Genomic DNA, 57,671 nt, shown 5'->3' on the forward strand with positions numbered 1-57,671 from the left:
CAATTTTGCCCAGTGCTGCAATCCATATTACCCGGACGTAATCTGCGGCTATGTTACCCGTACAAAGGGCGTTACGATTCACCGCGCCGACTGTCTCATTTACCAGAGAATACCTGAAAAGGAAAAGAGAAGCGTTACTGTCAGTTGGGATACTGACGCAGAGAAATAAGAGGCGGAGTCACAGTTTCATCTACATCTAAAATGTACCACTTACCGAACTCTCCAAAAGACTTGAGCCCGTACTGAGTTACGTTACCAAAGCTTTCAAGTCCGCCCGGATGATAGTGGCCGCAAAAATATCCCAGAATTTTACACTTAGAAAAAAGGCTTATTAAAATGTTACGTTCCGTTGTGTCGCGAAGGCAGAAAGGCATTATTCCGTAGGCTTTACCTTCGGACGCGAAAGGGACGTGAGTAATAATCAAAGGTCTCTTTACTTCAGAAGTAAGTTCCCGCTTAAGGGAGTTGAGCTGCCTGCTTCCCAAAGTTCCCGAAGCAGTATCAAGCCCGTACCAGACTAATTTTTGAGTTTCAAATTTATAGTAAGAGCAATGAGGGTAACAGTATTTTTCATAATTTTCAAAACCGTCGTCGCGGTATAAATCGTGATTTCCAACTATATTAAAAAAAGGTACATCACAATACTCTTTGATTTTTGAAACAATTCCTGAATAGTGCTGAAATTCTTCTTCTTTTGCTCCGTCTGCAAAATCCCCCAATCCCAGAGCAAATTTTATCTGGGACTTATCATAAGACTGGAACCAGTTAAAAAATTCATCTTCTGTTTCTCTATGATAAAACTTTGCTCCGATATGAACGTCTGTCAGAATCAGCACCTGATATTTACTGCCCGTATTAATTTCACCTATATTCTTCAGCCCCGAAAATCTGTGATTAACGTTGCTGTCACCGCTCCAAAAACCATCAGAAGTTAGGTTGCAGGAAGCAAAAAAGAGAGAAATTACAAAACTGGCAAGGGCAAGTTTTTTCACTAAAAGAAAACTCCCGCATTCACGCGAATTCCAAACTGACTGAAGCTGTCCTGTGGAACAGCCCCGTCAATCCATTTGCAGTAAACTTCCGAGCCCAGCTTAAAATGCTCAAACATGCGGTAAGAAAAACCAAGATTAAGCTGAATTGCCCCGATTAAATCATCCTCAAAAAGAGAACAGTTTCCGGCATCAAAAAAGAAAAGCCAGTCCGCCGTCGGGGTAAAAATACAGCCGACATTCAAGAAGGAAGTATTGTCATCAATCCTGATATTTGAAGGATAGGCATTTATAATAGAATATTTCAGCAAAACGCCGGAATTAACGTAAATCTTCCAGATATTTTTCAGATTTAAGCTGATAAAAGCTCCGGGAAGAACGTTATGCTCACAGGAAGAACCAACATAATCATCAGTGAATTTGTAGTAGTGATACTTTGCGCTGACACCAATGCTGACCAGATCCCAGAAACAGGGAGCATAAAAAGCCTGAAAAGCTATGTCCGTTGATTTTGTATTTGCGTAAAAGCCGCCCTGTCCGAAAAGTTCATTTGCATCAACCCTGGCTACTGTCGCGTAACCCGAATTCTCATATTTTTGAGTATAAAGCAGATTGTATTCAAATCTCTGGGTCAGCGAAATCTTTGGGCGTTCCGGGGTAAAAAAAGAAACTGAAAAAGGTCTTGCAAAAGCAAGAGAAGAAAACATTGCTAAAATTGCAAGAACTTTTTTTTTCATCATTTACCGTCCTGTATCGCGGATTTTTCCTTCAACATAATCCGGGTCAAGTGTTCTAAGAAGAGTTGCGGCAGGAAGTTCATACTTTGTGTAAATTACACAGGGATGACTGTCACAAACCCAGTTTAGTTTAAGTCCTGTTTCGCTGGAAATCAATTCCCAATCCTCAGATTTTACAAGAAGATTGCAGAAAGAGGGCGAAACAAACTCAATTTCATCAGCCGCATTAATTTTATTCATAGCCGTACATTCATATAAATGCCAGCCCTCTTTCTTTTCAAAAGGAATGATGCGGCGGTCCGGGTGGATTTCATAATCCTTTAAGCGGGCCTCGCGGGCATCCGGGTGCATTCCAGCCAGAAGTTCCTCGTTTTCCTTAAAGCGTCTCTGACCTTCATTGTAGATTGCGTCAAAAGCGTCGCCTGTAAGTTCTGCCCCCATCTCCGCCGCAAGCTGATATTTACTGTCGCTGGCGCCGCTGGTAGTTTTGTCGGCATCAGCTTTATTATAGTAGAAACCTGTCGTACTTTCGCGGTGACTAACGTTCTCAAGCTCTGCGATATAAGGAGCCGCTTCTTCTGCGCTGATCTTTCCTTCAAGGGCATCCAGAGCCTTACGGTAAGCGCGGGTAACCATTGCAACGTAATAGGTACTCTTCATGCGGCCTTCAATCTTAAGGGAATCAAGACCGGCAGCCTTCATATCTGCAAGGTGATTAATCATATTAATATCTTTTGAAGAAAGAATTGCGGTAAAATCATCGCCTTCAAAAATCGGGAAGTACTCGCCCTTTCGCTGTTCTTCTTCAATTACAAGATTTCCGCTCTGAGCCAGGGCTTTTGCCTCTTCCGGCGTGATGATATGAGGCTTTCCATCACCAGCTCCGTCTGCCAGGCCCGCAAAAGCATTTTCTCCTACGCGGAAGTTCCATCGGCAGGTATGACTGCAAAAACCACTCTGGGCACTGCGTCCCGTAAGGAAAGCGCTCATAAGACAGCGGCCGGCATAAGCGATGCACATGGCGCCGTGAACAAAAGTTTCAAGTTCCATATCAGGAACGGCGTCCTTAATTCGCTTAATCTGAGCAAGGGAAATTTCGCGGCCTAAAACCACACGCTTAAAGCCGATTGACTTGTACATCTTTACAGCTTCAGAATTCACACAGGAAGCCTGAGTTGAAAGGTGCAGCTCTGCATTTGGAAATTCCTTCTGCAAAAGAGGCACAATTCCAATATCCTGAACGATAAAGGCATCAATCGGGTACTGGCGGAAATAATCGATATTTGCGCGAAGATTATCAATCTCTTCATCATGAAAAGAAATGTTGAGCGCGCAGTGAAGGCGTTTTCCAGGATAAAGTTTTTTAAGTTCAACTACCTTCTTATATTCATCTTCATAAAAGTTGTCAGCCTTAACGCGGAGTGAAAATTTCTTAAGTCCGATATAAGCAGCATCAGCTCCGTAAGCATAGGCATAGGCTAATTTTTCAACATTTCCCGCAGGAGACAATAATTCCATACTCATAAAATTCTCCTTCTAAAATCTAGGCTTCGCTGTTAAGACCACGTTCCAGTTTAGGTTTATTTTCGAACTGCTGCTTTGTTTTTCCGTCCTCACTTCCGCCCGTAACAATTTTACCGATTCTATCAAGTGCCAGATGAGATTCATACAGATATTCATCAGCCATCTGAAACATAAACATCATATCAGGCCAGACATCAAGAATACATTCGTTGCCGCAGTCTTCAAGCCTTTTTGCAAAGGCCTTTGCGTTTTCCAGAAGAGCTTCTCGCGCCCCAAGCTGAATTACAACCGGCGGAAAATTCATCAAATCACCATCAGAAGCAAAAAGCGGAGAAACATGCAGGGTTTCTGTATTTGATTCAAAAGTGTAGACAGCGGCGCTTTTTCTGAAAACGTCCGGTGTCAAAATCTCATCATTAAGCTTTTTTGAAGTCAAAAGCGGAGAATTGGAAGAAACATCAAGCCATGGTGAAAACAAAATCACATTTTTGATGTTTGCGCGATAGCGGTCACGAAGGTTAAAAATCAGAGAGCAGGCAAGACTTGCCCCGGAACCGTCGGCAGCGATTATAATTTCCGACTGGGCAGCAGCGCTTCCTTTTTCAGCATTCAAGGAACAGGCAATCTGCTCTTCTGTATAAAGGGCACGGAAAACAGTCTGAATATCTTCGTTAGCAGCAGGATATGGAGAAGCCGGTGCAAGACGGATTTCAGGAACAACTACCCGGCAAAAACACTTGGTTGCAAGGGAAGAACAGAAAGATCTGTAAGCCGCAGGACTTCCGCCCACAAAGGAACCGCCGTGAATATAAAGCATAACACGGTTGGAAGCGTAAATTTCAGGAGAAAGCACGTCACAGTCGATGTTGCCGTATTTGTGAGAAGAACATTCTACTCCGTTAGGCAGAAAAACCGTGGAAAAAGCCGCGTCGAGTTTGTGGCGGAAAGCTTCTACGTCGCCTTTTCCGTTGTAAGCCAGCAGCTTGAGTTTTTTGATGGCATTTTTTCTGTCGTTCTGATGTTCCATAAGGCATATTATAGCAAAATACGCAGATTTATGATATAAGTTTAAAAAGTACAAGAAAAAATGCTTTCGCAAGAACCGTAATTTGTTCCGCCGAGAAGGCTCGACGCTGCGCTCTGTATCTAAACACCGCGTTGTATTTTCCTTATCGCCTTCAATGCTTCACAAATCACGAACCTTGCTACGCATTTTTTTTCCTACAGTTCTAAAATATTTCCTAAATATGCAGGAGTCTATAACATGCCTATTAAAGTAAAGTCAGATTTGCCAGCAGTCCGCACCCTTGAAAAAGAAAACATCTTCGTGATGACAGAAAAGCGAGCCGCTAATCAGGATATCCGTCCGCTTAAAATTGCCATTGTAAATCTGATGCCTACTAAGGAAGTTACAGAAACTCAGCTCCTCCGCCTTTTGGGAAACTCCCCTCTTCAGGTAGAAATTTCCCTAGTCCGCATGGAAGACCACGAAAGCAAAAATACAGACACCAGCTATCTTGATAAATTCTACATTCCGTCAAGCGAACTCTTTAAGAACAAGTACGACGGCATGATTATCACAGGCGCCCCTGTCGAGCAGCTTGAATTTGAGCAGGTTGATTACTGGAATGAACTTTGCAGCATCATGGATTACGCCAAGACAAACGTTTTCTCAACTCTTTATGTCTGCTGGGGAAGCTTTGCGGGTCTTTATCATCTTTACGGCATTCAGAAACAGGGACTTGCAAAAAAATTGTCAGGTATTTTTATGAACCACCGCTGCACTGAAGCAGAACCTCTTCTCCGCGGTTTTGACGACACATTCCCAATTCCTCAATCGCGTCACACAACCCTTCGCAAGGAAGACGTCCTAAAGAACCCAAACCTTACAATTCTGGCAGAAGGCGCTGAAGCCGGCGTTTCAATCATCAAATCAAACGATAACCGCGAAATCTTTATGACCGGCCACCTGGAATACGACACTGAAACCCTGGCCTGCGAATATTTCCGCGACATTGATAAAGGCATGGACGTTCCGCTTCCAAAGAACTACTTCCCGCTCAACAACGTAGACCGCATGCCAAGCAGCTACTGGCGCAGCACCGCTCATCTCTTCTACTCCAACTGGCTGAACTACTACGTCTATCAGGCGACACCTTACAACTTTATCTAAGAGGGAGAAGCATCTCCCTCGCTTCAAAGCGTTGCTTTTCCGCTACCCTCTCTGCGGGGCACATCCCCGCAACGCCCCTGTCTTACAACTGATCCAGCATTGCCGCACAGCCGGCGTAAACGTCTGCCCAGGTGGCGTCAAAGTTGCCAGTGTACCATGGGTCTGCCACTTCATCAGTGCAGCCGCAGTATTCCAGAAGCAGGTGAACTTTACCAAGAGGGTCACCCTGCCATCTTCTATACATGTTAAAGATATTTTCTTCGTCCATGCCAATCAGGTAGTCGTATTTTTCGTAATCAGCGGCAGTAATCTGTCTTGCCCGGTGATTAGTAAAAGGCACTCCCTGTTCCCGGAGCTTTTCTACTGTGCCCCGGTGCATTCCATTCCCGATTTCTTCTGTGCTGGTTGCAGCTGAATCAATCTGAAATTCACTGTCGCGGCCAGCCTTATGAACCAAATGCTTCATCACAAATTCAGCCATAGGGCTTCTGCAAATATTTCCGTGGCAGACAAATAAAATCCTAGTCATTATAAAAATCTCCAGTTAAGCTGCATCTTCAAGCAGCATTGTAGTACGCCATTTTCCGAATTTATAGCGCCAGACACAAACAATGGCAGTAACCGTCCAGGTGAAGGAGTTTGTAAGCCATACACCCCAGTAACCGATTGGGAAAGTATGACCGAATAGCTTAATGCTTACAATACTTGCAAGGGCATGAGCAAAAACAATTCGGCAGACAACTTCTACAAGACCGTTCATCATTGCAAAGTTTGCATCGCCGCAGCCGTTTAAGCTGGCACGAGGAATATAAATCATTCCAAGAGGGAAGTAGAAGAAACATGTAAGCTTGAGGGCAACATATCCCATTTCAATTACTTCGCGGTCTTTTACGAAGAAGGCAATCATGGTTCGCCCGAAAATAAATACAACCGGAACCAGCAGAAGACTGAAGGCAGCAACAAGGAAAGTCCCCCGGTGCAGGCCTTTTCGGACACGGTCAATATTTTTTGCCCCGTAATTCTGCCCTGCGTAGGTTGTGATTGCAGCTGCCAGCGACTGATAAGGCATGTGAATCAGCTGTTCAAGGCGGCTTGCAACCGTGAAGGTCGCCATTACAATCTCGCCAAAGGAGTTTACAACGCCCTGCAGCATGATGCAGGAAATTGCAATCAGAGAACTTTGAAGGGCAACAGGAATTCCAATTCTGAAGGATTTTGCAACAATCGTAGTATCAGGTCTAAGGTCCCTCTTTGAAAAACGGAAATAAGGAACCTTTGCAAAAGCGTAGACAAGGCAGGCAAGAGCGCTGACGGCCTGAGAAATCACTGTTGCAAGGGCAACGCCCAGAACTGCCCAACCAAAATAAACTACAAAGAGCAAATCCAGAACCACATTTACCAGGCTTGCAAGAATCAAAAAGTAAAGAGGCGTTTTTGAGTCGCCGAGTGCCCTTAGTATAGAAGAAATACCGTTATAAAAGGCGATAAAGATGATTCCAAATGTTGTAAGGCGAAGATAAAGGGCTGCGTCCGGCAAAATCTGTTCCGGACAGCTGATTAAACGGAGTATGACATTACATAAAGAAACGCCAATCACCGTTACACCAAAAGAAGAGACTGTCAGAATAAAAAAGGAATTTGCAATTGTTGCTCGCAGGGCCTTCTCATTTTTTGCGCCAAAATACTGGGAAACAAGAATGCCGATACCGGTTGCGAGTCCGCCTGCCAGTGAAAAAAACAGAAATCCAAATGAACCGCAGGTTCCTACCGCCGCCAGCGCTGCCGGTCCGACAAAGTTTCCGACAATAACAGAATCCACCATGTTATAAAACTGCTGGAATACGTTTCCAATCAAAAGCGGCCAGGTAAAAGCCAGAAGATGCTTCAGGGGCGAGCCATAAGTCATATCGACTATTTTTGAACTCATAAAAACCTCGTTCAATCAAATCTAATAAGAAAGGCGGGAAAAATCAATAAAAATCCCTTCTACTACCCTAAAAGTACAAAATTTGGTAAACTCTCTTCTATGGTAATTTCTTCTATAGATTTAAAGAACGGACATGTCGTTCAGCTTAAGAACGGAAAGGAACTTGTGCTTCAGCGTGATGATGCTGATGCTTTAATTGCACAGTTCGACATGTATGGCGAAGTCGCTGTTATTGATCTGGATGCGGCTTTGGGAAACATTGACGAAAAAGGTAATACAGAAAATACCCATTTATTAAAATCTCTTCTCCATCATGGAAACGTTCGAACCGGCGGTGGAATCCGCACTGTAAAACGCGCAAAAGAACTTATCAGTCTTGGAGCAGAAAAAGTTATCATAGGCTCGGCTGCATGGAAATCAAATCCAGAGCCTGGTCAGTCTGTTTTGAACGAAGACTTTTTGAAGGAACTTGCAGACGCAATCGGTAAAGACAGAATTATCATCAGTGTTGATGCTATAAACGGAAAAATCGCTGTAAAAGGCTGGACAGAAACTGTAGATATTCCTCTTGTTGAAGGTGCAAAGCAGGCTGAAAAATTCTGTTCGGAACTTTTGTTTACCTGCGTAGAAAAAGAAGGCTGCATGCAGGGCACAAACATGGATTATGTCCGCCAGCTTAGAGAGGCAGTAAACTGCCGCGTTGTAGTTGCAGGCGGCGTTTCAAGCGTTGAAGAAATTGCAGAGCTTGAAAAGCTTCATTGTGATGTTCAGCTTGGAATGGCTTTGTACACCGGAAAGGTAAATCTTTCTGATGCCTTTATCAGCTGTCTTGATTTTGAAAAAGTAAAATTGATTCCTGTTATCGCTCAGAGCGTAAACGGCGAAGTTATGATGGAAGGTTATGCTAACGCCGAAGCTTTTGCTAAAACATTTGAAACTAAAAAGCTTACCTTCTTCAGCCGTGAACGTCAGAAGCTTTGGACAAAAGGTGAAACAAGCGGAAACTTCCTTGAAGTTGTAAAACTTCGCGCTGACTGCGACCGCGACACCGTTCTTGCAACAGTAATCCCACACGGACCTGCATGCCATACCGGAAGCTGGACCTGTTTTGGAACTGATCCGCAGGAAAAATCAAGTATGGGACGTCTTTACGACGTAATCGCAGACCGTTTTGCAAATCCACGTCCGGGTTCGTATACTGCAACCTTAAACAACGAACGTGTTCGCGAAAAGGTTATGGAAGAAGCAGAAGAGCTTTGCGAAGCAGAATCAAAAGATGACGTTATCTGGGAAGCCGCAGATTTACTCTACTTTGTAAACGTGCTGATGTACAAAGAAGGCGTAACCTGGAAAGACGTTTATGACGAATTAGATAAACGTCATAAGGCTTAAAAAAGCCTCCTGGGCAGCTATGCTGACCAGTCAATAATTTTTGGAAGGTTAGACAATTGATACAGATACTTAAATATACCGAGCTTGATGAAAATTTTTATAAAGGCCGTGATTTTGAAAACACAGCCAGCGAAACTGTAAAATCAGTTCTTGAAGAAGTAGAAAAAAAAGGCGACGCAGCCCTCCGCATCTACGGACATAAATTCGACGTATCAGTTCCTGCTCAGTTTGAAGTGCCGCAGGAAGAACTTAAGGCCGCAGCCGAAAAATTAATGATTCAGAACCGCGACCTTTACGATGCCTTAGTTTATTCTCACACACTCGCCCTTGAATTTGCAAAAAAACAGCGTGAATCCTTCACCGATTTTGAAACAGAACTTACAACCGGTCTGATTACTGGCCAGAAAACAATTCCTGTAGAACGAGCAGGCTGCTATGTTCCTGCAGGCCGCTTCCCTCTGGTTTCAAGCGTAATTATGACAGTAACTCCTGCTGTTGCAGCCGGAGTAAAAGACGTAATCTTGTGTACACCTCCTCGCGTTCACCCGGATGACAAAGATGCAGCCGGTAAAAAAGGCGAAGGCGTTCCTGGACACGCATTTGCAGGCGGAAAACCATATGCCGATGAAGGAATTATGGCAGCCGCTTATATCTGCGGAGTAAATCACCTTTACGCAGTCGGCGGTTCACAGGCAATCGGAGCAATGGCATTCGGAACAGAAAGCATTCCAAAGGTAGACGTAATAGTTGGACCAGGAAACAAGTTCGTTGCAGCTGCAAAACGCGAAGTTTATGGAACTGTCGGAATCGATATGATTGCAGGTCCTACAGAAGTTATGATTATCGCAGACAAGAGCGCAAATCCAGCATGGGTTGCAGCAGATCTTCTTGCACAGGCAGAACACGACGTTGTTGCTCAGCCGGTTCTCGTAACATGCGATGAAGGCCTTGCAAAAGCTGTATCAGACGAAATTGAGCGTCAGCTGGAAACCCTTACAACTAAGGAAATTGCACGCCAGAGCGTAGAAACATACGGAAAAATCATCATCACAGAAAGCTATGAGCAGGCTGCCGAAGTTGCAAACCGCAAAGCACCTGAGCACCTTGAACTTGCAATGGAAGAAGGCAAAGAACGTGATATGGTAGAAAGCCTTGTCCACAATTATGGCTCCCTTTTTGTTGGTCACGCATCAGCAGAAGTATTCGGAGATTACGCAGCAGGCTTGAACCACACACTCCCTACATCAGGCTCAGCACGCTTTACAGGCGGCCTCAGCGTACGCATGTTCCTTAAAACTGTAACAACTCTCCGCGTTGTAGCCGGTAGTTCTGGTTCACACAGAAGCGCAGTTGCCGCAGGATTTTTGGGCGACGCAGAAGGTCTTGCAGGACATGCCCGTGCTGCAAGAGTAAGAATTGAGAAATAGGAATTTAATATGGTTTTAGACATTGTAAAACTTGGTGAAGACATTTTAAGACAGAAGGCAGAACCGGTTGCAGAAGTAAATGACGAAATCCGCAAGCTTGCAGAAGATATGTTCGACACAATGATTGAAGCAGACGGTGTTGGACTTGCAGGCCCACAGGTTGGAAAGAACCTGCGTATGTTCGTTCTTATTGCAGACGATGATGTCCGCCGCGTTTTCATCAATCCTCAGATTATTAAAACTTCTGAAGAACTCGGTGACTACGATGAAGGCTGTCTTAGTATTCCTCAGGTTTACGAAACAATCCGCCGTCCTGTAAGAGTAACCGTTCAGGCATTGAATGAAAACGGCAAGCCTTTTACACTTGACGCTGACGGACTTCTTGCAAGAATTATCCAGCACGAATACGATCACCTGGACGGAATTGTATTTATTGACCGCGGCGATAAGGAATTTGCGGAAAAGACCACCGCTCAGTTCAAAAAACGCATGGAACGCGCAGAACAGAAACGCAAGGAAAAGGAAGCTAAGGCAAGAAAGATTGCAGCTAAAATCGCTGCAAAAGAAGCAAAAAAAAGCAAATAGGAAATAAAACATGAAAATCCTTTATGCAGGAAGCCCTGAAGCGGCTGCTGTAACATTAAAGATTCTCATTGAAAGACAAAAAGAATGCGGTTTTCAAATCGCTGGAGTTCTTTCAAATCCACCGACGGCAAAGGGAAGACACAAAACTCCAACCCCAACGCCGGTTGCCGCCCTTGCAGAAGAATATCATCTTCCGGTCTATACGCCGGAGCATTTAGACGGCGCTGCCCGCGAGCAGATTGGACCGCTGGGAGCTGATCTTCTTGTTGTTTTTGCCTATGGTCATATTTTCGGGCCAAAATTTATGGCTCTCTTTCCTATGGGTGGAATCAACCTTCACCCTTCACTTCTTCCAAAATACCGCGGCTGTACTCCGGTTCCTGCGGCTATCTTAAACCGCGATGAAAAAACTGCCGCTACAATTCAGTATGTAAGCCCGAAAATGGACGAAGGCAACATTCTTGCCCAGCAGAATATTGAACTTGACGGCTCTGAAACAGGCGAAAGCCTTCTATTAAAATCTGCAGAAATCGGCGCAGAACTTTTCTGCAATCTCTTAAGCAAAAATCACCTGCCGGAAGGAAAGCCTCAGACTGGCGAAGCAAGCTATACATCAATCATCACAAAGGAAGATGCAAAGATTAACTGGCAGGAAAGCGCCGCAACTATAGAAGCAAAAATCCGTGCTTACTATCCGGATCCTGGCTGCTGGTGCCTTGAAAAGGGAGAACCTCTCCGCCTTTTGAACGCCACCTTCATTCCACAGTCGGACGATAGGGCAAGCGGCTATGTAGTAGAACCTGCAGGTCAGGTTCTTCAGTTTGTAAAATCAGAAGGAATCTACATCAAAACCGGCGACGGTCTTTTGTGCGTTAAAGAACTTCAGCGTCAGGGCAAAAAGCCTATGGGCTATAAGGATTTTATGAACGGCGCAAGAGAATTTATCGGAACAGTACTGGAATAATATATAGAAAAAAGTCAAAATCACAGAAATCAGTGAGGTCAAAAATGGACGATACAGAAAACACTCAGACAACAGAAAAAAGCAGCAAAAGCGAAAACTTTGAAAATATCAAACAGAAAGCTAAATTATTCGGCAAGAAAGCTGCAAAAAAAATGAAGGAGGAAGTAAAAGACCTTCCAAACCGCATTAAAAATATAGACATCAAAGTTGAAGATTCTTACCAGACCGTAAAAACAAACGTGCCGGTAATGCTTTTTACCTGTTTCGTGGCGCTTGTGATTATGGCTCTTTCTGCAACAGCAATCTTCTTTACAGTTGTAAAAGGTCCTGAAAAAGTTCTTGTACCGGACGTTATCGGAAAACCTCTTGAAGACGCCCTTCTGGAACTTCAGGTAAAGGAGCTTTATCCAAAAATCAATCTGCGTTACTCAAATACTCCGGGCGATGAAGGGAAAATTCTTGACCAGTCACCTCAGGCCGGCTCAATTACAAAGGGCTACAGCCGTGTTTCACTTGTTGTAAGCCGAGGTGTCATCGTTGATAAAGTTGATGATTACATCGGTCAGAAACTTGATGAAGTTCAGCTTAATATCCAGACTCTTTTTGCAGGTCAGACAAAGCCTCTTATCATTCTTGCAAAACCGGAATTCAAGCCTGATACAAGCGACGCCGGCACAATTCTTGAACAGGATCCACCAGCAGGTACAAGCATTTCTGAACCAGTAACAGTTCATCTTGTTGTAAGCCGTGGTCCTAACTTTGAAAATACCCGCCCGCCTCGCTTAGTTGGACAGACAGTAAACGACCTTTTGCAGTCAATTACACGTCATAAAATCATTTTTGATATTTCAGGTCATAAGGCTGAAAATGAAGAAATCCCTGGAACAGTTGTAAGTCAGGAAGAATTTGATACAGAATTCATTCCAAACTACACACGAATGAAGGTTGAAATGGCCCTTCCAAAGGGAACAATCGACGATAACGTTTACGGCATTTTTGAACAGAAACTTCAGGTTTATCCATACCCTGTTCCAATGAGACTTGAAGCAACTCCTTCTGAAGGTGATTCTTATACAATCATCAACTTCAGCCATCCGGGTGGAGACCTTACAATTCCTTATGCCGTTCCAAAGGGAACAACTCTTACCCTTTATGTTGTAGATAAATCTGCAGGTAAGAAGGTGGTAAACTGATGAGCCAGCCTTTAATCTGCATGACGCTTACGGGAAAAACAATTGAAGAAGATATAAAACTTACACAGAAGTATGAAAAATACTGTGATGTAGTAGAACTTCGCGCTGATCATCTTGATGAAAATGAACAGCTTTTAATCAGAAAGTTTCCAGCTCTGGTAAAAAAGCCATGTATTCTTACAATCCGCCGCGATTCTGATGGCGGAAACTGGACTGGAAATGACTTTTCCCGCACAAATCTTTTTGGACGGGCCCTTGCCTTTGCAGACCCGGACAAAAAAAGAAACTTTGCCTATGTAGATTTTGAGGAAGACTATCATATTCCAAGCATTCAGGATGCCGCTCAGGCCTTTGGAGTTAGAATTATCCGAAGCTGTCACAATATGACAGATCCTATTTCAAACCTGAGAAAACGCTGCGATGCAATGCGAAAAACAGGTTACGAAATCCCTAAAATCGCCTTTATGCCAAAAACACTTTCGGATGTAGTAAATCTCTTCCACGAAAGTTCTTTAATGACAAATTACGACCATATTCTTGTGGCTATGGGGCCTGAAGGAATGCCTTCCCGCATACTTACAAGCATTTCAAACTCATACATGACTTATACTTCGCCACCGGAAACATCTGAAAAAACAGCAGCAATCGGACATATTGATCCGGTTACTTTGAATGACCTTTATAATTTCAAGGGAATATCAAAATCTACCCAGCTTTTTGGAATTACCGGATGGCCGCTTGTAAAAACTTCAAGCCCGGAAATCCATAATATGGGTTACCGCCATCACGATATTGATGCCGTTTACTTCCCTATCCGCTCTCAGCTGATTTCTGAATCACTGAATTTTGCCGAACAGCTGGACGTAAAGGGAATGAGCGTTACAATTCCTTTCAAGGAATCTGTACTTTACTACCTGCATGAGCTTTCTCCAGAAGTAATGCAGATTGGAGCCTGCAACACAGTAGTCCGCAAAAATTACAAATGGATTGGTTACAATACAGACTGCATTGGTTTTGAAAGGGCTTTGCTGGAATTTCTTGGAAACAACGTAAAAACAAAAAAGATGAAGGTTTCGATTATAGGTGCCGGTGGAGCCGCAAAAGCTATTGCTTACACAGTAAAAAAACTCGGCATGAAGGCCTGTGTTTTTAACAGAACACTTGAAACTGCCCAGAAACTTGCAGAAAAATATGATTTCCAGGCTGCAAAACTCGATGAAACCTCGGCCATGATTCTGGATGAATATTCTTCATTGATTATTCAGACAACTTCAGTTGGCATGAACGCTGAAGGTCCTATTTCTCCGGAAAATGACCCGATTTATTTTTACAAATTCAAGGGAACCGAAAAAATATTTGATATTGTTTATGTACCGGCTTCTACTCCGGTTATGCGTCGCGCATCTGCTGCAGGCTGCAAGGTTTGCAACGGTTACAAGATGCTGGAATATCAGGCTTATGAGCAGTTCAAATTATTCACAGGAGTTGACTACTAATGACACAGAGCGAGCAGAAAGTGATGGTTGCTAATACAGCCATTGATACACTGATTGAAAAAGGATTGATTTTCAGCGGAATGAAGATTGGTCTTGGAACTGGTTCTACCGCAATGCCGGCAATAACACGACTGGCAGAACACCTCAAAAAAGGCAGCATTAAAGACGTAAAAGCCGTTGTTACAAGTTTTCAGGCTCAGAATGCCTGCCTTGAATACGGAATCCCGGTTTATTCGATGAACCATCCTGAAATCAACGGCGAACTTGATTTGACTTTTGACGGTGCTGACGAAGTTGATCCTGACTGCAATCTGATTAAAGGCGGCGGAGCAGCTCACGTTCGCGAAAAGCTTGTAGAATATAATTCAAAAATCTTTGTTGTAGTTGCAGACTCAACAAAACGCGTAGATACAATCGGAACAAAATTCCCGGTTCCTGTAGAAGTAATTCCGGAAGCACGCGCAAGCGTTACCCGCGCCCTTGAAGCAACTGGCGCTAAGCCTGTACTCCGCGAAGGCGTTAGAAAATGCGGTCCTGTAATCACAGACAACAACAACTGGATTTTGGACTGTACCTGGGAAAAGCCGATTGACGTTCCTGCAATGGAAGACAAAATCAACTCATTTACAGGCGTTGTAGAAGTTGGTCTTTTCAGCAAGAAAAAGCCTATTGTTTTCCTTGGAACTGACGACGGAAAAGTCGAAATCAGAAATCTGGACTAAATAATGTTTCCTCCCCTTCCCTGCGAGCAGGCTCATGAAAAAAATCTTGAATTGATTTCGCTACTGCAAAAGGGAGAGGCAAAACTTCTTCAACTTACAAAGGAAAGCGAAGAACGTAAGGGGCACGGCGTCATGCTGGGCACCTTAGTTTGTAAGAAAGCTGAAAGCAAGGAAGAAGTTATTCTGCATGCGGTCTCGGGAATTAGTATGCAGCTGGAAATGGCAGAAATGCCGCCTGCCAGCGTAATTGTGCCGCCTCTAGTCCCGGATTCCCAAATCGAAGATGCCCTTTCTGCCAACGACCGCGAAATCCACGAACTTACAGACAAAATTAACAGCGGAGAAAGGTTCCTTATCCCGCAGCGTACCGCCCTCACCACCCAGTCCCTGCAGAAAGTTTTTGACCTCTATACCTTTACCCGCTTTGACGGCAAAAAAATCACCTTAAACGAAATTATCGCCCAGCATGGCGGACGACTTCCACCAACAGGCACCGGCGACTGCTGCGCACCCAAACTTCTTTCCTACGCCTTTGCACATCACCTCATTCCTGCCAGCATGGACGAAGTTTTTTACGGAAAAGACAGTCACAACAAAAAATGCGGTCAAAGCTATCCCCCTTGCGATGAACGCTGCGGTTACATTCTGCCTTCAATTCTGGGACTGGAGATTCTATACCGTGACGAGTCAATTCTCGTCGTAAACAAGCAGTCAGGCTTACTTTCAGTGCCCGGCCGCACGCCGGACAAACAGGACTGCATCGAAAGCCGCATGAAGGCTCTCTTTCCTTTTACCAACCAACTCAATCAGCCGGCCGTTCACCGCCTTGATATGGAAACTTCAGGCATCATGATTCTGGCCTTTACAAAAGAAGCCCACCGCGAATTAAACCGCCAGTTTGAAGCAAAGGAAGTGCATAAAAAATATGTCGCCCTTCTGGATGGAGTCCTTCAAAAAGCCGACGGAGAGGCGGCGCCAAAATGCGGAGAAAAATCAGGCAGAATTGAATTAAAGTTCCGCCTTGACCCGGACAACCGCCCCCATCAAATTTACGACGAAGAATTCGGAAAGATTGGAATTACAGACTGGGAAAATCTCGGTCAGGTGACCTACCGCGCCCCGGACGGCAGCACAAGAAAGGCAACAAGAGTTTTATTCATGCCCCAGACCGGCCGCACCCACCAGCTGCGCCTGCACTCCAGCGACATTCACGGCTTCCACCTGCCAATTATAGGCGACACCCTCTACGGCAGCTGCCAGAGCGGCGAGCGTCTTATGCTTCATGCCCAGGAAATTACTTTTACACACCCTACTACACACGAAGAGATGCATTTTATATGCCAACCGGAATTTTAGAAATTTTAAACAGCAAAAAGGGCGTGAGGGAGAAAAGCGTGTGGCAAAAACACTCTGATTGTGGTGGCCGCGAGAGCGGCCATGACAATAGTTTCTTTGCCACAATCAGCGTGTAGCGCGATATCGCGCGGTTTTGACATACGCTTTTCGACCGGAAGCCCTTTTTGCAAGCTTACATATTTCCAACAAGTTCAGGGTGATATTCAAAGTGCATGTTATCAAAAATAATCCAGTAGCCGCCCCAGATAAAGCCTTGGTCTTCAAAAATCTTTATGACTGATTCAGGCGGCATCCAGCGGTCCTTAACAGGAACCAGCATCCAGTCATCACCGCTACGCTCCTTTTCCCAGCCCCAGTAAATTGCCCGGCCGGCAAGACGGCGAGGAAGCAGATCAATTGCAATTCCATAGCTATGAAAGGATTTTCTGTTTGTCTCTGCAATTTCACGCCAGTGATAGGCATCACAGGAACTAAGATTAACTATAAAATCACGGATTTCTTTTTGTTCCGCGGTAAGAGAATCACTTTTTGTATCGATTTTTGCCATTTTATCTGCCGACGCCAGCGTCTCCACAGAAATTCCTGCAGCAAGACATATTTCAGCTTCAACCCGTTTTAAGGCAGGCAAAATCCTTTCGTGCACCTTTGTCGTTTTGCCTAAAAAGCGGGTCCTGATAATATGATCTTCAATAATCGGGCGGGATTTAGCCGAATAAATAAAATCAAAAAAATACATTGGGGTTCCGCCATCAGATTTTCTGTTTTCAGCAGAACCAAACTGGCGAATCCGGGCAAGTTCTTCATCTGTGTAAGTTTTGGGATCTCGAAGTTTATTGGAATAATTATACTGCAGAACCCAAAAGTCATTTTTATTTGCAAGCTGCTCTTTTGGAAGCATTCTGCCGCCAGCCCAGTAAAATTCTGCCTTCTTTTTCAGAGCCTTCTCTGCAGCTGATTTTTCATCACGATTAACAAAAAACTGAGCCGTAAGCTGGATTTTCCAGTCCTTTACTTCTTCATCATAATCTGCCTGATATTCAATATCCGGATAAAAATCCATGAATTTCTTGATTTCAGTTAGCTCTTTGGGTTCAGATAAATCAATTTCCTCTTCTTCAACAGAAAGAGTACTTTCCCTATTCTGCGCCTGGCCCTGACTTTTATAATCAGGTTTAATATAGTTTTTTGCAAAAATCGAGAGAATTATAAAAGCAGCGCAAAACCAGACAAGAGAGAATTTCATTAAAAAAATTATAACGCAAAAACCCGTTAAAACAAACTGCAAAATCTGCTAGAATGTGTAACAAAGCAGATCTCTATATATTTATAATATAGAATATTTAAAATGGAGTTATATAAAAAATGAAAAAAACAACTAAAATTGCAGCATGTGGTCTTGCACTTGTACTTACCCTTTCTTCAGTTATTACAGCAAAAACAAAATTGGACGCAAACGGAAATAGTGTAAGTTTTTGGAAGGAACTTTTGCTGGGAAAACAGAAATACGTAGAATATGATGATGTTGACCTTCAGACAAACAATGTTTTCCAGAAGAAAAAGGAACGCCAGTCTACAATGATTTATAATCCGGTAACAAAAAAAGCCGGTGTTTCAACATATTTTGAGACAATGTTCTTCAATTTTGTTTTCAGCTACGCAGACCGCCAGCTTATCATTAAAGGTGTTGAATCTTATCTTGATGATTTTGAAAACAAACGCCTCATCCACAATAAAAACAAATCGACAAAAATGTATGGCCGCGGAAAATGCTTTGCCGAATACGGTACTGTAAAAATCATGATGAACCATGAATCAGATACAACTTTCAGTGTTGGTTACCGTTTTGAAAAGAAAACTCCTTACTTTGTGGTTTCTATCAGAGGCGCAAAAGACCAGGCTGAAAACCAGTCAACTTACGCTGTAAAAGAATTCCCTACAGTAACTATGTACTTCACACGCGCTCAGGCAAAAGACTTTGCTGAAAAACTTGGTCAGGATCAGCTCGATGTTCTTCAGGCAGATTATGATGAAAAAATTGCCGGCGCACAGAACAGAGTTATCAAGGAAAAAGATGACTACAACGAAAAAAACGCTGATGTGTACGAAGAATAATTAATTTATGAAAATTTTCCTAAGCAGGCCGGCTGTGATTTGCGCAGCTGGCAAAAACAGCGGCGAATTGTACGATGCTCTTTGCCGCGCAGACAACTCTTCCATTAAAAAGCATAAAGTTATCAGCGGGCAGGAGTTTTTTGCGGCTTCTGTGGACATGGAAGCTTTAAATGCAGAAAATATCCCCACTGATTTTGATTCAAAACTTCTCCGGCTGGAAAATACAGCCCTCAATCAGATAAAAGATACAATAGAGACCGCTGTAAAAAAATACGGCGCCGAAAAAATCGGAGTTTGCCTGGGTTCCTGCGACAACCTTACAGAACTTTCCTGCCCTGCCCATAATGAATATTTTACAAGCGGAAAATTCAATAATTATTCAATAGAAAAACAGAGCGCACAATATGCCGCCAGATTCATAAAAGACCGATTTGGCATAAAAGGGCCCTGCAGCAGTTTCAGCACAGCCTGTTCTTCAAGCGCAGGCGCTATAATTAAGGCCGTTCAGCTGCTAAAAGCCGGAATCTGCGACGCTGTAATCGCAGGCGGCGTTGATATTGCAAGTGACACCGCCTTAATGGGCTTTGGTTCCCTTGAAGCAATTTCCCCAGAGCCTACAAATCCCTTCAGCAAAAACAGACACGGAATCACGATGGGAGAAGCTGCCGCATTTTTCCTGCTTTCCCGCGAAGATTTAGACGGCACAGGCATTTCAATTGCAGGCTACGGCGAATCTGCGGATGCATATCACATTACAAGCCCGGATCCGGAAGGAAGCGGAGCAGCAGCCGCAATGGAAGCAGCTCTTAAATCTGCAGGAATGACCGCAAAAGATATAGGCTACCTCAATCTTCACGGAACTGGCACAAAGTTCAACGACAGCATGGAAGCAAAGGCCGTTTCGCAGATTTTTGGTGATTACCAGGTTCCCTGCAGTTCAACTAAAGGTACAACAGGACACACTCTTGGCGCAGCCGGGGCACTGGAACTTGCAGTCTGCTATGAAGTTTTACAGGCTGCAAAAAACAACAAAACTTCCCTGCCAGCCCAGCATTGGGACAAAGTTCAGGACGAAACGCTGCCTCCTTTGAATATCGTGAATGCTGGAAGTCCCTGTCAGACAGAAAAGATTCAGGCCTGCATGTCTTCCAGCTTTGCTTTCGGCGGTTCAAACACAGCCTTAATCATAAAAAAGGACTAAAGCAGATGAAGAAGCTATATATATCATGCCCGGTCGCATGGGCACCAGGACTTAGCAGCTCAGATGACTGGCAGGAATGGAAAGAGGGCAAAAAAGAAATCTTAAAATCCAGCGAAGCGCCTTCCATCTCATTTACACCGCCATTGTTCAGACGACGCTTGAGTCAGCTTTGCAAGATGGTAATTCAGGCTGTACATGACATTATCGAGCAGACCAGCTGCGGAGACATAAAACAGACCTTTGTTTCAACTTACGGCGACATAAAACGCCAGCTGGACGTTACCCGCCAGACTCTTGTTGATAAGGAAATACTCCCGGCCTCTTTTTCCTACTCTGTTTTTAATGCTCCGATTGCGCTCGCTTCAATTGCATGTAAATTAAAGAGCGGCTATTCAGTAATTTTCCCGGCAGAAAATATGTTTAAGGATGCCTTTATAACTGCAGCCGCGCCCCTTCTCTGCGGAGATGAAAAATCTCAGATTTTTGTTTTTGGAAACGAGCTGATACCAGAAGAATATGAAGGCGTTTACCAGACGCAGGCCCCTGACGGAAGTGATTTGAATGAGCCCTTTGTTTTTGCCATGGTAATTTCTGGTGAAAAAAGTCAAGGCTGCAGTCGGGAAATTGATTTAGAAAATTGTGATTTTTCTTCTCCACAGGCATTTTTGAAAGAGATTTTATGAAAAAGATTTTCTCTGCTGTTTTGATAAGCTTTTTATGCCTCACTTTGACTGCCGCCGGAAGAAGTAAAGGACTGCCGTCTGCAAGTGAAAGTGCCGTCAACCAGCACAAGTGCCCCCGCCAGTCAGCCCGCCGCTACAACCTTTATATCTGGGAGGGAGTTCCCGGCATGTATTACCACCGCGTTCTTGCCCAGGTCAGCATTCCCCAAAATCCTAATGGTACAGTTGTAATTATCTGCCCGGGCGGAAGCTACCACCATCTGGACATCCTCAACGAAGGCCTTCCGACTCAAAAATGGTTCAACAAGCAGGGCGCTACGGCAATAATCCTCCGCTACAGGACGGCAAACCGGGGCTACCACGCACCTGCCATGATGGAAGATTTACAGCGCATGGTAGAACTGGTTCGCAAGCAGCCGGAAAATTACGGCGCGAACAAGGAAAGTTTAAAGGTGGGGTTGATCGGCTACAGCGCGGGAGGCCATCTTGTAACCTGGGGCGGCGTCAACCTGCACCCTGATTTTGTAATTCCAGTTTATCCGGTCGTTACGATGGACGAAGACATCGGACACCGCTGGTCACGAAAAAGCCTGATAGGCAAGAATCCTTCAGACAAAAACCGCCTTCTTTTCAGCATGGAAAAACAAATTCCGTCCGACATGCCGCCAACCTATCTTGTAGCTTGCCACGATGACCCTGTCGTAATTTATGAAAACTCAGAACGTCTTGCCACAGCCCTGAAAGCTGCCGGCACTGACTTCACCTTTACCGATTACCCTTGGGGCGGGCACGGATTTGGCATGAAAAAATGCAAGTTCCTTCAAACCTTCAAATGGAACGAAAAACTGCTGGGATGGCTTAAGGAAAGGAATTTTTTTTAAACTTACTTCGCCCAGACTCTGACGCCTGCGCGTAAAGGAAAGTTCAGAAGTTTAAGGCCGACCTCACTGTCAGCAAAAAGCAGCTGTGGAGCCCAGCCGCCCTGCATAAAAAGCTGCAGGCGGGAAGTGCAAAATCCATTAAAACCCAGGTAAAAGGCATTTTCAAAAATCACTTTATTTTCTGAAAAATCAAAGCCAGCAGCAATTTCCGGCGCATAAAAAAAGTTCACAGCCTTGAATAAATTAATATTGCCCGCAAGAAATTCCAGTCCGCCCAATGCAGATTTTACGCCTTCATCATAAAAATAAAGGTCGGCAGTAAAGACAAAGGGAATTGTATCGGCAGCGTAATCAAGACGCAGACCGCCGCAAAAATCAGGTCCGGGCACAGCAATTCCGCTGACACCGAAACCTCCGGCATTCAAATTGAAAAGTAAAAATGAAAATATTACAGAAAGTAAAAATTTACGCTTCAAGGCCGAAACCAAAACTTAAACAGTCTTACTGATAATTCCGCCGCCGATAATCACGCCGTCCTTATACAAAACAGCAGACTGGCCCGGCGCAACTGCACGCTGAGGCTGTTCAAAAGTGATTTTCCAAGGCTGACCGGTAAATTCTTCCCCTTCCGTAGGGACATAACGTTCTACCTTGCAAGGCACCGGCTTAGATGCCAGTCTGATTTTTACCAGGGCTTCAATTACAGTTCCTTCCGACGGTTCAAGGTCGCCCGGCCAGACAAAATCATCAGCAATCAAAGCATCAGAATTAAGGGCGTCATTTGGAGCAAGTACAATCAGATTATTTTTAGCGTCAATCGAATGAACGTAAACAGGATATTTTGCAGAAACACCAAGTCCGCGTCGCTGACCGACAGTGTAATGTTCGATTCCGCGGTGACGACCTAAAATGTGGCCGTCCAAATCGATAATATCACCCGGCACGCTAGGCTTGTCGCTGAAAATCATGTCAAAATATTCTTCGCCGACAAAATCCTGGCTTTCCGCGCGGTTAGCGGCATCAAGATTTGCCTGGCGGGCAAGTTCAAAAACCTCGCTCTTTTTCATAACGGCAAGAGGATAGCGGACCTTTTCCAGAACTGAGCTCGGGATTCTGTACAAGAAGTAAGTCTGATCTTTAGAAACATCAGTTGCACCGGCAATCATGCAGGGACGCTTGTCTGTTCCGTAAAGGCCTTCGTCCGGGCGGACAATGCGGGCATAGTGTCCCGTACAGAAATAATCAAAAGTGATTCCGCTGGCTGTTGCTGCTTCCAGCATGGCGCCGAACTTAATGTTGCGGTTACACATAATGCAAGGGTTTGGCGTTCTTCCGCTGCGGTATTCGCTCTTAAAATATTCCAGAACTTTTTTCTGATACTGCTCTTTTACATCAACAACATGGTATTCAATATCATGCTCGCTGCAAAACTTCTGGCACTCTTCAATATTTTCTTCTTCACCAGGGCCGTAGCAGGCTTCTTTCATCGGCTTGTCAGATTTTACTTCAGGAAGCTTTCCGTCCCACAAAGACATTGTAATACCGATAACGCGGCAGTCCTTCTGCTTGAGCATGAGGGCAGTCAAAGTTGAATCGACACCGCCGCTCATTCCAACGAGCACAGTGTCCCCAGCCTTTGGCATATCAAGATTGGTATAAGTCATAAAATTTCCTTGGATTTATTTTTTCATCAAATCTCTGAGGGTGACGCTGTCTAAGTAACCTTCAATCAGCTCGTCAAGTTTTGTCCACATTGGAAGGGTACGGCATTCAGCCTTGCGGTCACAGTTATAGCTGTCATTTTCAAGACAGGCAACAGGAGCCAGAGTTCCCTCAGTCAGACGTAAAATCTCGCCCACGCGATATTCTTCCGGCTTACGGTTCAGCTTATAACCGCCGCCCTTTCCGTGAGCGCCGTCTACAAAACCAGCCTTAGAAAGCATAGTCATAATTGCTTCAATATATTTTTGAGAAATGTTCTGTCTTGCTGAAACGTCTTTGAGCGGAGTAAAAGAATCTTCGTGCTGTTCTGCCAGGTCAATCATGACTCTGAGCGCATATCTTCCGCGTGTAGAAACTATCATATTTTCACCTCAACCTATTATCCTAGTATATCAAAAGGTTGAAAAAAAGAATAGATTAGAAGCTTACTACGTTATTCAATTTTTTTGCTTTGGGAGATTTCTTGTAAATGTACTTGAGCGGATGAATATCAAAGGCATTTACAGCCCAGCCACCGACATAATTGAGATTTACAATATTAAATGAAACCGGATGATAAAGAGGAATTACAAGACCTTCATCCAAAAGGATTGTTTCTGCCTGAGCAAGAAGCTTATAACGCTCGCTCTCAGAAACGGTGGCGGCGCTTTCCACAAGCTCATCAAACTTGGAATTAACCCAGCCAGAATCATTCAGAGTAGAATTTCCGTGAAAAAGCTCTAGGAAGGCAAGAGGATCTGCAAAATCACCAATCCAGGTGTAGGCAAACAAATCAGAATCAGAAGATTTAACACCGCTCAGATAAGTTGCAGGCTGCACTTTTTTTATTACAAGCTGAACACCAAGCGGCTCAAGCGCCTTCTTCAAAACTTCAATCTTTTCTTCCGTCAAAACGTATTCCGTAAGTTCAAAAACAAGAGGAATCTTCTTATCGGCAGGTACGTCATATTTTCTGCGGGCCTCGTTCATTTTGTTTACGGCCTCGCGCTCGTCAGTGTAATTAAAGCCGTCAACAGTCGGATATCCGCTCAAAGGATAAACAAAAGTTGTCGCAGGAACCACGGCTGAACCGCGTAAAGTTGCCCAGGGGATAGCCTCAAGAACAGCATTACGGAACTCAGGATAATCCCAGTAAGAAAGTTTTTTTACGCCGTATTCATCACAAGGCTTTCCTGCACTGGTCTTAAAAAAGTAGTATGAAGTTGCAAACTCAGCAGAAATCTGCATTGCAGAGCGGTTCAAAAGCTTGTCAGGATTCAAATCGGCAATTACCCAATCAACCTCGCCGTTATTAAAACGGAAGGCAGTATCTTCTGCGCTTTCTGACTGCACAAAGGTAATCTGTTCGAGATATGGAGCCTGAGAATCCCAGTAATATGGATTTTTCTTCAGCACCAGAGATTTTTCAGTCTGATTTTCAACCATAAAGGCGCCCGAATAAACAGTCGGATTTCGGTGAATTACGCTGAAAGCCGCGTGACACAAAACTTTCGGAAGATAGTTTGCAGGACTTTTCAAATAAACGGAAAGTGTTTTTTCATCAGTTACATAAATGCCAACTTCCGAAGCATCAATCATCCCTTTTCTGAACTCTTCAGCCCCGCGGATAATATCCAGCAAGGAAGCGTAAGGCGCCCCCTCGGTAGCAAGCAGCTGCAGCCATGAATCACGCACCGAAGAAGCCGTAATTTTTTCACCGTTACTGAATTTTGCTTCATCACGGATTGTAAACTGCATGCGTTTTTTATCGCGGCTGATTTTATAATCACTGCAAATTGCGTACTGAGGTTCAAGTGTCAAAGGATTGTAAGAAAAAAGCCCTTCGTAAAGGCCGTTCAAAACCTGAGCATCAGAAGAATAAGATGTAATCTGAGGATTTAATTCATGAACTCTAGGCGGCTCAACGATGATAAAGTTTTTCTGAAGTTCAGAATCTACGGCAGGAGCCTCAGCACCTTCAGCCTCAAGTTGATTCAAATCAAGTTCTTCATGCTGCTGCCCCTCTGCTTCCTGAGCAAAGACCCCGCCTATCAGGAAAAGGCAGCAAAGGAGACCAAGAAGAGTAATTTTATTTTGCTTCATTATCCGGCATTCCCAAATTCTTCATCTGCTCGTGTTCTTCTCTTACAGAAAGATATTCACCGCGTTTTTTATTAATTGTAACGATAGAATTACGCAAAGCCGAAAGTTCAATCTGCAGACCCTTAAGTTTAGGACGATTAATTACGTCAACTTCCTTCTTAAAGTGAATATCAAGAGCATTAATCAGAGAGAAGAGCATTTTTGCTTCAGAAAGCTGCTTAGTTACAAAAGACAGAATTGATTCTTCTGTGGCGCCCATAATCTTAGAGAATTCAGGACCACGATTTGCAATTCCGTTATAGATACGCTCTTTAGAAGCGATATTTGTCATAAATTCATTTACTTTGATGACTTCACTGCGGCCGATATCAGTTTTAGGATCCTTCATCACAACAGTAACAGTAAGTTCCTTTTCCTTAAGCTTAAAGGCACGCTTAATTGCAGCCATAAGGGCAGAAAAGAAATTCTGTTTCTTAGAAAAGAGAATCTTAAAATCTTCTTCAAGCTTTTGATGCAAAGTCTGAATTGTAGGTGCAAGACCGCCAACTGCAAAAACAGTATCAATCAGCATTGATTTTGTGTCCGGTCCCTTCTTCTTTGCAACTTCCTCTTTTTTAGCCACAGTCTTAATCTGCAGGCGGTTAAAAATCTCTGCACGCAGCTGATCGCGCTTAGAATCAAAATCTTCTTTTATAACTTCAGCAACCAGGTCGTTGTAGAGCGGAGTTTTTCCCATGATTTTTGGGAAGAGACGCTTGATTTCTGCAAGTTCCCCTTCAGAAGAATTAGCAGCCTCTTTATTAAAGCCAGGGTTTGCAATAATTTTCTGACGGATTTCGCCCTTGTACATTTCCTTCTGGAAGGTAACAAGTTCCGCCATCTCAGCATTAATTGTTCTGAGCGCATCGGCACTCTTCTGAATCGCATCGCTGAGCATACTTACCATAACAGGCTGGGCGCCGCTCTTAGCGTTGGAAATTACCATAGCCAGAGACTTAGTATTTACTTTAGCACTGTTAGGGCTCAAATTATCCCATTCGATGCAGGCGTTAAACTCAACAAGTTTTTTGATTTTTGGAAGAGTAAGATTATCAAGAGAAAAGCGGAAATAGGTACAGATAAAATCGAGCATAAGCTCATAATCAGAAAAGCGAAGTCCCATTTCCTTTGCAATATCACCTTCCGGGAAAGGTTTTGTATCCGGAATAATGATTTCAGAAATTCGCTTGTCCATGCGGTATGGGTCAGGAATAATAAGACTCTTTTTTGTCAGCAGCTCAAACAAATTCTTAACAATTGTATGGAGCATACGGTAATCGCCCAATGTCTGAGGCAGTTGCTGACCGTTAAACCATTCAGCCTTTTTTGAGAGTGCGCTTTGTAATTCCTGTTCAAAATTTCCCGAGTCTTCCATAAATTATATATCGGCAGGAATGTTGAAATTCTGTAGTATTTTTTTTGAGGATGGCGGAGCCCCGCCCTACGCTCACACTTCGTTGTTCGCTACTTACTATATTCGTATAATCTTTGAATGAGTTATAACTTCGTTTCCTTCTTCAGTGATGAGGACATCGTTTTCCAAACGGCAGCCACCGTGTTTAGGGTCGTAAAGACCTGGTTCAAGTGTCAGAATCATGCCCGGAGTAAAATGAAGTTCCGGATCCATTTTTGTGCTTACGCGAGGGAACTCGTGAATTTGAAGTCCGATGGCATGACCAAGGGTGTGAGGCATTTTCATCTTTTCTGCGGCAAATACGGCGTCAGCTTTTTTTGCGGCGTCTACAATCGTATGTTCCTTTGTGTAAAGCTTAAGACATTCATCTGCGGCAGTCTGAACGAGGCGTACGATTTTTTCCTGAGCGTCGCTAAGCTGACCTTTTGCAACTGTCAAAGTTGTGTCGCTTGTGTAGCCCTTGTAAACAACGCCAAAGTCCAGAATCGAAAGTCCGTCTGCAGGCCATTCGGCATTTGTGTAGCCCGGGAAGGCGTGAATTGCAAAAGAGCGGGAAGGACCAGCGGCAAGGGTATCAAAACCGGTTCGCTGGCAGCCGTTTGCGCGGAGTTGGCGCTCGATTAAAAGGGCTACGTCCATTTCTGTTTTGATTTCGCCGGTTTTTATCTTTTCTTCTATTAAATTGATGATTAAGTCGCCTACGCGGGCCGCTTCCTTTGTACATTCAATTTCGTATTCGTCCTTAATCATGCGGCTTTTTACCGTAAAGTTGTAGGCTCCGTCTTCCTTACAGCGGCAGTCATAGCTTGCAAGGGCGTCAATAAACTTCAGGTAGTTTGGATAAGTCAGATAAGGAGGAAGCTCCACCTTGCTGTTTTCTCCGTGAGTATAGCCAAGATTCAAAACTGCCCTTACAGCGTCAATGTCATTGTTCTTGTAGCGGGTAAAAGGCACAAGCTTGTCATAAAAAGCCTGCTGTTTTGCAAGATTTTCATCCCACGGAATAAGGTAAGAAAAGCCGTCGCTGAAAATGATGAGAACGGCGTCACTTGGATGACCTGTGTAGTAAGGTACAGAAGGGTCACGGTGCTCTTCGTTATCAATAAAAACTGCGGCACCTGTGTCGTGCTCGCGAAGGTAAGCTGCAAGCTTTGAACGGCGGGCAGCGTAAATATTTTTCATTTCTTCGTTTGAATATTCTTTCATTTTATCCTCGGTTGTTTAGCGTTTAATTTTCTTTTTCAAAGCCTGTGCCATATCGTCCTTTGTGATTACCAAAAGCACAACTCCAATCAGACCAAAAATCACGGCAAGAAGGGCAATCGGAACTCCCTGCGAAATAAGGCGCGGATAGTTCTGGAATTTTTCCAGAAGAAGGGGGCGCAAAAATTTACACGGAGTTGCTGCAATAAGCGAAAAGGCTGTTATTCTAAAAATATAAATAATTGTGTCAAAAGTCACCTTTTTTATGTTTATTGACTGCATTTTTCCAAGGAAGATGAAAAGGAAAACTGTGTTAACAGCACTTGCAAGGCTGAGGGCAAGGGCAATTCCGTTTCCGCTCATCGGTGTTACAAGAACGATTGCAAAAATCATGTTACAGATCATGCTGATAATTCCGGCCAGGGTCGGAAGTTTTGTATTTCCCTGGGCGTAGAAGGCCGGCGAAATGATTCTGTTTACTGCGATAAAGAAAAGACCCGCAATGTGGTAGCGGAATTCGCCGGTTGTCAGCATTACAGAATGTTCGTCAAAGCGTTTGTTGCGGTAAAGCAGGGTGATAAGCTCGTTTCCGCAAATCAGCGAGTAAAAAGTCACTGGAATTGTAATCAGAGTGATGATTTTGATGGCCTGAACGAGCATTGAATTAAACTTTTCCCATTCTTTTTTGCTGGCAAGTCCCGAAAGGTCAGGAAGGATTACGGTTCCGATGCTTACTGCAAAAATTCCAAGGATAAGCTCCTGAAGGCGGAGAGAAAACTGAAGGCTTGAAACAACGCCAACTTCCGCACGGCTGGCAAGGGCTGTCGAAATCAAATCATTAATCTGGTAAGCGGCCATTCCTATGATAGTCGGACCAATCAAAGCGATTACGCGTTTTGTTCCCGGATTTGAAAAGGTATTTTTTAGGGAAGTTACTCCGACTTTCCAGCCTGTTTTAAGCACGAAAGGAAGCTGGAAAAGTGCCTGAATACAGCCGCCTGTAATAACACCAATCGACATGGCTCGGGCAGGATTTTCTGTGAATGGAGAAAGAATATAAGTTCCCAGAATTACGATTCCGTTGAAGAGAACCGGGGTAAATCCGCTTGGGGCAAAAATCTTACAGCCGTTTAGGATGCCCTGAAAAAAGGCTGCAATCGAAATTACCATAAGGTAAGGAAACATGATGCGGGTAAGAATCGTAATTTCCTCTTTTTTCATTTCCCAAAGAGAGAAATCCATAGAAGAGGCATCCACCGGCTTTTTACAGAATATCTGGGCAATAAAAGGCGTAACGACAATTCCCAAAACGACAACGCAGGCTGTCAAAAAGGAAATCAGGGTAAAGGTGGCCTTTAAAAACTCCTGAGTTTCGCGTCGGGCAGCAAGTTTTTCCTGGTCAGATTTATTTTCATCATTTGATTTTTCAAGATAGTCTTTAAAAGTTGGAATAAAAGCAACCGAAATGCTGTTTTCCGCAAAAAGGCGTCGTAAAAGGTTGGGAATCATAAAGGACGTGGTAAAAGCGTCCGAATACATGCTGGTTCCGAGGAAGCTTGCGCGGGTCATTTCACGCACCAGCCCCATTATACGAGAGGCCAGCGTCATTACAGAAAGCACCAGCCCTGATTTTAAAAGTGATTTAGAGTTTTCGTTTTTTGACATTATTCTGTAATTTTACAGCAAAGCCCTATAAGTTGGAAGTCAAAAGAAATATGCTCTGATCATGTAAAATTACGTTTACAATCATGTCATTATTACGTCTACAGTCATTTCATTATTACGCCTGCAATCCTGTCATTCTCGGGCTTGACCCGAGAATCTTTTTTGTGGAAAAAACTTGCCTTTTTTAAATAATAACAATATTTTTTTAATTAATGAACTTATATTATGTTTACATCCTTTCAAATTACTCTAATTCAACCTTGTACATTGGTGTTACAAATAATTTAAAACGAAGAATTTATGAACATAAAAACAAAGTGATAAAAGGATTTTCAGAAAAATATAATCTAAATAAACTTGTATATTATGAAGAGGTTTCAGACATCAAAGCGGCGATACAAAGAGAAAAGAATTTGAAAAGATGGAACAGACAATGGAAAAAAGAACTTATTGAGAAAATAAATCCTGAATATAAAGATTTATCTGTAAATTTTGGCATATAGATTCTCGGGTCAAGCCCGAGAATGACATACTTCAATAATCCAAGAATAAGATATTACAAAGTGTTTGACCGCCAGAGAATAACATAAAGAAAGTTTCTGTCGTTATAAACTTCCGGGTTACTTTTCAGAATTATTAAAATCTTTTATTAAGTCTATCATATAAGGCAAGTCATCTACATTAGTCGTTGAAAGTTTGCAGCATCTAGGCTCTGATTCAACAACTTTTACAAAACCTCGTGGGTCATATATAGAACTAAATGATAAAGGAAGTATTATTTCGACTGAATTATTGTTTATAGACAGTTTTCCAACTTCAGATGTGCCAGTTATAAAATATCTATTTTTTGAGAAGAATTTCAATTGTAATTCTGGCTCTAATAAAGTTTTTATAATAGGGATATATTCTTCCCCTTCTTTTGAAACAATTTCATTAACTATCTTTTTAGAAATTGAATTACTTATATCAGTTAAACTATCTCCTTCTGAATTTACTGTTGCTCGAAGGATAATCTGTTCATCATTCAAATCAATTAATTGAACATCAAAACTTGAAAGCACAGCCGTAGCTGGAATTAAAACTCCATAAGATGCTATATAACCAGTTTCTTTTTCTGCATTCATTTGAGAAACTGATAAAATTGCATCATAATTATTTTGTTTACAGATTTTGTAAATCTCTGTGACAGAATACTCTTTTAGAGGAGGAAGTAAAATTATACTTTCAACAGCATTTTTACCATACTTTAAGAATTTTTCTTTTATTTCATTTTCAAGGTTCTTTCTGAAAGAAATATCTGCTGTATTTGAAAAAACAACAATCCTTTTATAATCAAGAATTCTTTTTCCTTCATTCTTCACTGCGGATATATTTGATGAAGCACAAGATACCATGAAGAAAACACTAAAAAGACTAAAAATCCAAAATAAATTCTTTTTCATTTTCCACCCCTTTCTAGAATATCTGTGACTTCTGGTTAATCATTTCGATTTTTTCGAGGGCGCCGTCGGCACAGGCACGGAGGGCGGCGGAGAGACCGAAGTCGTCCAGGCTTTCGGAAAGGTCCTTCATGTAGACGAGGACGCGGCGGAGCATTTCATTGTTCAGTTCCTCTTCACATTCGGAAATAAGCTGGACACGATATTCATTACCGAGGATGCCGGATTTTAGCAGGGATTTTGTTGTAAGCAGAAGTCCCGGCTTTCCTGACATTTTGGCAAGAAGGTAGTCTATGAGCATGCGGATACGGCCTGATGCAAAGGAGATTTTTTCATCATCAGGGAGATATTCGCAGAGAACTTTCAGGCGTTTGAGCATACTGATTTCGCTGCTGTATTTAAGGGCAAGTGCATCATCACTCAGGATAGCTTCGATTTTTTTCAGCATTTCTGCAACTTCGGCAAGCTGAGCTGAATTCTCGTTACCGGTAGCAGGACTTTCAGCAGGAGGATTAAAATCTTCTTCCTCTTCGCCCTTATCCTGACTTTCAGAAACGATAACTTCGCCGCTGGCAATCTGCTCTTCAAGGTCGGTCAGCTGCTCGGCAGCATCTGTATCATCAAGGTCACCGTAAGTTGCAAGCAATTCAGCATACAATTCTATAACATTGGTGAATGGCGTTGTATCAAGATTTTCATTGAGTTCGGCATCAAAATCACCGTCAAAATTTGAATCATCAGTAGGGGCAAGGGCAAACTCCGAATCGTCAGCTTCCTCTACCATATCTTCAGCGGGTTCGTCCATTTCGCCACTTATAAGCTCATCTGCGCTTTCTTCAATAATTTCATCTTCTGCAGGTTCAGCGAAATCTTCTTCAGAAGCCTCTTCTTCAATTTCTGCTTCATCTTCGGCAAGTTCTGGCTCTTCCTGGGCAAGTTGGGTTTCTTCTTCCGCAGCCCGAGTTTCTTCTTCAGCCAAGTCCGGCTCTTCAAAAGGCATATCTTCTTCGGCAGCAGGTTCCTCTTCAACGACAGGTTCTTCCACTGCTTCAGCTTCCGGCTCCACTTCCTCAGCGGCAGGAACTTCAACAGCCTCGTCTTCTGCTTCCAGTTTTTCTTCCATTTCCTTTACGCGGTTTTCAGCATCCATGGCAAACTGCAGAGCATCCTGAGCGGTTTTAGTTGCCCGGGCAAGGGCGTCAAGCTGAGCCTGCATTGCAGCGGACATATCCGGCATGGCAGACATAGCAGGAGCCGGCTGAGCAGCAGGAGCTGGTGCTGGCTCTGGTTCAGTCTGAGGCTGGGCAGGAGGCATTTCTGCCGGGAAGGCATCGCCTTCGTCTTCAAGGGGCACTTCTTCTGCCACGGGAACAGAGTCGAGCGCAAAATCTTCCTGGCCCTCGTCCTGGGCTGACTCGATAATACCCGAGAAATCATCATTTCCTTCCGGCTTAAGGGTATTTTCCGGTTCCTGACTGTCCGCATTTCCAATTGCATCCATCAATTCATCAGTTGCAAGAGGCTCCAGATCAGCTTCTTCCCTGTCCATATCATCAAAAATATCAAAGTCTTCGTCTTTCAGCTGGTCAGCGATTGAAGCCATTTCATCAAGAGGCTCATCTATGCCGACATCATCACCAAAGGAAGTTACATCAAAATCTTCATCAAGAATTTCGTCAGCCTTAAGTTCAGTCTGAGCGTCCTCAGGGGAAAGTTCCTGTTTTTCTTCCTTCACTTCAGAAAGTCCTTCAAGAGGAATAGACTGCAGGCGCTTTACGTTTTCAATTCCCTTTACGGCATATACGTTCGGAGTATTTACGGCAACGCCCTGCTCGTAAGCAGCCTGAGCCTCAGCATACCTTCCGCCCATGGTGTAAATTTTACCCAGCATATTGTAGCCTTCAGCACGGGTTCCGCGGCTTTTTACATAGTCCTTTGCAAAACGTTCAGCGTTATCATATTTTTCAAGTTGGGCATAGCGTTTTGAAGCGCCCAGCATGTAGTCTTTATAATGATGGTCAGTTTTCTTGATTTTATCAAAATATTCTTCGGCCTTGTCGTCCTGTCCCTGAGTGATGTAATACTGACCGTACAAGTCCATAACTTTTACGTCCTTGCCGTCAGAATCACCGTTCATTGACTCAATTGTTTCAAAGGCAGAATTATAGTCGTTTACAGAAAGCAGGGTATCAACATACTGAAGGCGGACATCGTTGTTGAGAGGCTCAAGGTCGATGGCATTCAGGATTGTACTGAGCGCCTTGTCTGATTCATCAGCTTTTTCGTAGGCAGAAGCAAGGGCTGTAAGGATTTTTACATCGTTTGATTTAACGGCATTTGCCTGCTTGAAGGTCTTTTTTGCGTTATCGTAGTCAAACTGATTGAGATAAACCTGTCCCAAACTATACAAAAGTTCCGGGTCATTAGGATGAATTTTAATTGACTGCTTAACGATTCTTGCAGCCTCAACAGACTTCTGACATTTGATAAGAAGATTGCTGAAATGACGGATTGCTTCCGGCCAGTTTGGACGGGTTTTAAGCGCCGCCTCATAACCACGGATTGCATCCGGATAATTTTTCAGCTTTGTATAAGTTCGCGCAAGATTGTAGTGCAAGATAGGATGATTAGGGTCAATCTGAAGACCGCGTTTATAGGCATTTACAGCCTTATCAAGTTCGCCGGTTTCATAATAAATTGAACCAAGATGATTGTGGGCAAGAACATCACGGGGATTTACGGAAATTACATTTTCAAAGGCGTCAATTGCATCCTCGTAATTTTTCATCTCCTTGAAGGTAAAGCCCAGATTGTAGAAAACATCCTGCTGCTTTTCGCCGGTTTCCAGCGCCTTCATCAAAATTGCAGTGGAATCTTCATAGCGGCCAAGACGTCGGTAAATAGCGCCAAGGGCATCCATTGCATCGACATCTTTTGGATGATAAGTATGAATCTGTTCAAAATAAGGAATGGCTTTTTTATCTTCGCCGGCAGTGACAAAAATACGGCCAAGTGCAGAAAGATATTTTACGTTAGTGCTGTCCTGCTGTAAAAGCTGTTTGTAAAGACGTGCAGCAGTATCAAAATCGTGCGACATTTCAGCGCTTTTTGCACGTTCAATAATCATTTCGTTAGCCATATTTTTTCCTTATTTTTAATTATACACTGTTTTCCGATTAAATGCTCGCCCAAAAAGCCCAATTCCCTTTATTTCAAGCTTTTTATTTTAAGCGGGCCAGAGGACGGGCAAAAACTTCCCTTGAAAGCTTGCCGACCACGCGGTCATCGTAGGCAGACCAGGCAGCAATCGCAAAATAGTAAATGCGGCCGTTTTCCAGCCCCGTAAGAGTGAAGGAAGTTGTATTTCCTACATTTATAGGAGAATCCCCTTCCACAGCCATGCGGCCGAGATATTCACCAGGACGGGTTCCGTAATAAACGTAGTAGCCGCCTGCAGTATCATCAACAGAATAATTCCAGCTGACAGTTACAGTTCCGTTTCCGGCCACGGCATTTACGACGAAAGGAGGCACAGGCTCAGGCAGCTCGTAATAGTCCAGGGTAATCTGAGTGATGGAAGGAGAGTTTTCTCCGCTTCCGTCAGGGTACAATTCAGCGCAAACCTGGAAGTAAAGCCCCGTAACTCCCTGAATGTCTTTTCCGCTTTCAACAGGCTTCCACTCCGGGTAAGTGTCTGTCCAGTTGTAATAATTTTCGCCCGAGCGTACGTAGAATAAGACCGCAGTCTGAGGCGGCGCGTACATTTCTGCTGTAAGCGAGTTTAATTTGGAGCCGGTTGAAACCATAATAGGTTTTGAAATGAAGCTGCCGCCCTGAGGCACGTAAAGAGTGTGACCAACTTTGCCGGCATTTTCAGCAGACTGAAAGCCCTGAACCTTGTAAGGACGCTTTTCAATTCTGATATCATCGATTTTTCCTGTATATTCCGGGCAGAAATGAACTTCCGACGGAGTTCCAAGCTGAATAAGGCTGACCTCGCCGCCTTCCTGCCCCGTTGAAGTATGATATAACAAATCCTCTGTTACGCCGTTTACAATATATTCAAGACAGCCGTTTTCTGAATTGTAAGTCAGCGCGTGAAGGCTCCAGCTGTCCGGCACCAGAGTTGTACGCCCCTTCAAAATAATATCGTGGGAAGTAAAAGGATTTATGTCGTCATCAAAAAGATTGGAAATGCTCCACTCAAGATGCCCTTTATTAAAGCTTGCATTCAAAAGCTGATAAATCAGCTGATTGCTGACAGTCTTGGAAGATTCCCATTTGAAAACAATTTCGCCGTTTTCTGCAACAGAAGGACAGAGCCAGAATTCAAGGGTAAAGCTGCCAGTAAGACCTTCAGAACCGAAGAAGGTACCAGGACGACCGCTAACACTCAAACCGCCGTTACCACGGGCAAGACCTGCAAATTTTTCAAGCTTAGTCTGATCAGAGCGCTTGAGAAGGTTTTTATTAATATGGTAATTTCCGTTGGAAATAGGATTCACCGCGTTTTCAAAATCGATTAAAAGGTCAGTGTCTTCGTCGGCTTCAAAGGCATTTGGCGCAAGCTCAACTGCAGGATAACCGAAACGACCAGTTCCAGTCGTAACGTTCTTAGACGAAGCGAATTCTTCCCAACCGTCTTTTCCGCCAAGCACCACTTCTTTTGCAGAAAGCTGGGCAAGATGGGTACGTGGGCCCTTGCCTAATCCCCCGGCGCGAAGCGTTCCCAAAATCATCACTGTAAAAATCGCAATTTTTCTGATATTATTCATACCATGACAGACAAAACCGTCTCAACGAGAGAAATCCTCCATCAGACAGCCCTGAAAGCTCCTTTATCCAGCGGCGTTTACCTCTGGCGCAATGCCGAAAACACCGTAATTTATGTGGGAAAGGCAAAAAATCTTAAGAACCGTCTGTCTTCATATTTTTCCGGTCAGAAAAACATCAAAACCCGGCTTTTAGTTTCCCACGCCACTTCTATAGAATATATCACAACAGCCAACGAGTACGAAGCTCTGCTGCTGGAAAACAACCTGATTAAAAAATACAATCCGCGCTACAACATAGACCTTAAGGACGGAAAATCATATCCCTCACTCAAAATCACCCGCGAGGACTTCCCCCGCATTTTCAAGACGCGGCACATCGTTCAGGACGGAGCCCGATACTTCGGCCCCTACCCCGACGTTTATGCACTGGATACCTTCATTGAAACCATTTTCAAGCTGTATCCAGTGCGCCATTGCAAGACCTTGCGGAATCGTGACGCACCATGTCTTTACTATCACATGAAACAGTGTAAAGCCCCATGCTGCAAAAAAATCGACAAGGAATCCTACAATGAATACATCGGTGAAATTGCCAGCCTACTTGAGGGAAAAGGCGACGAAACGATTACAAAACTCAACGCCCAGATGAAGGCAGCCGCCGCCGAACTCAATTTTGAAAAGGCAGCCCGACTGCGCGACGGAATCAAGGCCCTGATGATTATGCAGAACCAGAACGTCGTTGAAACTTTCGATTCTGACGACCGCGACTACATTGCCTACTGGTCAGAGGGCGAGCTTGTAAGCTTTACAGTCCTCAAAATCCGAAGCGGAAAGCTCCTTGCCCGCGAAAATTACCGCGCCGAATCGCTCAATGACGACGACGACCTTATCGGCGAGTTCATGGCGGTTTACTATGACAACGAAAACATCCCGCCAGCGGTTTACGTGGCTCCTACCGCCCAGTATGAGATTATAGATAAGTGGCTAAATGAGTCCTTTGCACAGGCACGGACAAAGCTGCACCTGGTAGCGACAGAACACACTGCCCGAGAACTAAGGGAAGCCTGTGCAAAGGCAGGCCAGTTCAGGGAGCCGGACAGCGGCAAGGAAGCCACCAGTGGGGAAATGCCACTTACGGCTGGCAGGGCGCCGGAAGACGGCCTTACAAAGACCAATATCTCCTCCGCCCCCCGCGACATCGCGGCGATACAGATGGCCAGACAAAACGCCCACGAAGATATTATACGCCGCCTCAGAGAACGCGGAGACACTCCAGCGATGGAAGAACTCAAAAACCTGCTGGGCCTTCCTAACCTGCCAGTCCGCATCGAAGGTTTTGATATTGCCCATATCGGCGGAAAATTCCCGGTTGCCTCCCTCATCAGCTTTTACAACGGCAACCCCGACAAAAAAAATTACCGCTATTTCCGCCTGAAAACTACAGACGGCCTTATAGACGACTTCCAGTCCATGCGGGAAGCCGTTAGCCGCCGCTATTCCCGCCTGCTCAACGAAGGTCAGGAACTACCTGATTTACTTTTAATAGATGGTGGTATCGGTCAGGTAAACGCCGTAGACGGAATTTTGAAGGCCCTGGGAGTCGAAATCCCGATTGCGGGCCTAGCCAAGCGCGATGAAGAAATCTGGCGCCCTTATGCCAGCGAGCCGATAAAACTCCCCCGCCGCAGCGATGGATTACGACTTTTGCAGCGAGTCCGCGATGAAACCCACCGCTTAGCCACCAGCCGCAACCAGACTCTGCGCACAAAAGAAAACACCGACAGCATATTCCTGCAGCTCCCAGGCGTTGGCGAAAAACGCGCCGTCCAGCTGCAAAAAGCTTTCACTACACTGGAAAACCTTGCCGCTGCCGAAGAAAGCGCCATTGCTCAGGCCATCCACGTCCGCGCCCAGGACGCCGCAGAAATTCTCCTTGCCTCAAAAAATCTTCTGGAAGGACGAAAGGAAAAGCAGGCATTACAGCGACTTTCCCTGGGCCAGTCCGGCACCACAAAGGAAAAGTCCGCCCAATCACAGTATCTTTCTGACCTGGCTGCACAGGCATTGCAGGTGGCAGAAGACAAACCGGAATACAGCGCAGATAAAAAAGAATCCCGCGAAGAAAAGTAATTTTCGTGCTATAATTTCTCTATGGCACAAAAGTTTTTTCTTTCCCCAAATGAATTGAGTTCTTTCTTCAAAAAGGAACTCGCAAACCCAAACAGCGTTTTTGTTTTTTCCACCGATGTTGTAATGAACTCCTGGATAGACTGGTGTATCACCCACCCGGAAGAAAGCGGCACCGACGCAGTACCACTTGAACGCTTTATGGCATGGGATAAATTCAAAGGCGAAGCAGTACGCGCTAAGGAAGAAGGAAAACAGACAGTTCCTTCTATACTAAGGAAGTTCTTTGTAAGCTCACTGATTCGCGAAAATGCAGCGGCAGCTGATGGTGAAGAGATTTTCAAGAAGATTATAAACCCTCAATTCAAAAAGGAAGCAGATTCCTTTGCAGACTGGATTACACATATAATTTCATCATTAAAACTCTGGCAGAAAACCCTGGCTGAAAATCCTGATTATAAAATGGATGACGAGGACAAGGACTACCTTACAATTTTCAACCGCTATTCCGCTTTTCTTGAAGAAAACAATCTTTATGAACCAAGCTGGATTGACCCGGATTTTACTTCCGGAGGCAAAAATTACGTCATCTTCTATCCTGAACTTCTCGAAGATTTTTCTGATTACAAACTAATTTTTGAAAAATGTCCCGAAATCACGCTCATCAACCTGCCTGAAATCCAGGATTCACAGGAAACAATTCTCTGCACAAAATACCCGGATTCACGCAAGGAACTTCGCCGTACAATTCTCAGAATAAGAGAACTGTGCGCTGGTGACGGAAATAAGGCTTCTCAGAAAAAGCTGATTCCATGGAATGAAGTCACTCTCAACGTTCCTGACCTTCAGACCTATCGCCCATATCTGGAACGGGAACTTACAAAATATTGCGTACCTTTTGTAATCCGTGCCGGCTATCCGCTTATTCAGAACACAGCCGGTCAGATTTTTGCTGAAATACAGGACTGCTATAATTCGGATTTTTCATATGATTCGGTACGCTCCCTGATTCTTGATGAATATATTCCATGGAAAGAAGATCTGAAAATCCACCGTCAGAATTTAATTCAGGAAGGAAATAACATGCGCTGTATCTGCGGTTATGATGAAAAATCAGCCGATGGCAGCGTAAACCATATCGACATTTGGGAAGAGGCACTTTCTGCAACCCGTAACCGTAACGAACTTGAATATAAGTTTTATAACGACCTGAAAAAAGATATTTCAGCAATCTGCAATTCAAATTCCTTTGAGGCTATTTCTCAGGCCTGGAACATATTCAAGAAAACCTATCTTTCAGAAAAGGGATTTTTAGAACTGGCAGATGCAATAATTGGCCGATGCATTACCGAGCTTAACAACCTGATTGAAATTGAAAACAACTGGTGTCACGGCAAAAACTCAGTGCTTGCAGTTTCAAATCACTATGATTTTTTTGTTTCGGAGCTTTCCAAAAAAACATATACTCCGCAGTCAAAGCAAACAGGAATTTCAATCTATCCTTACAAAACTTCGGCAGGGGGATTTTTCAAATATCAGTTTGTGATTGACGCTAGCCAGAAAAATCTTGAAATCCAGTATAAAAAACTGAACTTTTTAAATGATGAAAAACGACGGGAACTCAAAATTGAACAGCAGGACAAGGATCTGAACCTTTCAAAAGCTTACGCAAGACTTTATACAACCGATTTTAGCGGAGAAAAACTTGTTCACTTCAGCTATGCAGAAAACTCTTTTGCGGGTTTTGCAATTGCTCACAGCAGTCTGACAGAAGATGAAAATAAGTTTGAAGAGCTTGATGAAGAAGATTTTATCCTCAACGAGAAAAAATACATGCTTGGAAAAACTGATGCAAAACTTCCTCTCAAACTTTCTGCTGCCCAGAAAAATCAGATTCAAAATTTTCAGATTCACAACAGTAAATTTGATTACGAAAAACAAACCAACAACGGAAATCAAACTTCATCTTCTTCTGTAAAAGAAGAAGTGAAATTTACACTTATTGAAAACCGTTCCAAAAAACTTGATGACACTCAGAAGGACGGAAAAATCATAATTACCCAGTCAGATATGAAAGATTTCTTTCCATGCCCACGCAGATGGATTTTTTCAAAAGTACTGAAGTTGGATGAAGAATCTCTCGATACAGATTTGATGCAGCCTTTTGATATGGGAAACATCAATCACAAAACTCTTGAGCTTTTTATGAAGGATTATATCGGCAAAAAACTCCCGGTTTGTAGAGATGGAAAAAGCTTTGACAACGAAGATGAAATCCTGAATGCGATAAAAACTCATGCAAAAACCGCAATTAAGGATCCCGAAAAAGAATTTTCCAGAAGTCCACTTACACAGAAAATGCTTGAAAATCAGATTGATTTAATTTCTGAAAAGATTATAGACTTTCTGCATAGCTTTTTGCAGGAAAACATACGGTCTGCAGCAAACATAAGCACAAAGTCAAAAACTCTAGGATATGGCGGTTGTACAGTAAAAGGCGTTGAAAAATCATATTTTGTACAGAACAACGGGAAAAACTACAACTTCTACGGCAAAATAGACCTTCTGCTTTGTAAAACAGTGCATAATCCCGATAACACAGGAACAGATAAAACAGACTGGTCTATCATCGATTACAAAAACAGCGAGAATTCAATTCCAGCTGCCTCAGAAATCAGCCTGACAAACGACGTTTTGGGTGACTTCCAGATGCCAATGTACATTACTCTTTTACAAAAAAGCATAATGGAACAACCGGAAAATCGAAATAAAAATCCTGATGATGTTTTAAATACAAATACTGTTGTTGTAGCGCGCTTTTATGCCATCAAAAATTCAACAACAAGAGCGGCAATCGACATAAATACAAAAGAGAAAGCCTCGGATGCTTATAAACCGACTATGGATGCCTTTTATAACTATGCAGATGAATTTGAAAAAATCACATCTTCTTATGATTTTAATCCAGATTCAACAAGAGTGGATACTTACAAAGACTGCATAAAATGTAATTTTAAGGCAATTTGCCGCCGCCATTATGAAATAGGTAAAAAAGGACGCTAAAATGAAAAAAGAATACGAATATCTTAATCTTCTTGAACGTAAACTTGATCCCCGTCAGTCGGACGTTTGCTGCCGAACAGACAACACAATCGTAGCAGCCGGAGCTGGTTCTGGAAAAACACAGGTTCTTGCAACCCGCTTTGCATGGCTGGTCATGAGCATGGGTATTCCAGCTTCAAAAATTCTAACCTTAACCTTTACCAAAAAAGCTACCGGCGAAATGTATGAACGAATTTATAAAACTCTTTCATTTTTCGCAAATCAACCGGAAACTCCAGAAACAGAGAAAGACCGGGCACGCAGAGCTCTGGAAGATTTTTCTAATGTCCATATTCAGACTCTGGATTCTTACTGTAAGGGAATTGTAAGTCAGGCTGCAACTCATTATGGAATTCGTCCTGATTTTTCGGTAGGTTCTTCAGATTCAGAAACAGACATAAAAACTCAGGCGCTTCCATTTGTTTTTGCAAACAGCAGCACACCCGCAGTCAAAGCTTTTGCATCAGTAGGAAACTATCAGAAATTTGCAGATGATATTATCGCAAAAACGATAATCAATTACACTTCAATAATTACGCCATCAGATTTTTTCACAAGCAGACTTAAACTCCAGAAAGAACAGGTCCTCAAAGCCTGGAATTTTCTTCTTATGGGAATTGCAGCAGAACCAGAATGTCCTTCTTCCTTAAAAGATGCTTATGACGAATATCTGTCTAATGATAAAGAAGGACTTCACAGGGCAGCTCCTAATTTTAAGGATGGCATTGATAATTTTTTAGGAGAGTATTCTGCAACTAATTATCATGGAAAAATGTATGAGAGAGCAGGTAACGCTGCAGCTGCATTCAACCAGATATCAATAGAAGATTATCTTCTTCCATCAAATTTCGATTTTGAAAATCCTGCAGAAGATGTTATTTCAAAAATCACAAGCCTTATTTCTTCTTTTGATTTGCTGAATGTTAATATTCAGGGACTTGCAAACAATGATCAATCTTTAGCTGCAACAATAAAACCTCTCAGAAGTGTTGAATTTTTACAGACCTATCTTAAATCACTTGCCTCATACATCACAAATTACGAAGCAATCAAATCCATGTGTGAACTTCTTGATAAATTCACTCAGCAAATCAACCGGCAGAAGCGTCTTTCCGGAAACCTGACGTTCAAAGATGTTTCAGAGCTTTCGCTGGAAATCCTTTTGAAGCACAAAGACATCCGCCAGCATGAAAAAAATGCCTTTGACAAAATCATGATTGACGAATTCCAGGATAATAATGGAAAAAACCGAGACCTTCTTTTCCTTATTTCTGAAAAGGATTTTTCTGCTGAAGGTGAAGAAAACGGCTGTAAGGACGGAATTCCTTCTGTGGAAAACATCCGTTCCGACAAGCTTTTCTTTGTAGGTGATGAAAAACAGTCTATTTACAAATTCCGAGGTGCAGAAGTTTCTGTCTTCAACAAGCTGAAAAACGATCTGGGACAAAATAACTTTTTGCAAATGGAGTTTAACTACCGTTCTGACAATGAACTGATTACTGGATTTAACCGCATTTTTGGAAACGGCAGTAAGATTTTTGCTTCAAATAATGACAAGGATTATGAAGCTTCATATAGCATAGATGCAAAAAAATATAATCCTAAAGAAAATAAAGTCGTAGAAGCTGCTATTTTGAACAAAGATAATACAAGAATTCACATGGCAGCACTGAATACAGAGCTTATTAAAGATGATGAAGAAGAAAAATATCTGGATAATAAAAACCAGCAGGCTTACTACATTGCTACAAAAATCAAAAAAATGATGCAGGAACTGAAAGAGAAAAATATTCCTGTAAATTATTCAGACTTTGCAATCCTCGAAAGAAGCCGCCAGCGAAAGGAACTGTTAGTATGGCTCAATTATTTTGGGATTCCTTATCAGCTTGACCAGAACACAAATATTTTTACTGATGGCCCAGTAAACGACATTTACAACTTTCTGCGCCTCTGCGTTTACCCTGCCGATAAAAATGCCTTTGCAGTTTTCCTTTCATCACCCTTCTGTAATCTAGATCAGAAAACGATTGAGACAGTTTTGCTGGAAAGCTCTGCAGGCGAGCTGCCGCAGACAGAAAATGAATTGAACGAATGGGCAGAAAAAAATCTTAGCGAATCTTCACAAGTCCAGAAAGAGCGCTTTGTTAAGGGGCTTTTCTACCTCAAGCAGAAAACAAGTCAGGTTTTAAGCCAGAAAATATCTAAAACCATAAGTGATTTGTGGTTCGAAACAGGCTACCAGTACATCACAATGCAGAACACAAAAACTGATTTATATTCTGAGCTCTTTGATTTCCTTTTTGAACTCGCACGTGAATGTGATGAAAATAAAAATAATATTTCCTGGTTCGTAGACCAGCTTGCGGTTGTAAAGAGTAAGGAAAAAAATACTCAGGAAGATGAAGAAATCGATGTTGCCGAAGTTTCATATCCTGTTGAAACCCAGAATGCTGTTCAAATCATGACAATCCATAAAAGTAAGGGATTGCAGTTTAAATACGTTTTTGTAAAAGGATGTATTGATGCACGTTTTTCTTCCGATAAGATGCGCATATTCTTTGACGAACAGTTTGGAGCAAGCATCAAACCAGAGGATGGCGCAACAAATTATTTTGCAATAACCCAGAAAAATCTTTCTGATAAAAAGGAACTTGCAGAATTCCGCCGCCTGATTTACGTTGCAATTACCCGCGCAATTTCTGAAGTTTACATTGTGGGTGCATGGAATCCAAATTCAAAAACCGTAAGAGAGCCTAAAGATGATGAAGGCATTCTTAAACTGATTGAAAACACAGCCATTGATTTCTATGGTGATGAACTGGAAGACAAAGACTTTGCATTGAACAGCATAGAATTTAAAGAAAACGCGCCTTTTACTTATGAAGGAATCAACCCTGTAACAAAAGCGGAAGCATATAGCAGTGCAGCTTCCGATGGCAATGCAGATTCCCCAGTCACAAAGATTTTCGACGAACTTCCTTCCGACGTAGAAGAGATTCCTTACGACGAACCTCTTTCAAACAGAAAGACGCCAAGTTCACTGGAGCCGGGACTCAGTACAGACATTTCACACGACCAGAAACACGACCGCTCGGACGATGCCCTCGACTCTGCCGCCTTCACCGCTGCCGACTTCGGTACTCTCGTTCACGACTACCTTCGCGCTCAGGCAGAAGGCATTGCCCCGGAAGAATATCAGCCGCCCGTAAAACTATTCAAACAGCTTACAGAAACAGAAATCGCCGCAAAAAAAGCCGAGTGTATTAAAATGTGTCATGATTTTGCTGCGCGTGAGTACGGCAAGGCGGCTTACGCCAGTGACACTTCCGCCCGTGCAGCCGGCCGCCTTCTGAAAGCCGAGTGGGCCTTCCGCATGTCCCACGAAGGTTCAATCTGGACAGGTTCAATCGACCTCATTTACCAGAATGCCGACGGTACTTACACCATCATCGATTACAAATCAGACGGTGAAATTGTCCCGGAACTATACACCGCCCAACAGAACTGCTACCGCATCGCCGCCAGCAAGCTTCTGCGAATCCCGGAAGACAAAATCATCTGCAAGCTCTGGTATTTAAGATATAACAAGGCAGTGGAAGTGTAATAAACTGATTTCAGGGGCATTTGGCTGCAAAGCGGTCGCGAATGCTCCTGAAAATGCGGCACGAACCTTTTTGGAAGAGGAGAATCGGAATACCCTTCACTAAATTTCTAAAGGATTTCTTCCCCAAACAACTCATTCATTTTCGCTTTTCTAAAAGCCAAAAAGTCATCAATAAATTCCAAGGTTCCGACAGGTTCTGCCCACTGAAAGTTCTTAAAATCCCATCTTTGAGAAACTGGAGCTTTTAACTTGAAATCAGCTGGCAAAACGTTACATACAGAGCCATATAAATCATACATCTTCTGAAAAAGCAGATTACGAAGATAACCATTGAAGTCTGTAGGTTTCATCAAGGCAGCAGGAACATAGGCTGAATTTGCAGCTGAGGAATAAAGACCAAACAAAGGTTTCTGATATTTCTCAATATCATAATCAAATTCATCGGTCATTCTGTTTCCATCAAACTTGTGATCAACAAGATGGGCAAGATTGTACTCTTTAGGACCGAAATTTCCGTATTTTTTTCCTCTAAAAATATACGACCATAACTGCTTTGGATATGCATTACTATCCAATTCTAAAGCATCCTCTATTTCCGTTTTTTGCATACGTTTACGATGCATGGCAATTTCACTACTACCTGCATGACGTCTTACCCCCGGAAAACAACATGGAGATTTTTCCCACAGATATAAAGAAGCATCAATATTTCTATTTTCCAATGCCTTAGAAAGCTTAACACGAACCTTTTCATTTTCCTCTGCAATCCGCGCAATAATTTCTGGATTCAAGAAACGCACGTATTTTGTAATAACCTGTGCAAGCTGATAGGATTCCTCTTCTAAAGGCTGTTCCCACTCAGGGAAGTTGTTGTTACCTTTTTTCCCGCTGTTTTTTGGTGAAACAACAGATTTACGAGAGGATCTTTTTGCCGACTCATCTCCTTCCAAAAAACTTATATACAGCTTAACTGCTGTTTTTAATGTTGCGGTACCATTATATATATCGCCGTTAATTGGAATCGAATGGCGGGCTGGAGCATGATTCTTAGCATCAGTTTTTGTATAATTAAGCCGATTCAAGAGTGCTATACACTGGTCATTATCATAAGCCACATCTAAATTTTCTTCGTATTCTTCAACTCTTTTACAGTTGGAAAATCTTGAATGCGCAACTTTTTCAGGATATGAACACACTAACCAATCAAAAAATTCTTCTTCTCTCATTTTTTTTATCTCCTTCTTATATTGTATCACAGGGTCTCAATTTTCATGCAGAAAATCCCTAATCCACAACCCAGCCGGTTTCAATCATGGCTTCAAGTTTGCTGAAGGTGGCGATGACTTCTTCTGTTGGAAGAGGCATAAAGCCGGAACCTTCAATTCCATGGATTTCTATGCTTCCATTTCCGGCAGAAACATAAATGCCGCTTCTCCCGTCTATACACTGAAGCATACAGCCAGTCCCTGCAATTTCGCGGGTTGTGTTTTTAAGTTCTTCACTCCAAGTTCTTTCCATTGCAAACTCCTTATTCTTTCTTTCATAATAATATAGACAACTTGGTCTCCACTTTGTGAAAATATTGTCCATTTTAACCAAATTTCGAAAGCAAATTGCCCTGATTTCCTTATAACTTGTATAGTTTTTTTTTATTAAAATCTGGATTTTACAACTGAAAGAATTGAATCAAGGATTTGTTTTGAAACCTTTTCATCAGCTTTAAGATCTTCAAACGCCTTGGTGTAATTTTTTTCAAAATCATCAAATATTTTTGAGAGGACGCTGTCTTTTATATCTAAGCTTTCAGCTAACAGAGAAAAATCTTCGTTGTTTACTTTTTGAATCTCATAGTGCTTTCCGATTTTCATTGAAAGTTTATCTGTAAGACCGGGATATAAAATAGTAGAAACTGCATCATACAAAGGCGCTAGTTCAACTCTTCTATTATTATAAAGCAGCGAATAATTCTTTCCGTGACTGTCGCAGTTTCCAATCAGATAATTAAAAATCACATAACGCAGGAATTTCTGAGTTTCAAGTGCCGGTACTGAACAGTTCTTTTTAATCGTATTAAAAATATCAGCAATTCCAGGACCGCCATCATTCTGATATTTTGAAGTACTCATAATACCAAGTGCCTGACAGAAATCTTCCTGATGAAGCCTCTGAATAAAGTCATTCTTTTTTATTCTGTCATATCGTTCAACAACAAACACATCCTTTCCTGCAATATTCAGTAAATCAACTTCTGGAACCGGCAAGCCAAAGTTTTTAGCAAGCTTCATGCAGATGTATTCATTTTGAGCAAGTGAATAAAGAGAGCCTGAACGGGTCGGTTTTAAAATATGAGTAGAAGGTGCTCCATTCAATGGCAGATACCATTTTCCATCCAGATTAGCAAGAGCAAGTTTTTCCTGTGCACCGGCAAGCGAAAGCCTGAGTTTTTCATCCGACTTCATAAGCGGGCGTGTATTCATTTTTTCAATGAAGTCGTTCAGACGGAAATCTTCAAGAGGTTCGTAATTTTCTGAATTGAAGCAATATGAAGTTTTTTGAGACGATTCCATTTCTTCCGGCAGAATAGAAATAAGACCTGCACATTCTCCACCGAGAGCTTCAAGAAGTTTTAGTGTACTGGTTTCAGAAACATGAAGATAATCAGCGATTTTTTTGCGGGAATCTTCTTCCGGTAAAAGACCAGAGAAAAATGGCATGCACTGCTTTTGCGAAAATTCTTCTGATTGCAGCGGAAGTGAAGCCGAAAGGGGAACTGCATTTTTGTTCTGCAAATAGCTTTCAGCATAAACAAAAATCACCCCACGATTATCTGTTGATTCAAGAGAGCCTGCTTTTTCATTTCCAAAATAAACGCTCAGTTTCATCTTACGCCAGCCTCACCTGAATCATCTTCCCGGTTTACGGCATAAAGATTGATTCCAAGCATTTCAAGACAATGCAGAACCTTATTCATTTGCAGAGTTTCTTTACCGTTTTCCAGTTCAGAGAAAAAACGAGCTCCTACATTGCACATTGCAGCCGTTTCTGACTGGGTAAGACCTAATTGTTTACGACGGCTTTTCACAACCTCTGATATTGCTTCAGCAGAATTAATTTTCATAATACAATTGTAACTTTCCCGAACGGGAAAATCAACAAAATAATGTCATATAAATACAATTATTTTCCCGAACGGGAAAGCGTTTAAGATTCGGAATAAGCCATATTAACCAATGAAAACTCGCAGTTCTTATATGTTTAATATATTTTTATGTAATAATTGATTATAAATTTCAATTTTTTCAGCCATAGTAACTTCGGAATTACCTGTTTTTAACAATTTTCGAAGGCAAAATGTCAAGTTAATCTTGTAGTGTGTATATGGAAAATTCGAAACTGAATATAAAGGATAATTCTATTTAAGCTTTTGATTAATAATTTCCCCATCACTACATTTTATTTTTGCGCTGCGCTTGTTCAGCCAATGAGAGTTCATATTATTGTTCCACTCTTCCATAGTACCTTCGTATTTTAGTTCATCTATGTAATAATCTTTTCTGGTAAAATCAACAGTGCAATCAGAACAATGAAGTCTTCCAATACTCAAGAATGCCCCGCTTGTATCTATTTTATCAAAGTCAAAAACAGTGCCGTCATAATAAATATCAGCTATTCCTGAACCGACAAAAGCCCAGGTTTGTATTTCTTTAAGTGATTTTGGCAAGGTTATAGATTTTAACACACTACCAGAAAAAGCGTGTAAACATATTTTTTTAAGATTTTTTGAAAAATTAACTGATTTTAATTTTGTACAGCATTGAAATGCTTTTGTTCCAATCAATTCTACAGAGTCCGGCATGTCTATTGTTTCAACATCCTTCAAATCTGTTGTTTTAAAACATATTGTCAGGTCTGGAGAAATTCCTTCTTTCAAGCCTTCATTATGAAAACCTTCTACTACTATAGCCCTTGTTCCCTCAGGAATGACAACGTTCTTTTTATCCCCTTCGTAATAATTCAAACCTTCCATTCACATCTCCTTGTATATACATGCTTATTATTTTATGCAGTCCCTACAGAGCTACCTCGCCGTCTGAACATTTCACAACCTTTGCGGGAACATCTTCGCGCCAAGTCTCGAATTTGAATCTTGGCATGGCTTTCCATTGCGCCATCGTGCCATAAAAATCAAGTTTCTCAAGAGCTTTGCAGCCCTTAAAGGCATCATAATCAATAAAATCCACACTCTCAGGTATTTCCATAGATTTAAGCAATGCGCAGTCCCTAAACGCTTCATAACCGATTGTTTTCACGCCCATAGGTATCTTCACTGATAAAAGAGATTTACAGCTATCGAACGCGCGCTTACCGATTACCGTCACACTTGGAGGGATTACCACTGCCTCAAGCGAGGCGCAATTACAGAACGCATCCTCGCCAATTTCCGTAACGCCCTCAGGAATTACAATGCTGGTAGCTTTTTTGTCGAGGCAAACCTCAAGAAAGCCGTCTTCCACTATGAGAACAGGCTTCTGCCATTCTCCGTCTGCACATTTCACAACCTTTGCTGGTATAAAGTAGAGCAAATCAGTTTTGCCCTCCACAGCTTCCCATTGTGTCTTCGTGCCACCGAACTCCACTGTTTCAATCGATGTACAATGTTTGAATGCCAAAAAACCGATTTTCTTTACGCTCTCGGGAATTACCACCGACTCCAGCGTTACGCAGTCATAGAACGCGCGCGAATGGATTTCCGTAACACCCGCAGGGATTACTACATTCACAACGTCCTTATTACAACTTGTTACAACACCATCTTTAATTGTTAAACTATTATTCTCGTTTGCCATTTATAAAATTCCTTATAATAAACTTATTTCCTGCTTATATTGTATCACAGATTTTCAGTTCTCATGCAGAAAATCTCTAATCCACAACCCAGCCGGCTTCAATCATTGCTTCAAGGTTGCTGAAGGTTGCAATAACTTCTTCTGTTGCTTTAATTACCTGTCTTTAAACCACTCTCCGTAAAGAGTGAGCCATTTGGGTTTTGGGTCATCGTCGTAATAGTAGTCTGGAAGCATCATTTCGTGTTTAAAGGCAATCTTTATGCCTTTTTTTAAGCGAAAGACCTTCCATGGGCTTTTCTCAAGGATCTTTTTTGCTTCTTTGAAAGACCCCCATGTCCACTCAGGATCTACATTAAATGATATAACAGAAAAAAGATCACATTCGTTTCCATACCCGTCTTTGTGAACCGGACCAATTACGATGCCATTGTAGTTTTTGACATACTCAAGCCCCAGGAAGAATCTTTTTTCATCTTCCGGGGTCACGGCAGCAAGTATTTCTTTTAAGCAGCGTTTTTTTGCATTAAGACAATTCATAAGCTATTCCTCCTTTTACAGATATTTAAGCACCCAAAAGCCAAGGGCCAAGCTTAGACAAGCCCCAGATAACTCCAGCGATAGCAAGAGGAATTGCAAAGTATTTGATTACTCCTAAAAGTGCAACAAAAAGCTCACCGAAGTTTACGATAAATGCACCAATAATTATTATAAGTACTGTTAATAAAAGAAATGATTCCATAAGACTCTCCTTTTACATATGTTCCCAAATTGTCCATACAATCCATACGATTCCAAGAATTACAAGAAGCTTAAAACCTACATAAGGAATAGAACCTGCTGTCTGCAGCCCCTGTCCGAGCCAATTCATAAAACCAGTCATAATGTGCCCCCTGTAATTTAGAACTTGAAACAGTCAAACAGATTGTTTGATTTTTTTGAGCCAGCCCTCTGCACAGAAGGCTGCTCAGCTGTTTTTTGAACAGGCTTGTCTGAAACATTGCCTGACCATTTTGAAGTCTGATGCCCGTCTAAAGCATCAGCAATTCTTTCCAGTGCACGAACCTTTCTGATTTCCAGTTCGTCCATATCGTACTGGGTGTAGTGATGCCCCGCACCCCAGTCCCTTGGTTCATTTACAATATTTGACATAAGTGCCGCCTCCTGATTTAGCTGTATATATAGTAGACAATTTGGTCCTATCTATGTGAAAGTCCTTGATTTTTATTTTTTGACAAGTTTGTAGTTTTTATAATTTTTTTTACATAAATCGATATCATTTTTTGTACCGGTTGAAATACCATCCCACAGGATAAGAACACAATTCGCAGCCGCAACCATATCGGCATTGCGCCTATGACCAGCCCCACGGCCATAGCGTGCCCAGTCTGCCTTATGAGTTTCAACAGGCACACCATTAGCAATAGCCCAGGCTTTACCCATAGCATCCACGCCTTTTGCACCACCTTCGATTAAAGTGAGGTCTGAAAGCGGAAACCCCTTTTCAGCAATAAGGGCTGAAATTTGTTCTGAAACCCATGCTGCATCTGTAATTGAACGGCTACCACAAACTAAAAGTTTTGTCATAAAAAAAATCTCCTTATAACATATAGTATAGTAAGGTATCATTCCCAGATTTAGGGAATGGCATATTCTTTGCCCTAAAGAGCAACCTCTCCGTCAGAACATTTCACAACCTTTGCAGGAACAACTCCGATCCAATAACTGTCCTTTTGCACAGCTTCCCATTGAGCCATTGTGCCGCCGAACTCAACTTTTTCAAGCGAGTCGCACCAATCGAACGCCTCCCCACTGATTGCCTTAATGCTCGCTGGAAGTACAAGTGTTGAAAGTGATTCGCAGTGTTGAAATGCCCATAAACCGATATACACAACGCCTTCTGGAATTACCACCGACGAAAGCGATTCGCAGCCAGAGAATGCCCCAGCGCTGATTTCAATAACCCCCTTTGGAATTTCTACTGTTGAAAGGCATTCACAGCAAGTGAAAGAATAGAAGCCGATTTCTGTAACGCCATCGGGTATTACAACGTTCCTTGCATAACTGTCGATGCACTTTACAATTACACCATCTTCTATTAATAAAGTTTCATTTTCGTTTGTCATTTAAAACCTCCTGACTTGTTATTTTTTATAATCATAACCTTCCATCGATATTTACGCCGCTCCAAAACCAATTCTTCTGCCAGCGCCCTCGTTCTGCTTTTCTTCCTGGATTTTACAGAGCTCATTGATGATGTAGTCCGGCGTGCGTTCATCTGAATCCATAAAACGAACCCGGCTGGCAAGTACTCCGAAGTCTCCAGGTGTCACCGAGTTCATAGCGATAAGGCGGCGAATCTGTGAATCTTCAAAGGTCATTCCGCTAAAATAACGGTCAAGCAGAGTTCTGATACCATCCTCAACAAGCGGTTTGAATTCTGTAATGATATGGAAGCGGCGGTTCATAGCAGAATCCATTATCTGCTTAAGGTTTGTGGTACAAATTAAAATGCCAGGAAACTCTTCCATTTGAGTAAGGAACTCGTTTACCTGAGTACGCTCCCAGTTGTATTGAGCATTTTCGCGGCTCGCAAAAAAACTGTCGGCTTCATCAAACAAAAGAATACTGTCTGTTCTGGCCGCCTCATCAAAAGCATCGCGGATATTCTGCTCGCTTTCGCCAACATATTTACTCAAAATATCGCTGGCACGTTTTAAGAGAATCGGCTTTCCAAGCGACTGCGCAATGTAGCGTGCAAACTCTGTTTTACCTGTTCCACTTACTCCGTAAAACAGCATGCGGATTCCGTTCTTCGCATCGCCAGCTCCACCAGACTTTTCTGCAAAATCAGTTGCATTCTGAATCATACGAACAATTTGCCCCGGATCCATAGAAACATTCAGAACACTTAAATCATAATTACCCGAAACAGTTTCGCGCATACGTGACTTGCCGTTAATTAAAAGTGCATTTTCCTTGAGCACAGATTTTACGTCCTGCACAAGAGAAGCTGCGGCCAGAGCACTTCCGTCACTTAAGCCGTCGCGGTTACAGTTCTCTTCACCAAGACTTTTAATTGTCTTGATTACATTATCAACAGAAGCACCTGTAACCTTATACTGCTCCATCAAATCAAGAATCTGATTATTAAGCCCGCAAGGCAAAGCAAGTGGCTTAAGCTTAGTTTCTGTAATGCTTCTAAGCTGGCTTCTTGGCATTGAATCAAACTTATATGAATAGGTAAAACGGCGAAGAGTGCTTTCATCAATCTGAGAAGTAAAATTTACAATCCAGATGATTTTGTTACGGCTCTGCTCAAGCATGGAATTTATGGTGCCTTTTATTTTTGAAGGCTGTCTCATTCCAAAAAAGGTTGAATCGCAGGTGTTTAAAATAGTATCTGCCTCATCAATAATATAAATAGAGTCGCTGGAGCTCATAGAAAGGAGACAATTAAGACGCGAGTAAATATTTGATGTAAACTCACGCTCTCTGGAAACCTCACGGATATTCTTAAAAATATAAGTTTTAAGGCCGCTCTGCTTTGCCAGTGCTTTTGCAAACTCAGTTTTTCCGCTGCCTGGTTTTCCGTACAAAAGGAATGATACACTTTCCTTACTTTTAAGCATGCGGCTCATCAGATTCTTTGTATTGTCAGGCACATTAAAGCTTTCAAGATTGTAGCACGATTTGCAGTCTACCTTTTTAAGAAGATCGAAAAAGAAAGGCTGCATTGAACCGGCTTCTACACAATCAAAAAAATCATCTTCTATTTTGCCATCCTCAGCAATAAAACCGTAAAGACGAAGCTTTGAGTCCTGACGTATAAGTGCCGAAATCTGTCTTTCAGAAAAACCGAGGATTCTTGCCTTTATTTCCTGCTGACAGGATTCTGGAAATGTTTCCATTAAATTACTAAGTCTTTTGTTTGTAGAGCATATGTAGCAGCACTGAAGAAAGCTGATTTCTTCGTCTGTAAGTCCAACTGCTTTTTTCACGAACTCGAATTTTCCAGTTGAATTAAGACTTCTTTTGAGATGCAAAGGAATTTTTTCAAGCAGACAAGCTTCCTGGGAAGGAGTTTTATTTATGAGAAAATTTGCAATAAGGCTCAGCAGAAATTCGGTAGAATCAGAAACATAATGAATTCGTCGTAAATTGATTTCTATAAAAGTCAGTCTGTCACCAGTGCATGTACGCATACGGTCAATCTTTTTATCTTCCTCATAAGAATACGGAATATCGGTATTATCAAAAAAGAGCAAATCGCTATTTGTAGCGGTATTCTCAGGCAGTTCTGTAAGTACCTTGTTATTTCGATACTGGAGAATTATTTTTGAAAGATAATTTAATACGACTTTTTCCTTACCCATTTTTCTGGCAAGCGCTTCAAAGAAACTGAACAGTGAATAAATGAAACAATCATCATCTTCTGCATCCGGATAATTATCCAGCCTGTAACTGCAGAGTTCATAAAGATAATAAGCAAAAACTCTGCAGTCCTCTATGGATGCATCCTTTAAGTTTTTTGTTTTCTGTTGATTTCTAATTGATCTCAATCCACTTCTTCTCATACAATCCTCCAAAAAAATGTGATATATATGTAATAGACAATTTGGTCCTCTCAATGTGAAAATAATGCTCATTTTTGAGGAATTTTTTAATCAGCCGCGTAAACCTAACTCTTTGTTAAAGGCCTCAAAGTTAGTCCAGTCGTCTTTGCAGGCAACCGCAAATTCAATACACTTGAAATAGCCGTTGAACTCGTTCACGATTTTCTTGGCCGCCTTTGCTACAACTTCAGGATTATTTTTGAATGCCCCGCAACCGAAAGCTCCTAAAATCAGCGTTGTGCAGCCGTTTTTCAACGCAACTGAAACAAACCTTCGCCAGCGCTTTACATGCAAAGCAAAAAGCTCATCGTCTGAAATATCTGCATCGTATAAATCTGGAGCAGCGCAGGTTAGAACATTAACATTGAACCACTTGCTTTTATCACGGAGCTTCATTTCTGAATCATCGCTTTTGAAAACTGTAACGCCCGGGCTATAAATTACATCGTCGGTTGCAAGCGGGTCGTCATCATCTATGTGCTTATCGTAAAAATCCTCTCGCATTTCATCAGTTGAAAGGGCGGCGTACAGAGTGGACAGACGGCAAAGACTTTCTTCCTGAGCTCTAGCACCATAAATAACACCTCCACCAGGCTCAAAACTGTTTGCAAAATTCAAGACACCCACTGTGTCGTTCTTGTATGCTTCTGCCGCCTGAAGACTTCGCTTTTTACTCACAACAATTTTTGTTTCAAAGCCAGGTTTTATTTCAGAAATATCAACAGCATCTTTCTCTAAATACAGCTTTTGATTCGCCTTTGTGAACTCAACAGATGCTTTTAAAGCTTCATCAGTTGAATATAATTTCTTTGTATCCTTAAAAACTTCCACCAAAAAATCACGCATATATACCTCCAGAATATCATACTAAAACCACCAGCCTGTAGCTGATGGCAAACTTTTTAATTGATTTTATTTTTTGTAACCTTCCCTAGTAATGTCAAAGAACATGGATTTTACGTTATATAATATAGACAAAATGTTCCCAACTTTGTGAAAAGAAATCAAAAGTTGACATTTCATTCTGCTACTATATAATAATATCACGACACCATTCCCAAATTTCGGGAATATAAATTATATATATTGAAATATATGAGAGATAAGAATGACCGTTGACTTTACAGAAAAAGCAAAAAGATATCAGGCGATTGACGAGATAATTGCATCCGGAGAAAAACTTAAATGGAATGAAATTATTATCGTACTTAAGAATAAGTATAATATTAAAACAAGCAAATCATCTTTTTTTCGCGACATAGAAGACCTTGTAAAAAAATATAACGCACCTATCGACACGGATTTTGAAAACAACGGATATTTTTACACTGATCCCAAATATCGTCTTCCCCGGTTTTACACAGATGAAAATGCTGCAAAAGCCGCAAAACTAATTAAAACTCTTATGGATATGGTAAAGGACAATCCAATGTACAAAGAGGCTCAGGAATTTTTTGAATCTCTTGCTATCGAAAGTCAAAGTTTGTCTGTACAAAATATTAGAATAAATAAAAAAGCTGATAATGACCGGATAATATTTGTTGGAGCGCCGAGCAAAGAAATCCCGGCAGAGACATGGAGAATCATAGAACAAGCTATAAACGAAAACAGAGTTATTGAGTTTATGTATATTTCCAATGCAGATAATAAATCAAAATACAGACATGTACAGCCATGGCAGTTGATATTTGATGACGGCAATTGGATTCTTCATGGACTGGATATTCTAAAACACTCACCTCGCAGATACTCTTTAGAAAAAATCAAAGAGCTAAAACTAACTAAAGAAATTTTTAGTTTGCCTGATGATTATGATTTCAGAAAAATGACCCGAGGATCCTTTGGCTGCATGTGCGATGATAAATATCTTGATTATAAAATTCACCTGCACGGCTACGCTGCCCGCTACGCACAGGATAAGGTCTGGGGTGACAATCAAACTATCGTAGAAGATAAAAAGAATCCCGGTCCAGAGGGTGATGGAATTATCCTGAGCTTCAGGACAAACCAGCTTATATGTGTTCAGCGCTGGGTCTGGAAATGGGCCGACGAAGCATGGCCAATTGCACCTAAGGAACTGGTAGATGACTGGCTGGCAAAGCGAAATAGGGTAAATGATATAAATCTTTAAGAAAAACATCCTTTCCGAATGTAGAAAAGTCCCAAAGTCTTTGGTGAAAATTCTGAACCTGGTGCAGGTTCATGCTGAACCCCGTGCAGTTTCAAATTGAACCTCGTGCAGTTTCACTCTGAAACTCCACGAGGTTCAAACTTTTTGTCAAAGGGCAAGGAAGTTTTTTATTTCTCTAAAAAGTGTTTTACGAAGTCCACAAGCATATCTACCGTGCCGTCAATTCCCAGCACAGTGGAGTTTACGCACAAATCGTAGGAAGAAGCGACTCCCCACTTTGTTTTTGCAAAATAGTCGTGATAAGCACGTCGGGTTTTATCATGCTTTTCGATAGTTTTCTTTGCCTCTTTTTCGCTCATATTGCGCTTTTCCATTACGCGCTTTACTTTAGCATCATAATCAGCAGTAATGAAAACGGAAAAATGAGCCGGAAAATCCTTAAGAATATCATCAGCACAGCGTCCGCAGATTACAAAAGAATCATCATCAAAAGCCTTACCCTTAATCAGGGCAAACTGAATGTCAGCTACGCTCTGGGCAGGAGAATTGTTAATTGACTGCCCGCGAACCGAAACAGTTCTGCTGAAAAAGAAACGGCGTGGTTTTTCATCATATTTTGCAAGAAGATCAGCATCAACATCCTTCTGATCAGCAAATTCGTCCAGAAGGTTTCTGTCGTAAAATGGAATTTCCAGTTTTGCAGCCAGTTTACGGCCGATTTCATGACCTGCGCTTCCGTATTCACGACCAATAGAAATGATTATCTGTTTATCCATACAGCAACTCCCGCTCGATTACAAATAGCGAACAAAAATAAATACAGTGCTGATTATCATTACAATCACAGTGGCAGGAACACACATCTTGCAGTATTTTCCCCATCCAACCGGATGACCGGCCTTAGCAACAACAGATGTACCTACAACGTTAGCACTAGCCCCGATTGGAGTTGCGCTTCCACCGATATCAGTTCCCATAGAAAGTGCCCAAGACATTGTTTCCAGAGAAACGCCGGTAGAACCTGCAAGCGACTGAATGACAGGAATCATAGTAGCCGCAAATGGAATATTGTCGATAAATGCGCTGGCAATTGCCGAAACCCAAATAATAATCGCTATCATTAAGTATACGTTACCATTTGAAATTTTGCTAATAAAACCTGCAATTAATACAAGAATACCAGTCTGCTCAAGTCCGCCGACTACAACAAAGAGTCCGATAAAGAACAAAATTGTCTTATAATCAACGTGCTTCATAATTTCCGGAATATGGCGGAAAGAAGTAATCAAAGTGATAATTGCAATTCCAAGACCGATTGTAGCAACAGTAAGGCCTGTAGTAGCGTGAGTTACCAGAAGCACAACTGCAAGACCAAAAATACCGCAGCTGATTCCGAAACCGCCCTTATCAGTAATTGCCGAAGTTGGAGTCGGGAATTTTGAAGTATCAATTCCATGACCGCTCTTAGAAAGCTCTTTTTTACACATAAAGTAGAAGTAAATCAGAGTAAAGCCCAAAGCGATTGCGGCAATAGCGCCAGTATTCA

Annotated in this window: 52 protein-coding genes (2 of these 52 only partly in view); 19 read left to right on the plus strand and 33 right to left on the minus strand. The window is 42.3% G+C overall.

Annotation, left to right across the window (positions count from 1 at the left end; genetic code table 11):
- On the plus strand, positions 1–169 hold the 3' portion of the coding sequence (locus tag T530_RS0104650; RefSeq protein ID WP_027728026.1) for a bifunctional (p)ppGpp synthetase/guanosine-3',5'-bis(diphosphate) 3'-pyrophosphohydrolase. The gene continues 1,667 nt to the left of window position 1, outside the view; only the last 169 of its 1,836 coding nucleotides appear in the window; its start codon lies off the left edge, out of view; the stop codon is at positions 167–169.
- On the opposite strand, the gene T530_RS13520 is transcribed toward T530_RS0104650, so the two are convergent.
- Genes T530_RS13520 through T530_RS0104670 form a run of 4 tightly spaced genes read right to left on the minus strand, consistent with a single transcriptional unit; the run spans position 141 to position 4,277 of the window.
- Positions 141–992 carry a metallophosphoesterase gene (locus T530_RS13520; protein ID WP_051537825.1) on the minus strand — a complete coding sequence of 284 codons (852 nt, stop codon included), beginning with the start codon at positions 990–992 and terminating at the stop codon, positions 141–143. The genes T530_RS0104650 and T530_RS13520 overlap by 29 nt on opposite strands.
- Positions 992–1,729, minus strand: a complete 738-nt coding sequence (locus tag T530_RS0104660) for a hypothetical protein (protein ID WP_027728027.1) — start codon at positions 1,727–1,729, stop codon at positions 992–994. Before T530_RS0104660 ends, T530_RS13520 begins: the two co-directional genes overlap by 1 nt.
- On the minus strand, positions 1,730–3,244 hold the full coding sequence (locus T530_RS0104665) for a peptidase U32 family protein (RefSeq protein WP_038073755.1): 1,515 nt from the start codon (positions 3,242–3,244) through the stop codon (positions 1,730–1,732).
- 25 nt (positions 3,245–3,269) lie between these two features.
- Complete coding sequence (locus T530_RS0104670; RefSeq protein WP_027728029.1) at positions 3,270–4,277, minus strand: alpha/beta hydrolase fold domain-containing protein; 1,008 nt, start codon at positions 4,275–4,277, stop codon at positions 3,270–3,272.
- A gap of 237 nt (positions 4,278–4,514) precedes the next feature.
- Here T530_RS0104670 and metA point away from each other — a divergent pair, with 237 nt between their 5' ends.
- The gene (gene metA / locus T530_RS0104675) at positions 4,515–5,423 is read left to right on the plus strand and encodes a homoserine O-succinyltransferase (RefSeq protein ID WP_027728030.1); all 909 of its coding nucleotides are present in this window, start codon (positions 4,515–4,517) and stop codon (positions 5,421–5,423) included.
- 82 nt (positions 5,424–5,505) lie between these two features.
- Here the strand turns inward: metA and T530_RS0104680 are convergent, their stop codons facing one another.
- Positions 5,506–5,952, minus strand: a complete 447-nt coding sequence (locus T530_RS0104680) for a low molecular weight protein-tyrosine-phosphatase (RefSeq protein WP_027728031.1) — start codon at positions 5,950–5,952, stop codon at positions 5,506–5,508.
- A 15-nt stretch (positions 5,953–5,967) separates the two neighbouring features.
- The gene (locus tag T530_RS0104685; RefSeq protein WP_027728032.1) at positions 5,968–7,350 is read right to left on the minus strand and encodes an MATE family efflux transporter; all 1,383 of its coding nucleotides are present in this window, start codon (positions 7,348–7,350) and stop codon (positions 5,968–5,970) included.
- Between the two features lie 99 nt (positions 7,351–7,449).
- Between T530_RS0104685 and hisIE the strand changes: the two genes are divergently transcribed.
- From hisIE to T530_RS0104725, 8 genes are read left to right on the plus strand one after another with little or no spacing between them, the layout of a single operon-like run.
- Positions 7,450–8,742, plus strand: a complete 1,293-nt coding sequence (gene hisIE / locus T530_RS0104690) for a bifunctional phosphoribosyl-AMP cyclohydrolase/phosphoribosyl-ATP diphosphatase HisIE (protein ID WP_027728033.1) — start codon at positions 7,450–7,452, stop codon at positions 8,740–8,742.
- Positions 8,743–8,798: 56 nt separating this feature from the next.
- A complete protein-coding gene (gene hisD / locus T530_RS0104695; RefSeq protein ID WP_027728034.1) occupies positions 8,799–10,169 on the plus strand; it encodes a histidinol dehydrogenase in 1,371 nt (456 codons plus the stop codon).
- Positions 10,170–10,178: 9 nt separating this feature from the next.
- A complete protein-coding gene (def, locus tag T530_RS0104700; protein ID WP_027728035.1) occupies positions 10,179–10,754 on the plus strand; it encodes a peptide deformylase in 576 nt (191 codons plus the stop codon).
- A gap of 10 nt (positions 10,755–10,764) precedes the next feature.
- Positions 10,765–11,718 (plus strand): methionyl-tRNA formyltransferase, encoded by a 954-nt coding sequence (gene fmt / locus T530_RS0104705; RefSeq protein WP_027728036.1) that lies wholly within the window; start codon positions 10,765–10,767, stop codon positions 11,716–11,718.
- 44 nt (positions 11,719–11,762) lie between these two features.
- The gene (locus T530_RS0104710; RefSeq protein WP_027728037.1) at positions 11,763–12,911 is read left to right on the plus strand and encodes a PASTA domain-containing protein; all 1,149 of its coding nucleotides are present in this window, start codon (positions 11,763–11,765) and stop codon (positions 12,909–12,911) included.
- Positions 12,911–14,407: a type I 3-dehydroquinate dehydratase gene (locus T530_RS0104715; protein WP_027728038.1), complete on the plus strand. Its 1,497-nt coding sequence runs from the start codon at positions 12,911–12,913 to the stop codon at positions 14,405–14,407. Before T530_RS0104710 ends, T530_RS0104715 begins: the two co-directional genes overlap by 1 nt.
- Positions 14,407–15,129 (plus strand): ribose-5-phosphate isomerase RpiA, encoded by a 723-nt coding sequence (gene rpiA, locus T530_RS0104720; RefSeq protein ID WP_027728039.1) that lies wholly within the window; start codon positions 14,407–14,409, stop codon positions 15,127–15,129. Before T530_RS0104715 ends, rpiA begins: the two co-directional genes overlap by 1 nt.
- 3 nt (positions 15,130–15,132) lie before the next feature.
- A complete protein-coding gene (locus tag T530_RS0104725) occupies positions 15,133–16,485 on the plus strand; it encodes an RluA family pseudouridine synthase (protein ID WP_027728040.1) in 1,353 nt (450 codons plus the stop codon).
- A 172-nt stretch (positions 16,486–16,657) separates the two neighbouring features.
- On the opposite strand, the gene T530_RS0104730 is transcribed toward T530_RS0104725, so the two are convergent.
- Positions 16,658–17,728: a M15 family metallopeptidase gene (locus T530_RS0104730; protein WP_027728041.1), complete on the minus strand. Its 1,071-nt coding sequence runs from the start codon at positions 17,726–17,728 to the stop codon at positions 16,658–16,660.
- A gap of 119 nt (positions 17,729–17,847) precedes the next feature.
- On the opposite strand from T530_RS0104730, the gene T530_RS0104735 reads away from it, so the two are divergent.
- From T530_RS0104735 to T530_RS13530, 4 genes are read left to right on the plus strand one after another with little or no spacing between them, the layout of a single operon-like run.
- Entirely contained in the window at positions 17,848–18,597 is a 750-nt protein-coding gene (locus T530_RS0104735) for a hypothetical protein (protein ID WP_027728042.1), read from the plus strand.
- Between the two features lie 7 nt (positions 18,598–18,604).
- Positions 18,605–19,798, plus strand: coding sequence for a beta-ketoacyl synthase N-terminal-like domain-containing protein (locus T530_RS0104740; protein ID WP_027728043.1), 1,194 nt, complete (start codon positions 18,605–18,607; stop codon positions 19,796–19,798).
- Positions 19,799–19,803: 5 nt separating this feature from the next.
- Positions 19,804–20,481, plus strand: a complete 678-nt coding sequence (locus T530_RS13525; protein ID WP_081773664.1) for a beta-ketoacyl synthase chain length factor — start codon at positions 19,804–19,806, stop codon at positions 20,479–20,481.
- Positions 20,478–21,362, plus strand: coding sequence for an alpha/beta hydrolase (locus T530_RS13530; RefSeq protein ID WP_051537826.1), 885 nt, complete (start codon positions 20,478–20,480; stop codon positions 21,360–21,362). Before T530_RS13525 ends, T530_RS13530 begins: the two co-directional genes overlap by 4 nt.
- 2 nt (positions 21,363–21,364) lie before the next feature.
- Here the strand turns inward: T530_RS13530 and T530_RS0104755 are convergent, their stop codons facing one another.
- The 7 genes from T530_RS0104755 to murJ form a co-directional block, all read right to left on the minus strand.
- Positions 21,365–21,838, minus strand: coding sequence for a hypothetical protein (locus T530_RS0104755; RefSeq protein WP_156011539.1), 474 nt, complete (start codon positions 21,836–21,838; stop codon positions 21,365–21,367).
- Positions 21,839–21,853: 15 nt separating this feature from the next.
- Positions 21,854–23,026, minus strand: coding sequence for a tRNA 2-thiouridine(34) synthase MnmA (gene mnmA / locus T530_RS0104760; protein WP_027728046.1), 1,173 nt, complete (start codon positions 23,024–23,026; stop codon positions 21,854–21,856).
- 15 nt (positions 23,027–23,041) lie between these two features.
- Positions 23,042–23,446 (minus strand): Rrf2 family transcriptional regulator, encoded by a 405-nt coding sequence (locus tag T530_RS0104765; protein ID WP_027728047.1) that lies wholly within the window; start codon positions 23,444–23,446, stop codon positions 23,042–23,044.
- 55 nt (positions 23,447–23,501) lie between these two features.
- The gene (locus tag T530_RS13535; RefSeq protein ID WP_051537827.1) at positions 23,502–25,166 is read right to left on the minus strand and encodes a peptide ABC transporter substrate-binding protein; all 1,665 of its coding nucleotides are present in this window, start codon (positions 25,164–25,166) and stop codon (positions 23,502–23,504) included.
- Positions 25,153–26,580, minus strand: coding sequence for a hypothetical protein (locus T530_RS0104775; RefSeq protein WP_027728048.1), 1,428 nt, complete (start codon positions 26,578–26,580; stop codon positions 25,153–25,155). Before T530_RS0104775 ends, T530_RS13535 begins: the two co-directional genes overlap by 14 nt.
- A gap of 96 nt (positions 26,581–26,676) precedes the next feature.
- Entirely contained in the window at positions 26,677–27,825 is a 1,149-nt protein-coding gene (locus T530_RS0104780; protein ID WP_027728049.1) for a Xaa-Pro peptidase family protein, read from the minus strand.
- A 15-nt stretch (positions 27,826–27,840) separates the two neighbouring features.
- A complete protein-coding gene (gene murJ / locus T530_RS0104785; protein WP_027728050.1) occupies positions 27,841–29,487 on the minus strand; it encodes a murein biosynthesis integral membrane protein MurJ in 1,647 nt (548 codons plus the stop codon).
- A 212-nt stretch (positions 29,488–29,699) separates the two neighbouring features.
- Between murJ and T530_RS0104790 the strand changes: the two genes are divergently transcribed.
- A complete protein-coding gene (locus T530_RS0104790) occupies positions 29,700–29,990 on the plus strand; it encodes a GIY-YIG nuclease family protein (RefSeq protein ID WP_027728051.1) in 291 nt (96 codons plus the stop codon).
- Between the two features lie 117 nt (positions 29,991–30,107).
- Here the strand turns inward: T530_RS0104790 and T530_RS0104795 are convergent, their stop codons facing one another.
- The 3 genes from T530_RS0104795 to T530_RS13540 all read right to left on the minus strand — a co-directional run bounded on the left by T530_RS0104795 (position 30,108) and on the right by T530_RS13540 (position 35,701).
- Positions 30,108–30,929 carry a hypothetical protein gene (locus T530_RS0104795; protein ID WP_027728052.1) on the minus strand — a complete coding sequence of 274 codons (822 nt, stop codon included), beginning with the start codon at positions 30,927–30,929 and terminating at the stop codon, positions 30,108–30,110.
- Between the two features lie 13 nt (positions 30,930–30,942).
- Positions 30,943–34,065, minus strand: coding sequence for a lipopolysaccharide assembly protein LapB (locus T530_RS0104800; protein WP_027728053.1), 3,123 nt, complete (start codon positions 34,063–34,065; stop codon positions 30,943–30,945).
- A gap of 82 nt (positions 34,066–34,147) precedes the next feature.
- Positions 34,148–35,701: a fibronectin type III domain-containing protein gene (locus T530_RS13540; RefSeq protein WP_252507351.1), complete on the minus strand. Its 1,554-nt coding sequence runs from the start codon at positions 35,699–35,701 to the stop codon at positions 34,148–34,150.
- Positions 35,702–35,704: 3 nt separating this feature from the next.
- Here T530_RS13540 and uvrC point away from each other — a divergent pair, with 3 nt between their 5' ends.
- The 3 genes from uvrC to T530_RS0104820 are packed head-to-tail and all read left to right on the plus strand — an operon-like array spanning position 35,705 to position 44,534.
- On the plus strand, positions 35,705–37,831 hold the full coding sequence (uvrC, locus tag T530_RS13545; protein ID WP_038073673.1) for an excinuclease ABC subunit UvrC: 2,127 nt from the start codon (positions 35,705–35,707) through the stop codon (positions 37,829–37,831).
- 21 nt (positions 37,832–37,852) lie between these two features.
- Entirely contained in the window at positions 37,853–40,891 is a 3,039-nt protein-coding gene (locus tag T530_RS0104815) for a PD-(D/E)XK nuclease family protein (RefSeq protein ID WP_027728054.1), read from the plus strand.
- A 1-nt stretch (position 40,892) separates the two neighbouring features.
- Positions 40,893–44,534 carry an exodeoxyribonuclease V subunit beta gene (locus T530_RS0104820; protein ID WP_027728055.1) on the plus strand — a complete coding sequence of 1,214 codons (3,642 nt, stop codon included), beginning with the start codon at positions 40,893–40,895 and terminating at the stop codon, positions 44,532–44,534.
- 107 nt (positions 44,535–44,641) lie between these two features.
- On the opposite strand, the gene T530_RS0104825 is transcribed toward T530_RS0104820, so the two are convergent.
- The 14 genes from T530_RS0104825 to T530_RS0104890 all read right to left on the minus strand — a co-directional run bounded on the left by T530_RS0104825 (position 44,642) and on the right by T530_RS0104890 (position 54,840).
- Positions 44,642–45,760 (minus strand): hypothetical protein, encoded by a 1,119-nt coding sequence (locus T530_RS0104825; protein ID WP_027728056.1) that lies wholly within the window; start codon positions 45,758–45,760, stop codon positions 44,642–44,644.
- Between the two features lie 58 nt (positions 45,761–45,818).
- Positions 45,819–46,052 carry a hypothetical protein gene (locus tag T530_RS0104830; RefSeq protein ID WP_027728057.1) on the minus strand — a complete coding sequence of 78 codons (234 nt, stop codon included), beginning with the start codon at positions 46,050–46,052 and terminating at the stop codon, positions 45,819–45,821.
- A gap of 134 nt (positions 46,053–46,186) precedes the next feature.
- The gene (locus T530_RS13550; protein WP_051537828.1) at positions 46,187–47,416 is read right to left on the minus strand and encodes a type II toxin-antitoxin system HipA family toxin; all 1,230 of its coding nucleotides are present in this window, start codon (positions 47,414–47,416) and stop codon (positions 46,187–46,189) included.
- Positions 47,413–47,652 (minus strand): helix-turn-helix domain-containing protein, encoded by a 240-nt coding sequence (locus T530_RS0104840; RefSeq protein ID WP_027728058.1) that lies wholly within the window; start codon positions 47,650–47,652, stop codon positions 47,413–47,415. The genes T530_RS13550 and T530_RS0104840 overlap by 4 nt, the downstream gene beginning before the upstream one ends.
- Positions 47,653–47,946: 294 nt before the next feature.
- Positions 47,947–48,561: a leucine-rich repeat domain-containing protein gene (locus tag T530_RS0104845; RefSeq protein WP_027728059.1), complete on the minus strand. Its 615-nt coding sequence runs from the start codon at positions 48,559–48,561 to the stop codon at positions 47,947–47,949.
- Positions 48,562–48,604: 43 nt separating this feature from the next.
- Positions 48,605–49,381 carry a leucine-rich repeat domain-containing protein gene (locus T530_RS0104850; protein ID WP_027728060.1) on the minus strand — a complete coding sequence of 259 codons (777 nt, stop codon included), beginning with the start codon at positions 49,379–49,381 and terminating at the stop codon, positions 48,605–48,607.
- A 153-nt stretch (positions 49,382–49,534) separates the two neighbouring features.
- Positions 49,535–49,918, minus strand: a complete 384-nt coding sequence (locus tag T530_RS0104855; protein WP_027728061.1) for a hypothetical protein — start codon at positions 49,916–49,918, stop codon at positions 49,535–49,537.
- Positions 49,919–49,943: 25 nt separating this feature from the next.
- Positions 49,944–50,120 carry a hypothetical protein gene (locus tag T530_RS15095; protein WP_156011541.1) on the minus strand — a complete coding sequence of 59 codons (177 nt, stop codon included), beginning with the start codon at positions 50,118–50,120 and terminating at the stop codon, positions 49,944–49,946.
- A 12-nt stretch (positions 50,121–50,132) separates the two neighbouring features.
- Positions 50,133–50,261, minus strand: coding sequence for a hypothetical protein (locus T530_RS15295; RefSeq protein WP_256380934.1), 129 nt, complete (start codon positions 50,259–50,261; stop codon positions 50,133–50,135).
- Positions 50,262–50,278: 17 nt separating this feature from the next.
- The gene (locus T530_RS0104870; protein ID WP_027728062.1) at positions 50,279–50,530 is read right to left on the minus strand and encodes a hypothetical protein; all 252 of its coding nucleotides are present in this window, start codon (positions 50,528–50,530) and stop codon (positions 50,279–50,281) included.
- A gap of 72 nt (positions 50,531–50,602) precedes the next feature.
- Positions 50,603–50,965, minus strand: coding sequence for a DUF2493 domain-containing protein (locus tag T530_RS14650; protein WP_051537829.1), 363 nt, complete (start codon positions 50,963–50,965; stop codon positions 50,603–50,605).
- A 74-nt stretch (positions 50,966–51,039) separates the two neighbouring features.
- Entirely contained in the window at positions 51,040–51,504 is a 465-nt protein-coding gene (locus tag T530_RS14655; RefSeq protein WP_027728063.1) for a leucine-rich repeat domain-containing protein, read from the minus strand.
- 51 nt (positions 51,505–51,555) lie between these two features.
- Positions 51,556–53,955 (minus strand): AAA family ATPase, encoded by a 2,400-nt coding sequence (locus T530_RS13565; protein WP_051537830.1) that lies wholly within the window; start codon positions 53,953–53,955, stop codon positions 51,556–51,558.
- 90 nt (positions 53,956–54,045) lie between these two features.
- Positions 54,046–54,840 (minus strand): TIGR02452 family protein, encoded by a 795-nt coding sequence (locus T530_RS0104890; protein WP_027728064.1) that lies wholly within the window; start codon positions 54,838–54,840, stop codon positions 54,046–54,048.
- A gap of 262 nt (positions 54,841–55,102) precedes the next feature.
- Between T530_RS0104890 and T530_RS0104895 the strand changes: the two genes are divergently transcribed.
- Positions 55,103–56,125, plus strand: coding sequence for a YafY family protein (locus tag T530_RS0104895; protein ID WP_027728065.1), 1,023 nt, complete (start codon positions 55,103–55,105; stop codon positions 56,123–56,125).
- A gap of 167 nt (positions 56,126–56,292) precedes the next feature.
- On the opposite strand, the gene T530_RS0104900 is transcribed toward T530_RS0104895, so the two are convergent.
- Together T530_RS0104900 and T530_RS0104905 are read right to left on the minus strand one after the other, a co-directional pair.
- Positions 56,293–56,901 carry an AAA family ATPase gene (locus T530_RS0104900; RefSeq protein WP_027728066.1) on the minus strand — a complete coding sequence of 203 codons (609 nt, stop codon included), beginning with the start codon at positions 56,899–56,901 and terminating at the stop codon, positions 56,293–56,295.
- An 18-nt stretch (positions 56,902–56,919) separates the two neighbouring features.
- A protein-coding gene (locus T530_RS0104905; protein ID WP_027728067.1) for an SLC13 family permease crosses the window boundary here: on the minus strand, positions 56,920–57,671 show its 3' portion. It continues 604 nt past the right edge of the window; 752 of the gene's 1,356 nt are visible here — the last part of the coding sequence; its start codon lies beyond the right edge, outside the window; the stop codon is at positions 56,920–56,922.

This window comes from Treponema sp. C6A8 (genome assembly GCF_000619925.1).
In the GTDB taxonomy this organism is placed as follows: Bacteria; Spirochaetota; Spirochaetia; order Treponematales; family Treponemataceae; genus Treponema_D.

Bases quoted from the DNA above. Each gene is read 5' to 3' on its own strand.
- T530_RS14650 (WP_051537829.1), bottom strand. From the start codon at position 50,965: ATGACAAAACTTTTAGTTTGTGGTAGCCGTTCAATTACAGATGCAGCA.
- metA (WP_027728030.1), top strand. From the start codon at position 4,515: ATGCCTATTAAAGTAAAGTCAGATTTGCCAGCAGTCCGCACCCTTGAA.
- uvrC (WP_038073673.1), top strand. From the start codon at position 35,705: ATGACAGACAAAACCGTCTCAACGAGAGAAATCCTCCATCAGACAGCC.
- T530_RS0104725 (WP_027728040.1), top strand. From the start codon at position 15,133: ATGTTTCCTCCCCTTCCCTGCGAGCAGGCTCATGAAAAAAATCTTGAA.
- T530_RS0104890 (WP_027728064.1), bottom strand. From the start codon at position 54,840: ATGCGTGATTTTTTGGTGGAAGTTTTTAAGGATACAAAGAAATTATAT.
- T530_RS0104665 (WP_038073755.1), bottom strand. From the start codon at position 3,244: ATGGAATTATTGTCTCCTGCGGGAAATGTTGAAAAATTAGCCTATGCC.
- T530_RS0104740 (WP_027728043.1), top strand. From the start codon at position 18,605: ATGAAAATTTTCCTAAGCAGGCCGGCTGTGATTTGCGCAGCTGGCAAA.
- hisIE (WP_027728033.1), top strand. From the start codon at position 7,450: ATGGTAATTTCTTCTATAGATTTAAAGAACGGACATGTCGTTCAGCTT.
- mnmA (WP_027728046.1), bottom strand. From the start codon at position 23,026: ATGACTTATACCAATCTTGATATGCCAAAGGCTGGGGACACTGTGCTC.
- T530_RS0104710 (WP_027728037.1), top strand. From the start codon at position 11,763: ATGGACGATACAGAAAACACTCAGACAACAGAAAAAAGCAGCAAAAGC.
- T530_RS0104660 (WP_027728027.1), bottom strand. From the start codon at position 1,729: ATGATGAAAAAAAAAGTTCTTGCAATTTTAGCAATGTTTTCTTCTCTT.
- T530_RS0104670 (WP_027728029.1), bottom strand. From the start codon at position 4,277: ATGGAACATCAGAACGACAGAAAAAATGCCATCAAAAAACTCAAGCTG.
- T530_RS0104780 (WP_027728049.1), bottom strand. From the start codon at position 27,825: ATGAAAGAATATTCAAACGAAGAAATGAAAAATATTTACGCTGCCCGC.
- T530_RS0104685 (WP_027728032.1), bottom strand. From the start codon at position 7,350: ATGAGTTCAAAAATAGTCGATATGACTTATGGCTCGCCCCTGAAGCAT.
- T530_RS15095 (WP_156011541.1), bottom strand. From the start codon at position 50,120: ATGGAATCATTTCTTTTATTAACAGTACTTATAATAATTATTGGTGCA.
- T530_RS0104735 (WP_027728042.1), top strand. From the start codon at position 17,848: ATGAAAAAAACAACTAAAATTGCAGCATGTGGTCTTGCACTTGTACTT.
- T530_RS0104790 (WP_027728051.1), top strand. From the start codon at position 29,700: ATGAACTTATATTATGTTTACATCCTTTCAAATTACTCTAATTCAACC.
- T530_RS0104900 (WP_027728066.1), bottom strand. From the start codon at position 56,901: ATGGATAAACAGATAATCATTTCTATTGGTCGTGAATACGGAAGCGCA.
- T530_RS0104850 (WP_027728060.1), bottom strand. From the start codon at position 49,381: ATGGCAAACGAGAATAATAGTTTAACAATTAAAGATGGTGTTGTAACA.
- murJ (WP_027728050.1), bottom strand. From the start codon at position 29,487: ATGTCAAAAAACGAAAACTCTAAATCACTTTTAAAATCAGGGCTGGTG.
- T530_RS0104895 (WP_027728065.1), top strand. From the start codon at position 55,103: ATGACCGTTGACTTTACAGAAAAAGCAAAAAGATATCAGGCGATTGAC.
- T530_RS13535 (WP_051537827.1), bottom strand. From the start codon at position 25,166: ATGAAGCAAAATAAAATTACTCTTCTTGGTCTCCTTTGCTGCCTTTTC.
- T530_RS0104815 (WP_027728054.1), top strand. From the start codon at position 37,853: ATGGCACAAAAGTTTTTTCTTTCCCCAAATGAATTGAGTTCTTTCTTC.
- T530_RS0104715 (WP_027728038.1), top strand. From the start codon at position 12,911: ATGAGCCAGCCTTTAATCTGCATGACGCTTACGGGAAAAACAATTGAA.
- T530_RS0104845 (WP_027728059.1), bottom strand. From the start codon at position 48,561: ATGGAAGGTTTGAATTATTACGAAGGGGATAAAAAGAACGTTGTCATT.
- T530_RS15295 (WP_256380934.1), bottom strand. From the start codon at position 50,261: ATGACTGGTTTTATGAATTGGCTCGGACAGGGGCTGCAGACAGCAGGT.
- T530_RS0104840 (WP_027728058.1), bottom strand. From the start codon at position 47,652: ATGAAAATTAATTCTGCTGAAGCAATATCAGAGGTTGTGAAAAGCCGT.
- T530_RS0104775 (WP_027728048.1), bottom strand. From the start codon at position 26,580: ATGGAAGACTCGGGAAATTTTGAACAGGAATTACAAAGCGCACTCTCA.
- rpiA (WP_027728039.1), top strand. From the start codon at position 14,407: ATGACACAGAGCGAGCAGAAAGTGATGGTTGCTAATACAGCCATTGAT.
- T530_RS0104825 (WP_027728056.1), bottom strand. From the start codon at position 45,760: ATGAGAGAAGAAGAATTTTTTGATTGGTTAGTGTGTTCATATCCTGAA.
- T530_RS13525 (WP_081773664.1), top strand. From the start codon at position 19,804: ATGAAGAAGCTATATATATCATGCCCGGTCGCATGGGCACCAGGACTT.
- T530_RS0104730 (WP_027728041.1), bottom strand. From the start codon at position 17,728: ATGAAATTCTCTCTTGTCTGGTTTTGCGCTGCTTTTATAATTCTCTCG.
- def (WP_027728035.1), top strand. From the start codon at position 10,179: ATGGTTTTAGACATTGTAAAACTTGGTGAAGACATTTTAAGACAGAAG.
- T530_RS13530 (WP_051537826.1), top strand. From the start codon at position 20,478: ATGAAAAAGATTTTCTCTGCTGTTTTGATAAGCTTTTTATGCCTCACT.
- T530_RS13550 (WP_051537828.1), bottom strand. From the start codon at position 47,416: ATGAAACTGAGCGTTTATTTTGGAAATGAAAAAGCAGGCTCTCTTGAA.
- T530_RS0104820 (WP_027728055.1), top strand. From the start codon at position 40,893: ATGAAAAAAGAATACGAATATCTTAATCTTCTTGAACGTAAACTTGAT.
- T530_RS0104765 (WP_027728047.1), bottom strand. From the start codon at position 23,446: ATGATAGTTTCTACACGCGGAAGATATGCGCTCAGAGTCATGATTGAC.
- T530_RS13540 (WP_252507351.1), bottom strand. From the start codon at position 35,701: ATGAATAATATCAGAAAAATTGCGATTTTTACAGTGATGATTTTGGGA.
- T530_RS0104855 (WP_027728061.1), bottom strand. From the start codon at position 49,918: ATGAATTGTCTTAATGCAAAAAAACGCTGCTTAAAAGAAATACTTGCT.
- fmt (WP_027728036.1), top strand. From the start codon at position 10,765: ATGAAAATCCTTTATGCAGGAAGCCCTGAAGCGGCTGCTGTAACATTA.
- T530_RS0104870 (WP_027728062.1), bottom strand. From the start codon at position 50,530: ATGTCAAATATTGTAAATGAACCAAGGGACTGGGGTGCGGGGCATCAC.
- T530_RS0104680 (WP_027728031.1), bottom strand. From the start codon at position 5,952: ATGACTAGGATTTTATTTGTCTGCCACGGAAATATTTGCAGAAGCCCT.
- T530_RS0104795 (WP_027728052.1), bottom strand. From the start codon at position 30,929: ATGAAAAAGAATTTATTTTGGATTTTTAGTCTTTTTAGTGTTTTCTTC.
- T530_RS14655 (WP_027728063.1), bottom strand. From the start codon at position 51,504: ATGACAAACGAAAATGAAACTTTATTAATAGAAGATGGTGTAATTGTA.
- T530_RS0104830 (WP_027728057.1), bottom strand. From the start codon at position 46,052: ATGGAAAGAACTTGGAGTGAAGAACTTAAAAACACAACCCGCGAAATT.
- T530_RS13565 (WP_051537830.1), bottom strand. From the start codon at position 53,955: ATGAGAAGAAGTGGATTGAGATCAATTAGAAATCAACAGAAAACAAAA.
- T530_RS0104800 (WP_027728053.1), bottom strand. From the start codon at position 34,065: ATGGCTAACGAAATGATTATTGAACGTGCAAAAAGCGCTGAAATGTCG.